We start from the raw sequence: 57,671 nt of genomic DNA, 5'->3' as shown, positions 1-57,671 counted from the left end.
GATCAACATGTTGTTGCTCAACCATCAGGACGAGATGGAGAAACGCAGCGAAGAACTTGAGCGTCTCAACCAGGTAAAAGATAAATTCTTCTCGATCATTTCGCATGACTTACGTTCACCTATAAATGCATTGGCAGGTTTACTGGACCTGATCGATAAGGGCGCGATTAAACCGGAAGAAATGCACAAGCATACCAAGGAACTTAAAGTCCGGTTTAACCATACACGCACGCTGCTGAACAACCTGCTCGATTGGACATTGTTACAAATGGACAAACTAAATCTGCAGGCTGCCAAGATAAATCTATACCGCCTCGTAGAAGAGAATATACAATTGCTGGGCTCGGTACAAGACAAGAAGATCTCTATGCTCAACGAAGTGCCGGAGAATGCCATCGGCTTTGCTGACTCCAACACCATCAACCTCGTGATTCGTAACCTGATGACCAACGCCATTAAATTTACCAATGACGGAGGCCGCGTTGTGATAGCAGCACGCGAACAAGGTCGTGAGTGGATCGTGTCCGTAAGCGACAACGGTGTAGGCATGAAACCCGAAGTGTTGAGCATGCTCTTTGATAAAACAGCTCCTTATACAACCCGCGGTACCGCCAACGAGAAGGGTACTGGTCTTGGCCTCATTCTCTGCAAAGAATTTGTTGAGAAGAACGGAGGACGTATATGGGTTGAAAGCGCAGAGGATAAAGGCAGCACCTTCTACTTTACACTCCCGAAGTCTTGATCCGTTATCCGTTAATCGTATACATTACTAACGAATAACTGTTAACCATTAACGGATAAAGGATAGAGATTAAAATCAGAATTATACTTCCGAACATCTTTTTCCCTCCTATTTTTGTTACCCGGATATGGAAGGAATAAGTGTTACATATTTTGGTAAGATAGCAGAGGTTATCCGATCGCTTGCAGCAGGACTGAAGATCACTTTCAGACATATGTTGAGGGCGCGTAAAACCCGTAAACCTGTTGTTATTACCGATCAGCAATATTTTCAGTCTACCGAAGGAATCAATACCATTCAGTATCCGTACGAAATGCAGCCAGTGCCAGACACGGGCCGCTATCGCCTGCACAATGAAATTGATGACTGCATTGTTTGCGATAAGTGCGCGAAGATCTGCCCGGTAAATTGCATCACCATTGAACCTATCAAAGCGATTGAAGAAATCGGCAAGACTTCCGATGGAACTTCAAAGCGTATATATGCTGCCAGGTTTGATATAGACATGGGCAAGTGCTGCTTCTGTGGTTTGTGTACAACGGTGTGCCCTACAGAATGTCTTACCATGACTAAGGTATATGACTTCAGTGTGTTTGATATACGTGAGCACAACTACGTGTTTGCTGAAATGACTGAAGAGGAGATCGCTGAAAAGAAAAGAGTATACGAGGAGAATCAGAAAAATAAAGCAGCTGCCAAAACGGTTGTTGAACCGGTTGTTAATACAGCAACGGTTACTACTTCTGAAGAAAAGAAAGATATAGCAGAAGCGCCTAAAACAGCGAAACCCGTTTTTAAACCTAAAATTAAACCTGCGGTACCTCCGCCTGCCACCGAATGAACTTTGTAACGATACTGTTCTATTTCTTTGAAGCTGTGGCAGCCCTGGCAGCACTAAGCCTGGTATTGGTGCGAAATGTTTTTTATGGTGCTTTGATACTGGTTGTATGTCTGTTGTCGCTGGCCGCTATATATGTGTTGGCCTTTGCCGAGTTTGTTGCAGTAACACAGATCTTGATCTATGCAGGCGGTATATTGGTGGTGATCATCTTTGGCGTTATGCTTACAGCAAAGATTGCGGGTAAGCCCCTCGTTGTAAAGCATACCAACGTGTGGGGCGGTACCCTCGCGTGTGTAGCTTTGTTTACCTTGCTGCTATACTTTTTATCATCGCAGAAATTTTTTGAAGACGGAAAAGATAAAATGCAGGCAGCCGATACTGCGATCAATACGATTGGCTTTGGACTCATGACTGAGTTTGTACTGCCGTTTGAAGTGGCAGGTATATTGTTACTGGCAGCATTGATAGGAGCAGCCGTTATTGCATCGTCTATTAAATCCAGAAACGTATAATGGTTCCGGTATATCACTTTCTATGGCTGGGGGCGTTTCTTTTCTGTGCGGGTCTCATGGTAATTATCACCAAGCGTAATGCTATTATGGTGCTGCTCGGCATAGAGCTGATGCTGAATGCTTCGAACCTGAACCTGGTTGCTTTTAATCAACTTCATCCGGCACACCTCAGCGGCCAGATGTTTGCTTTGTTCGTTATCATTGTGGCTGTATGCGAAGCGGCTGTTGGTCTTGCTATTGTGTTGCGCGTATACCAACACTATCAAACCTCGGTGCCAGACGAAGTAACGGATCTGAAAGACTAACGATATACGTAACCCAAACAAAACATCCCCACGTAACACCTCGAAACTGCAATGCCCGAAACTCAGACACACTATACAACCTTCTTTGAAGTATGCCTGCTCCTGGTAGTGCTGTTGCCGTTGGTGTCGTTCGTGGTGTCGGGGCGTATACCGCAGCGTTACTCGTGGGTGGTGACTTTTACTGCACCTTTGTTTCTGCTGATCAGTGCGATCGGTGCTATATATATATTCACCGCGGTGTGGCATCATCAGCCCTACATAGCCAGGGTAAATTGGTTTACAATTGGCGGAACGCTGGTTTCGGCGGGAGTATATTTGAATGATATAGCAGCACTGATGCTGCTGGTCGTAACGTTCATATCGTTCCTGGTGCATCTATACTCTACCGGCTATATGGCTGGCGATGCAGGCTTGACCCGTTACTTCGCCATGCTGGGTTTCTTTACGTTCTCGATGCTGGGTATTGTACTGGCCGATAGTTTACTGCTCATGTTTGTGTTCTGGGAGCTGGTTGGTTTTTCGTCCTATATGCTGATTGGCCATTGGACAGAAAAAGATGAAGCTGCTGCTGCCGCAAAAAAAGCTTTTCTTTTAAACAGAATTGGCGATGCTGGTTTTCTGGTTGGCCTCATGCTCATCTGGGCCTATACCGGTACATTTGATATAGTTCAGCTCAGTGATATAAATGAAGTGTTCTCCTGGCAAACAGCGGCATCGCTATGCTTGTTTGCCGGAGTGATCGGTAAGTCTGCACAGTTCCCTCTACTCACGTGGCTGCCCGATGCCATGGAAGGACCAACACCGGTTTCAGCGCTTATTCACGCAGCTACCATGGTGGCTGCAGGTGTCTTTTTATTAGCGAGAGTATATTTCCTGTTTACCCCTGCAGCGTTAGATGTTATAGCAGGTATAGGTATACTTACAGCATTGATGGCGGCACTCTCGGCACTGGTGCAGTTTGATATCAAAAAGATACTGGCGTATTCTACAATATCTCAATTGGGATTAATGGTAGCAGCGATCGGAGCCGGGGCACCGGCAGCGGCTATGTTGCATTTGTTTACACACGCGTTCTTCAAGGCAGGTTTGTTTCTCGGTGCCGGTATCATTATCCATGTATTGCACCAGGCACAACAACAGGCGCACGAACATTTCAACGTACAGGATATACGCAATCTTGGAGGACTTCGAAAAAAATTACCGTTTACATTCTGCGCATTTGTGATTTGTGGCTGCGCCTTGGCAGGTATACCTTTCTTTTCAGGTTTTCTTTCCAAAGACGCCATTCTCACCGCCATCACCCATTGGAAAGGTGATGGCTTCTCGTGGAAATGGATTGTACTTGCTTCAGCATTTATAGTTTCGTTTCTCACCGTGATCTATACCTTCCGCATGATCTGGACTGTTTTCATGGGCGAAGAAAAACGAACAGCTTCATTGCCGGTAGTTGAACCTCCGGTAATTATGCGTGGTCCCGTTGCCATTCTTGCAGTTTGTTCCGTGTGGTTGCTGGTAGACATAAATCCAGTAAACTTCGAAGGATGGTTGTTTAATACACTACATGCTGATGGCAATTTTCATATAGGAATTATATCAATTGTATCAGCATTGTGGGTTATTCTTGCTGTGAGTGTAGCGTACTTCATGTTTCGCAGTAAAACAATACATGACGATTTACTGCTGAATAATTTTTACCTCGATAAGCTATATTTCAAGATCGTGGGGAACCCATCGTGGAGGCTGGCAGTGTTTACAGATTATTTTGACAGGCGATGGATCGATGGATTTATCCACGCCTCAGCGTATGCACAGGTAACGGTATCGCATTTGGTAGGATGGTTTGATCGTGCCATTGTAGATGGTACGGTAAACGGTATAGCAAGCTTGTCGCGCGGTGTTGGTAATTTTACCCGCTCTTTCCAGGGTGGTAAAATTCAGAGCTACATACTATGGGCAATTCTGGCAATCATAATTTTTCTAATTTGGATACTATTTTAAGAAGCGATAAGTCTTAACGGAAAGCAGAAAGAGAAACGTAATGCACCACTATTATATATCCCTTTTAATTTTTATACCTCTTCTTGCAGCAGTTGCCGGATTATTTGTTCCTGCCGGGGCCGCAAAATATTTTCGCTATAGCACGCTTTTCGTAAACCTGCTTCAGTGTATGGTGCTCATCGCGATGGTGATGGAATATATACCCGCCCAGGGAATGCAACTGGTGGAGAGGAAAGACTGGATCACCCTGAACATCGGCACATGGGGCATATTAAAAGCAGAATACTTTGTAGGCATTGATGGCCTGAGTCTGCCGCTGGTAGCGCTATCGGTTTTTGTTTTACTCATCGCCACCATCTCTTCATGGACGATCAATAAAAACGTAAAAGGATATTTTATTCTATTGCTGATCTTAAATGCAGCGATCATCGGTAGTTTCACTGCACTTGATTTTCTGTTGTTCTATCTCTTCTTCGAGTTCATGTTATTGCCGATGTTCTTCCTCATTGCTATATGGGGAGGTGCACGCAGGGAATATGCTTCTATAAAATTTTTCCTGTACACATTGCTGGGCTCTATCTTTATCCTGATCGTGATGATAGGCCTATACATCAGTGTACACGATCCGAATTACTCGGGACAGTTGGTACACAGCTTTAGTGTACTCAACATGGCCGATGCATCTAACTTTATATCGCATACGATACTTGATCCGAACAACGCCTGGACGATCGGTCCGATGAACGCGCGCCTCTGGGCATTTTTACTTTTATTCATCGGCTTTGCTATCAAGTTGCCGATGGTACCGGTACACACGTGGCTGCCCGATGCACACGTGGAGGCACCTACTCCGGTCTCTGTTATACTGGCCGCACTGTTGTTAAAGATTGGTGGCTACGGACTTGCGCGTATAGCCTTCCCGATATTTCCGGAAGCCGCTATACATTTCAGTACATTCATTGGTATCATGGGAGTGATCTCCATTATCTACGGTGGATTGAATGCCATGGCAAGCAAAGATCTGAAACGACTCATTGCTTATTCATCCGTATCACACATGGGCTTCGTGTTGCTGGGTTTTGCTTCACTAACGCCAGAGGGAATAGCAGGGTCGGTATACCAGATGTTCAGTCACGGAATAATTTCTGCCATGTTATTCCTGTTGGTCGGTGTACTCTACGATCGTACGCATGACCGAACCATTGTAAATTATTCAGGCTTGTCATCTAAAATGAAAAGCTATACTGCACTGGTGCTGGTTGGCTTCTTTGCTTCCATGGGATTGCCTGCATTCTCCGGCTTTATAGCTGAGATCATGATTTTCCTCGGAGCTTTTAAAGCCAACAGCGTAAATGGATTACTGCATGAAAGTTTAGCAATCATCGCGACATTGGGACTTATATTAGGCGCTGCATATTACCTCTGGACTTTACAGCGCATGTTCTTTGGCCCGTATGATCTGAAAGGAAATATAGCGCACGATTCTATTTATGATCTTACCGATCGTGAATACCTCATGCTTGTACCGCTGGCTATAGCAGTATTGTTCTTTGGAATTTTTCCGCAGCCGATGATCAACATCATTGATCCGTTTGCACAGAACTTTTCAGGATTTGTGTTGCGTGCGGGAAAGAGTTTAACATTAAATCCGTAATCCTGTGGAGAACGGTTTAAGCTTAACACTGGATCATATCTTCTCAAGCTTGTTCGAGCTGAGTCCGGAAGTAATTCTTTCCATTGGTATACTGCTTGTTATTGTAGTAGGCCTGGTGAAGAAAGATCATGCTATAACAACGCTGCTTACACTTCTTATTTTCTCCTTCTCGTTTCTTTTTGTCTTGTCAGATCTTGATACGCTGCAGCAACCGCTGTTGCTCTTTCAAGGCATGCTGCGAAAAGATACGTTCTCGTTATACCTGAGTGCGCTGGTTGATGCAGCCGGTATACTTACAGTGTTGATGAGCTGGCGAAATCAGCGGGAGCAAAGTCACCTGCAAGAGTACTATGCACTTATTATAACGGTAGCCCTGGGCGCACACTTACTGGTGATGAGCACAAACTTTGTGATGGTGTTTCTATCGCTCGAACTCATTTCCATAAGCTCGTATGTTCTCACCGGATTTTCATTCGATAAAAAAGGAGCGGAGGGAAGTTTAAAATATTTTCTGTTTGGTTCAGTTGCTTCGGCAGTGATGCTGTACGGTATCTCACTGTTCTATGGCTTTACCGGCACCCTTGAATTTTTATCAGAAGAATTTTTAAAAAACCTCGCGGGCAACATTACACCCCTGTTCTTTATAGCTGGACTTATGGTGGTAAGTGGTTTTCTGTATAAACTCGCAGCGGCACCGCTTCACCCCTGGGCGCCTGATGTATACGAGGCATCGCCTATGCCAGTCGTTGCTTTTTTTTCAACCGTACCGAAGCTTGCCGGTATTGGTGTGCTTACCCGTTTCGCCATGACATTAAAAATGGCCGATCAATCATACGACTGGCAATCCATACTCAGTGTTATTGCTATTCTTTCGTTAACGATTGGAAATTTTTCAGCTCTTCTTCAAAAAAATACAAAGCGGCTTATGGCATACTCGTCCATTGCACAGGCAGGCTTTTTATTAATAGGAGTTGTTGCTTTTCTTCCGCAGGGTATACACTTCATGCTTTTTTATGCGACTGTGTACGTGGCTATGAATTTCGTGGTGTTCATATACCTTCAATACTTTGAAAAAAATGGTTTTGTAACGATTGCAGAATTTGAAGGTATAGGAAAAACGTTTCTGTGGCCCTGTGTTTTTTTATTGATCGGTTTCGTTTCACTCACCGGCTTACCACCCACAGGAGGCTTCACTGCAAAATTATTTATCTTCTCTTCGCTTTGGGATGCATACCAGCTTTCCGGAAAAAATATATTGCTGTGGCTGCTGATATTTGGTTTGCTCAATACCGTGGTTTCATTGTTTTATTATCTGCGCATACCCTATTACGCATTTATAAAGAATCGCAGTATCAACATAACAACAAATATTCTTGCATTTGAAAATCTTTTTGGGTTGGTATTGGTTTTACTCATACTTCTATTCTTCTTCAGTCCCGGACTGTTGATGGGATGGATTAATAAAATTACCTTTGTGTCTGTTATCCGTTTTCCGTTATCTGTTATCGGTTAAAGCGTAATCCGAAGGAATATTTTTCTGCGGATAACGATTAGCGATTAACACGTAAACGAACTTCGGATAGCTGCTAAAGATTAACGGCACACCATGAGCGACCAAATCCTTCACGAGTGCGGAATAGCAATGATCCGCCTGCGTAAGCCCCTCTCGTACTATTTAGAAAAGTACGGACCAACCTACGCGATGAATAAGATGTATATCCTGATGGAGAAACAGCACAATCGCGGCCAGGATGGTGCAGGTGTTGCAAACATCAAGTTAGACGTAGAACCAGGACATCGTTACATTAGCCGTTATCGTTCCATCAAGCCACAACCCGTGGCACACCTCTTCAAGAAAATCAGCAAAAAATACAGGAAGGCCCAGAAGCAGGGCAAAGACAGATTTCGCGATGAGCAATGGCTCAAAGCAAATGTTGCCTTTAGCGGTGAAATCTGGTTGGGACATTTACGCTACGGTACACACGGTGTAAACAGCATTGAAAATGTACACCCGTTCCTTCGTCAGAATAACTGGAGAAGCCGTAACCTCGTAATGGCCGGTAACTTCAACATGACCAACGTTGAAGAGTTGTTTGATATACTCGTAAATCTTGGACAGCACCCGAAAGAGAAAGTTGATACGGTTACCGTAATGGAAAAGATCGGTCACTTCCTCGATGAAGAAGTGCAGGGTATATTTGAAAAGTATAAAGATAAATTTTCGAATCGCGAAGTATCCGAGATCATCGAGAATGAAATCGACTTGCAACGTGTATTGAAAAGAGCGTGTAAAGATTTTGATGGCGGATATACCATGGCCGGTATGACGGGTTCAGGTTCTGCTTTTGTTACGCGCGACCCAAATGGAATTCGTCCTGCGTATTTTTATGCAGATGATGAGGTGGTTGTAATCGCTTCTGAAAAGCCTGCGATTAAGGCAGCCTTCAACGTAGAGTATAACCAGATTGAAGAAATAAAACCTGGCCACGCACTTATCATTAACAAGAGCGGGGAGTTCGGTCAATACCAGATCACAAAGGCAGGTGAGAAAAAATCCTGCAGCTTCGAGCGTATATACTTCTCACGTGGCAATGATCCGGATATATATAAAGAGCGTAAGCAACTTGGTCGCCTGTTGGTGCCTCAGGTATTGCGTTCTATAAATTTCGACATCAAGAACACGGTATTCTCCTATATACCGAATACTGCTGAGACTGCTTTCTACGGTTTGATGGCGGGTATAGAAGATTACCTGATCAGCAAACAGAAAGATATTATCCTCGATGGTAAACCTTCTGTTGATTCACTGGAAGATATACTCTCGTTCCGTCCGCGCATTGAAAAACTGGTATTGAAAGATGTGAAGCTTCGTACCTTCATTACTGACGATTCGCATCGCGATGAAATGGTATCGCATGTATATGATACTACCTATGAAGTTATCCGTAAAGGTATAGATACACTCGTTGTTATAGACGATTCGATTGTGCGCGGAACAACACTGGAGAAAAGCATTTTGAAGATGCTGGATCGGATCGGTCCGAAGAAGATCGTTGTTGTCTCATCGGCACCACAAATCCGTTATCCGGATTGTTACGGAATAGACATGAGCAAGATGGGAGAGTTTGTTGCTTTCCGTGCCATGACTGCCCTGTTGAAAGAACAGGGTAAAGATTATTTGTTGGGCGAAGTGTACGAGAAGGCTACACGCGCGCGCGGACATCAGAGCCAGGTGAATTACGTGCAGCAGCTTTACAGCCAGTTTACAGACGAACAAATATCAAATAAGATAGCAGACATCTGCCGCCCGGCTGATATGAAATCAGAACTGGATGTGGTATTCCAGACTGTGGAGAATCTGCACAAAGCGATTCCTAACCATACCGGGGACTGGTATTTTACCGGTAACTATCCTACACCAGGGGGTATGAAAGTAGTGAACCGCTCTTACGTAAACTATATGGAAGGAAAATTAGTGAGAGCTTATTGACCTTCTATAAACACAGAAAACGTTTTAGAATATTTTTCTTCTCCCTTCTCTTTCGGTATTTTATTCGGTAAAATCTCCTCTTCATAAGTTTTTGTTAACTTGTGGGGGAGAAATTATTGATAACCTAAACCAAATCTATGAAGAGAGGTCTACTACTATTAGTAGCAGGGATGATGTTCTTTGCATCCTATGCTCAGGAAAGAGTAATCTCCGGTAAAATCACATCCTCTGAAGATGGAAGTGTTTTGCCAGGAGTAAACGTGTTAGTGAAAGGTACCACCACGGGTACCGTAACCGATGTTAATGGTAACTATACTATTAATGTCGGCCCTAGTTCAACACTTGTATTTACATTTATCGGCTTTACATCAACTGAAGTGGAAGTAGGTTCACGATCTACTGTTGATGTTCAGATGCAATCTGATGTAAAGCAGTTATCAGAAGTAGTGGTTGTTGGTTATGGTACACAGGTTAAGCAGGATCTTACCGGTAACGTTGCGTCAGTGTCTGGTAAAGAGATTCAAAATCAACCTGTACCTAGTTTTGATCAGGCTATGCAGGGAAGAGCTGCCGGTGTGTTCATCGAGTCTGGTAATGGTAAACTTGGTCAAGGTATAAAAGTACGGGTGCGCGGTGCCGCTTCTGTGTCCGCATCGAACGAACCACTTTATGTTGTAGACGGCATTATCGTAACTACCGATAACCTGTCTTCTACTGATGCATCAACAAACCCGCTGGCCAATATCAACTCAAATGATATTGAGTCCATTCAGATTCTGAAGGACGCTGCAGCTGCCTCTATATATGGATCGCGCGCGGCTAACGGTGTTGTTATCATCACAACAAAACGTGGTAAGAGCGGAAAGACCTCTTTCAACCTGAATTATATGAAGGGCTTCAGCAGTCCTACACGTAAAGCAAAATGGTTGAACGGTCCACAATACTACGAAGCATTTAAAGAAGCATTTGATAACACCGATGCTATACTTCAGCGTGATGAAGGCGAAGACTTCGGATCGTATATGTATGGAGAACCCGGGATGACGTTTGATCAAGTATTGGATTCAGAATTAGGTGACTGGAGCAAAGATGTAAGCGAAAATTGGGCTGACCTTGCTTATCAGGATGATGCCGGTATAGATCAGATCGATCTCTCTGCCAGTGGTGGAAATGATAAGACTAAATTTTATACCAGTCTTCAGTTTTCAGATCAGAAAGGTATACTTATAAACGATCGCTATAAAAAGTTAAGCGCCCGCGCGAATATCGATCACAAAGCTTCTGATAAAATCAGTTTTGGTTTGAACTTCAGTTTGTCTCGCTCGGTAAATAATCGCTTGAGTGATGATAACGAGTTTACAACGCCTATGCAGTTACTCGCGTTGCCTGCTGTGCAGCCAGCCCGTTTGTCTGATGGTACACTCAATCAGAATACACTATATTTTAACGGATTGATCAAGGCAGAGAATTCAACTTTTGAGACAACTACGTTTCGCAACATTTCAAATATATATGCAGCATGGCAAATTACTCCTGATCTCTCTTTCAGAAGTGAAGCCGGTGTCGATATACTCACACAAAATGAAGACATGTGGAATGGCAGCGAAGTGGACTCACAAACCGGTAACGTTAAAGGTGGTGGATACTCTTCTTACACAAACGTGCTGAATTACTCTACGAACAATTATCTGTCGTTCAATAAAGTATTTGGTCAGCATACACTGGATCTGACCGGGGGTATGAGTTTCCAGAAATATGAGCAGGATCTGACTGACTTAACAGCGCAAACACTTCCGAGCAGTGCATTCAGAACACTTACCAGTGCATCGGTAATTACAGACGGAATAAGCAGTGCTACAGACTATGCGTTCCTGTCATACTTCGCACGTGCTAACTATAAATTCAACAACAAGTATCTCGTGTCGTTGAGCGGTCGTCTGGATGGTTCATCTAAATTTGGTAAGAATGAACGCTACGGATTTTTCCCGGCTGCTTCTGCAGGCTGGATAATATCTCAGGAATCATTCATGGAGAATATCAAGAGTACATTGAGCTTCCTGAAGCTGAGAGGAAGTATAGGTGTGACCGGAAATGCTCCTACACAAAACTTTGCAGCGTTAGGACTATATGCGGCCAATACCTATGATATAGATCCGGGTATTGCACCATCTCAATTATCAAACAGCAACCTGAAGTGGGAGACTACTGTACAGACTGACTTTGGTATCGACTTCGGATTGTTCAACGACCGTATCACTGGTGAGATTGATTACTACGTTAAGAATACAACCGATGTATTGTTGAACTCGAACGTTCCGGGTACATCTGGCTTTCTGACACGCTTCATTAACATAGGGGAGATTGAGAATAAAGGGTTTGAATTTGTAATCAATAGTCAGAACATCGTTGGAGAATTCTCCTGGAGTTCTTCATTCAACTTTGCTCGTAACAAAAATAAAATCGTTAATCTGAATGGTAATGTTATTGAAGGTGGTTATTTGAACCGCGCGGTTGAAGGACAGCCAATCGGGGCTTTCTATGGTATTGAGTATGCTGGTGTAGATCCTGCAAACGGTGATGCCCTATACTATATCAACGATCCGGAAAACCCGAGTAGAGAAACTACGAACGATTACAACGGTGCATTCCGTACCATCATCGGAAATCCTAACCCTGATTTTATCGGAGGTTTGAGCAACACACTTTCCTATAAAGGATTTGACCTGAACTTCCTCTTCCAGTTTGTATATGGTAATGATGTATATAACGGAGCCGGAAGATTCCAGCGCGCAAACTTTACGTACTTCGACAACCAGCTTGTTGAAGACTGGGAAAATTCATGGAGAGAACCGGGCGATCAAACGGATGTGCCGGAAGCCAGATTGTTCTTGTCTAATGGTGATAAGGAATCATCACGCTTCCTGCAGGATGCATCCTATATCCGCTTGAAGACATTAAGCCTTGGGTATAATTTCCCGTCAACCATTACCAATCGTTTATCGATGCAGAGCCTTCGTATATATGTAGCGGCACAAAACCTGTTGACTATTACAGATTACGATCTGAACGATCCGGAAGTTAATACCGATTACCTCGCAGGTAACATCGGGCAGGGTAATGATTTTTATGCTGCTCCGCAGATCAAGACAATCTCTTTTGGTATAAACATTGGCTTCTAAAACCGTGAAACTAAGTATGAAAAAATATAATGTTTTAATTGTTGCTGCCTGCATGGCCATGCTCGTAGGTTGTGCCAGCGAACTTGATATCGAACCAAAAGATTCTGTAACAGAAGAAGTAGCACTGGATTCAGAAGAAGCTATTCAATCTTTATTAGTGGGTGCGTACGATCGCATGGCTGATGATGACCTATATGGCGGCTGGTTTCAGATGACAAGTGATTTACTAGGCACCAATGACGATATAACCTGGAGTGGTACATTTTCAGATCCGCGTGATATCTGGAATAAAACCATTACTACCAGCAATGCTCAGGCAGAGGTAACGTGGACAGAGGCATATGAAGCTATCAACGTTGCCAACATCATCCTGGCAAACCTGTCGGTGATAACAGACGAAGATGAGCGCGCCAGAATAGAAGGCGAAGCTAAATTTATCCGTGGCCTGGTATATTTTGATCTCGTTCGCTTATTCGCGAAAGACTGGGCTGATGGAAATCCGTCTGCCAATTTGGGTGTGCCGTTAAAGCTTACGCCAACTGATCTGGAGTATGACCCTGCTTCCAGCGCTATTTCCAGAAATACGGTAGCGGAAGTATATGCACAAGTACTGGAAGATCTTACCGATGCTGAGCAATTGCTGGGCGAAGATAACGGCTTCTATGCTACAACATGGTCTGCCAAAGCGATACTGGCAAGAGTATATATGCAGCAGCGTAATTACGAGGATGCCCGAACTAAAGCGAATGATATTATTGAGAGCGGACAATTTGCGCTCGTTGATAAAGTTAGTCAGGCTTTCAACCAGGCAAACAATACTTCAGAAGATGTGTTCGCTGTACAAATCACAAATCAGGATGGAGAAAATGCTTTGCAAACTTTCTATGCTTCAACAAGCTTCAACGGCAGAAGAGATATTCGTATCCGAGCTGAGTATGATGATTTGTTAGAGGAGACTGATGAGCGTAAAACTGCATTGATTTATTATGATGCTGCGGGAAGACGTCTCAGCGGTAAGTATAAAGATCAGTTTGCCAACATCAGTATTGTTCGTTTGGCAGAGCTATACCTCATTCGTGCGGAAGCAAACGTACGTGCAGGCGGAACGCAGGTTGGTCCTAATACACCGGGCGATGATTTGCAACTCATCCGCGCACGTGCAAAAGCAAGTGATGCTCCTGCAGAGCCTACGGTTGAAGATATACTGTTAGAGCGTAAACTTGAGCTTGGTTTTGAAGGCCACTTCATTCACGATATAAAAAGAACGGAAACAACCATTACGCAACAGGGAACTTATGAGTGGAATAGCAATTTATTGGTGCTTCCTATTCCGCAACGCGAAATGGATTCTAATCCTGCGCTTGCCGGCCAGCAAAATGCCGGTTATGTAAACTAAGCAGGGCGACTATATCAAAAAAAGAAAGCCCCGGGAACCACCCCGGGGCTTAAACCAAACCCCTCATACCAACTTCGTCCCGATTCAGAAAATCGGGATTACCAATCCTTAAACCTGATTGTATAACATAAGACGGGTATACTTTGGTTCATATTGTATAGCCTGTAAATAATTCTTTTAAAAGAAAAAGAGCCGCATCAAAAGCGGCTCTTTACTTTTTTAGCTTACCAGTTCTGCATTTTCAATGTTCTCGAAGGTAAATTCCGTTTCGTTACGGAGGTCTACCAGGATCACTGAATCCTTATGAACTTTGCCAGCTAATATCTGCTTTGATAACTCGTTCAAAATCTCACGTTGGAATACACGTTTCAGCGGACGTGCTCCGAATTGCGGATCGAATCCCATTCTTGATAAGCGTTCGCGGGCAGCTTCCGTTATGTCCAGTTTTATACCAGACTCATCAAGACGCTTGCAGATCAGGTTAACCTGTATATCAACAATCTTGCGAACATCTTTTCTGCTCAGCGGTCTGAACATAATGATCTCGTCAATGCGGTTCACAAATTCAGGTCGAACCGATTTCTTCAACAAGTCAAAAACTTCATCTTTTGTGTTCTCGAGTATATCGAAGTAATTTTCGTCTGTAATTTTTTCAAAGTTCTCCTGTATAATGTGCGAACCTATATTGGTGGTCATGATAATGATCGTGTTTTTGAAATTGGCAACACGACCTTTGTTATCGGTTAACCGGCCATCATCGAGTACCTGCAGCAGAATGTTGAAAACATCCGGGTGAGCTTTCTCGATCTCATCCAGTAGAATTACAGAGTATGGTTTTCTGCGAACGGCCTCTGTTAATTGTCCACCTTCATCGTATCCTACATACCCTGGAGGCGCACCAATCAAACGACTTACACTATGGCGTTCCTGGTATTCACTCATATCAATGCGCACCATCGAGTTCTCATCATCAAAGAGATACTCCGCCAATGCTTTCGATAATTCAGTCTTACCAACACCGGTTGTACCCATAAAGATAAACGAACCTATAGGACGTTTCGGGTCCTGCAAGCCCGCGCGACTTCTGCGAACAGCATCACTCAAGGCTTGTATAGCTTCCTCTTGTCCTGCAACACGCTTGCTAAGTTCTTCTTCCAGGTGCAGTAACTTCTCGCGTTCACTTTGCAGCATTTTTGAGACTGGTATACCTGTCCACTTCGCTACAACTTCCGCTATATCTTCACTGTCAACCTCTTCTTTCAACAAGGTTTTTTCGCCTTGCATTTCTTTCATCTTCAACTGAAAATCATTGAGATGTTTTTCGGCTTCGGTAATTTTACCGTAGCGTATCTCGGCTACTTTTCCATAGTCGCCAGCCTTTTCAGCCTGTTCAGCTTCAAACTTCAGTTTATCTATATTTTCTTTTTCTTTCTGAATGCCGTGAACAACTTCCTTTTCACTTTCCCATTTTGCTTTGAGTGAATTTCGTTGTTCCGAAAGTTCAGCAATCTCTTTGCTTAATATAGCTTCCTTCTCGCGGTCTTTCTCTCTACGTATAGCTTCACGCTCGATTTCGAGTTGCATGATCTTGCGATTCAACTCATCGAGTTCTTCCGGCAGAGAGTCCATTTCAAGTCTTAGCTTGGATGCAGCTTCGTCCATCAAGTCAATGGCCTTGTCTGGAAGGAAGCGATCACTGATATAGCGGCTCGATAGTTCTACCGATGCTATAACGGCATCATCTTTAATCCGTACACCGTGGTGTAATTCGTATTTATCTTTTATACCACGAAGTATAGATATACTATCTTCAACAGAAGGTTCATCTACCATTACAGATTGGAACCTGCGTTCAAGTGCTTTATCTTTTTCAATATACTTCTGATACTCTTTCAGTGTAGTAGCACCGATAGCATGCAGTTCGCCTCGAGCGAGTGCTGGCTTCAACAGGTTCGCAGCATCCATAGCACCTTCACCACCGCCACCGGCACCGATCAAGGTATGGATCTCGTCAATGAAAAGTATAATTTGGCCGTTGGAGTCTGTTACTTCTTTGATAACAGCTTTCAGGCGTTCTTCAAATTCACCTTTATACTTTGCACCGGCAACAAGCAAGCCCATGTCCAGCGACACCAGGATTTTATCTTTGAGATTTTCCGGTACATCACCATCCACGATACGTTGCGCCATACCTTCCACGATGGCTGTTTTACCAACACCAGGTTCACCTAAGAGTATAGGATTGTTTTTGGTTCTGCGCGAAAGTATCTGCAACACGCGTCTGATTTCTTCATCGCGTCCAATCACCGGATCGATCTTACCTTCTTTAGCAAGGTCGTTCAGATTTTTAGAATAACGCTCCAGCGATTTATACTTTGCTTCAGCATTCTGATCGGTAACTTTTGATCCGCCACGAAGTTCTTTTATAGCCTTGATCAGGGCTGCGCGTTCAAAGCCAGCATCTTTCATAATAGAAGATACTTTGTCTTTTGATGCAAGTAATGCCAATAGAAGATGCTCGATCGCTACATATTCATCTTTGAATTCACGCAGTTCTTTATCGGCATTTTGTAAAAGCGTATTGGTAGCAGAAGACAAATAAGGCTGTTGACCTGATACACGGGGATATGCGTTGAGAATCTCTTGCAGTTTTGTGTCAAGTATAGTCTCATTAATACCAAGCTTCTTGAACAGGTAGCTTGATACGTTTTCGTCTGTCTCCAGAATAGCCTTCAAAACGTGTCCCGGTTCAATCGCTTGCTGCTGGTTGCCCATGGCGATCTCCGCAGACTTCTGTAATGCCTCTTGAGATTTTATAGTAAATTTTTCGAAGTTCATGATTGTAGTCCCTCAGGGCTGCTGTTATCAAATACTAATCCACCAGTAGCTTTCTGAAAAAATGTCAATAAATATACCTTCGAATAAACTATAAATCAGTCGTTTTGGCTGGAAAGAAGACAGAACGGTAGACTATAAATTTTACGATAAAGCTATTTACAAGTTTTAACAGTAGTATCGTCTTTCTCTTCACCGAACCATACCAGGCCGTATTCTTTATACAGTGCAACACCTATAGCATTCCATTTTACTTTGCTCCAGATGTCGAGGTTAACGATCAGCGGGTTGTGACCTGGACTTACTTTCCATCCATCGAGACCTTCCTGGGCTGTGGCACCGGCTGTGCTATAGTACGCAATCTCATACCCAAAGCCCGAATAGCCGGCAATTTCCTTGGGCTTATCCCACATACATTGAGCGCGTTTGTGATCGCTGGTATAGCAGCAGGCAGTCCAGCTTCCCTTTTTAGACCAGCTGTGCGGATTGCATTTATTATCCGGATCAAACTTATAGTTATCTGCTAAATCATGCGCATGCACGTTGGCTACCTGCGAGAGCTTGGCCGAAAGTGGTATGGAGGGGAGACCTTTAGTCTTCCGGTATTCCATAATGAGGCGGTATAGCTTCATTTCTTCAGTAGAGAGGCAAAGTTCTTCTTCCTGGAGCTGCAGAAAAGGACGCGTATCGAAAGCAGACATCGATAAAAGCAGGAACGAGGCTAAAACAAACGATTTCATAAGATATTTTAAGGATTAAGCGATTGAACTACAAAATGTCTTCATTTATGACCTTTATTTTTTAATTTTCCGCGCCCAAAATCAAGGGCTTGGTGTTTCAATTAAACACCTAAAACGCAAAAACATTTAAAACATTTTAGCAAAATGAGCGATCAGAAAATCAGCATCAGCAACGGTAAACTTAATGTGCCTGATAATCCAACCATCCCGTTCATCGAGGGTGATGGAACCGGTGTAGACATTTGGCCTGCATCTAAGTTAGTATTTGATAAAGCAGTTGAAAAGGCTTACGGTGGAAAGAAGAAGATCAACTGGAAAGAAGTTTTGGCAGGGGAGAAAGCTTTCAACCAAACTGGTAACTGGCTGCCGGATGAAACGCTCAACGTTTTCAAAGAATACCTGGTAGGTATAAAAGGACCTTTAACAACTCCGGTAGGAGGTGGTATACGGTCATTGAACGTTGCACTTCGCCAGGAGCTCGATCTATACGCCTGCGTGCGTCCGGTACGTTGGTTTAAAGGTGTACCTTCACCTGTAAAGGAGCCACATAAAACTGATACCATCATCTTCCGCGAAAACACTGAAGATATATATGCAGGTATCGAGTTTCAGGAAGGTTCAGAAGAGAACAAGAAATTCCTGAAGTTCTTCGAAGAGAACTTCGCGAAACTATATAAGAAAATCCGCTTCCCGCAGACAACTGCTATCGGTGTTAAGCCGGTATCAAAAGAAGGTACAGAGCGTTTGGTGCGTTCGGCTATCGAGTATGCATTGCAACACAAGAAGCCTAGCGTTACGCTTGTTCACAAGGGTAACATCATGAAATTTACCGAAGGTGGTTTCCGCGATTGGGGATATGCTTTGGCGAAAGCTGAGTTCGGCGCTAAAGATCTGGATGGAGGACCTTGGCAGATCATCGAGAAAGGCGGCCATAAGCTGATCATTAAAGATGCTATTGCTGATGCTTTCTTACAGCAGATTCTGTTGAGACCAGATGAGTATTCAGTAGCAGCAACATTGAACCTGAACGGTGACTATATATCCGATGCACTTGCTGCGATTGTAGGTGGTATTGGTATCGCTCCGGGTGGTAACATCAACTACAAAACCGGTCACGCTATATTTGAAGCTACACACGGTACAGCACCGAAGTATGCAGGTCAGGATAAAGTAAATCCAGGCTCTGTAATTCTTTCAGGTGTAATGATGCTTGAGTATATGGGCTGGCAGGAAGCTGCTGACCTGATCATTAAAGGTTTGGAAGGTGCTATATCTTCGAAGAAAGTAACGTACGATTTCCACCGCCTGATGGAAGGTGCTACCTTAATGAAGTGCTCAGAGTTTGCACAAGAGATTGTGAAGAATTTCTAAGCGTAAAGTTTAGTAAAAGTATATATAGAAAGCCGCCTCGTTTTTCGAGGTGGCTTTTTGTTTTTATCCCGACACTGACTTTTTTATTCTCCAGATGGTATATTTTAATACCAGTGCCATCTTAGTTTCATTATTCTTTTACTGCTATATTTGGATATGGCAACCGATAATCATAAGATACACCAGGGGCGAAACGTAAAGCGTTTCCGTGAAGTGTTAGGCATGAAGCAAGAAGCTCTTGCTGACCAATTGGGAGAAGACTGGTCGCAGAAAAGAATATCGATGCTCGAAAATAAAGAGTTGATAGAGGATGACATTTTACAAGAGTTGGCAAAGGCACTTAAAGTACCCGCGGAAGCTATTAAGAATTTTAATGAGGAGACGGCCTTTAATGTTATCAACAATACTTTTACCAGTAACGACACTTCCTCCATTAACAATGGCGTAAACTACTACCCGACATTCAATCCATTTGATGAATTGTTACGCATCAGTAATGAAAAAGATGAACTATATAAAGCACTCTTAAAGGAGAAGGATGAGAAGATAGTGTTGTTGCAAAGGTTCTTGGATGCGGGTAAATAATGTTTTAGCAATATATATATGTTTGTAGAATAGCAGACCCTGTACACGCCATAATCTTGATAAGATGGGACTAGACATGCGCCCGATGGGCAAGCCAAAACCAGGATTTGAAAAGAGGTATATGGAAATATACCAAATGTTAAAGGATGACAATAACATCCCCAAGCCTTCTATGCTTGAAAGACTGTTGGGCAAAAAAGGACCAACCAGAGAGCAGCTCCTGGAAGAATGGTTTGCTAACCTGATACCAACATACGAAACCATTAAAGCACCAAGAGTTGGTAGAGATAAAGAAGCTGATGCGTGGGTTAAAGAGCAATATGAAGAAAGTGATAAGAAAGTATCTCTTCAGGATTTTGTTAAGGAGTATCAAGGCTACTATGTAATTGACCTGGCAAAAGAGACAGATGGCGTGCCGGTATATAGAGCTTTGGGGCAGGATGAAAATGTTTTCAGAGGACAGTTTCTTAATGATTGTCTTGATTTGATTGGAAAGGAATTGGTACACGAGGCGTGGGAAACCAAACTTGCTGATGAAACGCTGGATTATGGTAACAGACTAATGCAGGCCGCAGACAAGATTGCAGTCGAAAAGAATCTTCAGCATCTAAAAACGCAACGTATGCCTCCTGAAACTGATGAGAAGGCTATAGAAAGTAAACTCCATATAGTATACTCACTGGCCAGGTGGCTAATTTTTTACGGGAAGAACGGTCATGGATACGAAGCCGATTTCTAGTTTGAGGACTAGATATAAATCCGAGGAGTATATATTATAAGACAAAAGCCGGGAATTCCGGCTTTATTGTTTTAGGAGATTGCGGTAAAATGCTGTCTTAGAAGCTCAACATAGATATAGCTGTCAAAGCAGCCTCTTCACCTTTGTTGCCATATTTACCACCGGCACGATCCATCGCCTGTTGCTTGTTCAGCGTAGTCAGTACACCAAAGATTACAGGCTTCTTCGTTTTGATATTTACTTCCGTAATACCGTAGGCAACAGCCTGGCATATATAGTCGAAGTGTGGCGTTTCACCTTGAATAACGCAACCCAGACTGATCACAGCGCTGATTGATTTGTCTTCTGCAGCCCATAAAGAACCGAGTGTAAGCTCAAATGTTCCGGGAACAGTTTTACGGATAATGTTCTGCTTTTTGAAGCCGTGCTTTACAAGCGCTTCAACTGCGCCTGAGTGTAGAGCTTCCGTTATTTCGGAGTTCCATTCAGCAACAACAATGGCAATTTTCTTTTTAGAGAAATTAAGGTTGGTTTTTACTTTTCCTGATTTAAGTGGTCCGGCCATGGCTAGATAGTTTTTATAAATTCGTCTGAAGTGATCACATTCAGTGTGCTCTTCTTGTAGTCTTTCACATTGCGTGCTATTATACAATGCATGCTAGATACAGTTGCCGCTGTATGATATTGAACAGCGTCTTCTACATCTTTAAACGGAGACGTAAAAGCGCTCTTTAAGGTTGAATGTCTGACGGGAATAATTGCTATATGATCAAGTAGACCCGTTATGAGTTCTCGTGCGTGTCGCTCGGAAGTAAGCTTACAAAGAATATAGTATGCAGTTGTTATACTATTAGACGATGTATGAAGAGCGATTTGCTTGTTGTATGCTGCCAGAAAAATTGACAATGCAGCTTGCGAGAATGGCTTACGATCTCCCAGAAAATCCAGAATGATATCGGTGTCAAGACATACCTTCGTCATTTCTTTTTGCTCTTCAGGATGCTTCTGATCTCTTTCTTGTGGTCGAGTTTGGCGGGTATTCTAACGGAGCCGAACAGTTTACTTATCTCTTTCGGGAGATCTTGCTGCTGCTGAGGTGCTGCGTTTGCAAGCTCAGTTAAGTATGATTCAACAAGATCAGATAAATTCTTGCCCTTCTTTTGAGCATACAGTTTTGCACGATCAATTATTTTCTTTTCTAAAGTAACGGTAAGCTTTGTTGTCATGCTCTGAAAATAAAAAAGGGATAGAGTTTATCTCCATCCCTGTAAATTTAAAATAAAATCTTCTATGAATTACTTTCCAGCTTTGCCTTGAACTTGCGGGCATTCTGGTATTCGGCTGATTCCCAGAAATCAGAAATTATCTTTTCGTATACTTCTTTAGCCTTGTCGTTTTGATTCAGCTTCTCGTATGCAAGAGCTTCTTTCATCAGATAAGTAGGAGAGAAGTATTTGTTCGGTTTATAGTTAGCTGCTTTATTGTAGAACTTGGCAGCATCTTCATAATTCTCTTCTTCCATGTACGTATCACCAATCAGGCTGTAGGCACGGGCTTGAACCAGCAGATCGTTTGAACTGAAATCTTCCAGGTACATACGTGCTACATTGAACTTACCTTGCTTCAGGTAAATAACACCAACATAGTAGTTAGAAAGATTAGCAGCATCAGAAACTCCGTAGTCTTCAATGATCGCTAAGAATCCGAGATTGTTACCATCGCCATTCAATGCCAGGTTAAGACTGTCTTGCTCGAAATAATAAACAGCCTGGAACATTTCTTTTTGCGCGGCATCATCCTGAGTGCCTTTGTAATACTGGAATCCAAAATATCCAGCAACGATGAGAAGGATTACGAGGGCAATACCAATAATGGTTTTAGGATTACTCTCTACCCAGTTTTCGGCATCTTCCAGTTTGTGTTTTATAGCCTCTGGATTTTCCAGCAATTCGTGCTTGTGTTCTTCTTTTTTAGCCATTGTTATGATAAGTGAAAGCCCTCCCGAATAAATCGGGAGGGCGCAAAACTACAAATTAGATCATACTAAACAAACAGCTCACGCTGAGCAAGATTAGTCCATGATAAATGGATAATCAGTTTGCACATACACATCGGTAAGTGCTTCTGAAGGATCAGGGAAATTGGATTCCTCTGCGAATTTCACGCTCTCTTCAACTTGCTGTATTACTTTGTTGTCTATTTCTTCAAGCTCCTTTTCAGTAGCGAATTTTTTGTCGAGGATAGTCTGGCGGGTAATCTCAACCGGATCACGTTGCTTGTATTGCTCAACTTCTTCTTTGGTTCTGTATTTCTGAGGGTCAGACATAGAGTGACCTTTGTAACGATACGTTCTGAACTCAAGAAGTGTAGGTCCTTCACCGGCACGGGCTCTTTCTGCAGCGCGGGCTACAGCGCGGTGTACATCTTCGCATCTCATGCCATCCACAGGCTCTGAAGGCATATCGTATGCTTCACCTAACGTATATAATTCGTGAACGTTAGAAGTACGCTGTACAGAAGTACCCATAGCGTATCCGTTGTTTTCGATCACAAAAATCACGGGCAACTTCCAAAGCATCGCGAGGTTCAACGCTTCGTGAAATGCACCCTGACGAACAGCTCCATCACCCATATAAGCGATACACAGGTTACCGGTCTTGTTATATTTTTCTGCGAAAGCGATACCTGCACCTAGTGGAACCTGAGCACCAACAATACCGTGGCCACCCATGAAGTTATGTTCCTTATCAAAGATGTGCATCGAACCACCTTTACCTTTTGTGGTTCCGGTTTCTTTACCATACAGTTCAGCCATGATAGCTTTGGGATCTGTACCCAATGCCAATGGATGACCGTGATCGCGGTAAGCAGTTATATATTTATCTCCTTTTTGCAGAGCTGAAACTGTACCCGAAGCACAAGCTTCCTGCCCTATATATAAATGACAAAATCCTTTGATTTTCTGCATACCGTAGAGCTGACCGGCTTTCTCTTCGAATTTCCGCATCAGCTGCATGCTTTCATACCAGTAGAGGTACGTTTCCTTTGAGAATTCAGTTGAATCACTCTTCTTCGCCACCGCGGGCTCATTCTTGGCTTTTGTTGTAGCAGGCATATCCCTATTTTTGATCCGAGCTGCGAAAATAACCCCCCAACGAACATTAGCCAAACTTTCAAGGCAAATCCTCATGTACCTCCACGAACTTCATTTGCTGAATTTTAAAAACTACGTAGAAGCAAATCTTCGTTTTTCGCCTTCAGTTAACGTTTTGGTAGGTAAAAATGGTAGTGGTAAGACTAATTTGCTCGATGCAATTTATTCTCTCTCTTTTACAAAAAGCGCCTTCGCTTCTTCTGATACTCAGTGCGTTTTGTCGGGTCAGAATTATTTTATGGTGAAAGGGAAGTTCTTTAAGCAGGATAAATCTTATGAATTGCTGAGCTCCGTACAGGCTGGTTCTAAAAAAGTTTTTCGTGAAGAAGGCTCGGACTATCCGAAGCTGAGTGATCACATTGGAAAATATCCCGTGATTCTGATTGCCCCCGATGATGTAGACCTGGTCCGCGAAAGCAGTGAATCGCGGAGAAAATTTTTTGACAGTATCATCTCTCAGTTGGATAAAAAATACCTGGAAGCGCTCATGCAATACAACCAGGCATTGAAGCAGCGGAATAGCTTACTGCGCATGTTCCAGGAACGAGGCAACCCGGACTGGCTCGCACTTGAATCGTACGATCGCATTTTGATTCGTTTAGGTCAACAGATTTTTCAGCAGCGTATCGCTTTCGCAGAAGAGTTTCTACCCGTGTTCAGAAAGTATTACAAATTTATAGTGGATGATGCTGAGGTGACTGATTTGAAGTATGCATCTGAGTTAAAGGAAAAAAGTTTTGAGGAAGGCTTATTAAGGAACAGACAAAAAGACCTCGCCTTGCAACGCACTTCTTTTGGTATACATCGCGATGATTATGTTTTTACTTTAGGTGATGGCGATCTGAAGAGATTAGGTTCACAAGGACAACAAAAGTCTTTTGTGATCGCCTTGAAACTTGCTCAGTTCGAGATCATTGAAAAGATGAAAGGTTTTAAACCTATTCTTCTGCTAGATGATATTTTTGATAAGCTTGATGATTTTAGAATAGCAAGATTATTAACACTGGTGAAAAATGATTTGGGCCAACTCTTTATTACAGATGCCCGACCAGACCGAACGGGCGAGTTGTTAAGATCGATCGAAGTATCTGCTGCTCTCTTTAAAGTAGAAGGTGGAACAATCCTGCAGCAATAAATTTTACCATTAAGATTTTTCTGATCAGGTTCTTTCTTTAAAGAGAAGGATACGGCATGGCGCATTAGTATATTTGCATCATGAAAAAGTATAGAGGAGGCGATGCTCAATCCGTTGGTCAGGCAATACGCGCCCTGCTCAATTCTTATCAGCTTTCAACAAAATTTGATGAAGCGAACCTGATTCAATCTTGGGAGCGGATCGTTGGCAAGCCGATTGCCAAACGTACGCGCAAACTCTTTATAAAGAATAAAGTATTATTTGTTGAATTTGATTCACCTACCATGCGTCACGACTTTTCATTACATAAAGCGCAAGTGCTCGAAATGTTCCGAAAAGAATTCGGAGAAGGAGTGATTATGGAGATCATTGCGATGTAACCTGAATGCCATTCGAAAATTTACGTGAAAAGAATTTTCGATTTTCTCTGCATAAGTTTTGAAAAAGTAGAAAAGCGTATAATTTTGCACTCCTGTTTTTGAAGAGCTGACCAAAACAGCACATAAAGCAGGTTTTGTTCTAAGAAATATTGAAACTCTATTCTCTCTTACAAATCTCGTGATGGATTTTGTAAGGATGATTTAAATATTTTAGGGGGAATACCAAAGCGGCCAACTGGGACAGACTGTAAATCTGTTGTCTTATGACTTCATAGGTTCGAATCCTATTTCCCCCACCATTAATTGCAGATATATAGTATGATTAGCCTAAGAGTATATCCCTGGCGAAGTCATAATTTTATTTTGCAACGTAATGCGGGAGTAGCTCAGTTGGTAGAGCGATAGCCTTCCAAGCTATAGGTCGCGGGTTCGAGCCTCGTCTCCCGCTCTCATTTGAGCCGTTATCCGTTGATCGTTATCCGTTAGTCGTAAAAAGTACGGTTGACGAAAATAACGGGTAACGTATAACGGCACTAAGCTGTTGTAGCTCAGTGGTAGAGCACTTCCTTGGTAAGGAAGAGGTCGTGAGTTCAATCCTCATCAACAGCTCTCGAAAAAAATGTTTGTCAGACAAATAAGCGCTGCGACCTAGCAAATCACGGCTGTCGGCATTCATAAACATATTGGAGATTACCCTTTTCGAAAGGCTTAAAATGTTCAGGGTGTTTGGTTCGGCAGCGGCTGAACTTATGGAAGAAGCAAAACAAATTTCATAACACTTATAATTTTAAACTTTTAACTGGGATTTTCAAATATGGCTAAAGAAACATTTGATCGTTCGAAACCACACGTTAACGTGGGTACTATCGGTCACGTTGACCACGGTAAGACTACTCTTACTGCTGCGATTACTAAAGTTCTCGCATCTAAAGGACTCGCTTCTCTGCGCGACTTCTCTTCAATTGACAACGCTCCTGAAGAAAAAGAAAGAGGTATTACAATCAACACTTCTCACGTAGAATATGCTACTGAGAAAAGACACTACGCTCACGTAGACTGTCCTGGTCACGCTGACTATGTGAAAAACATGGTTACTGGTGCTGCTCAGATGGACGGTGCTATTCTTGTGGTAGCTGCTACTGACGGACCTATGCCTCAAACTCGCGAGCACATCCTTCTTGCTCGTCAGGTAGGTGTACCTGCTCTTGTTGTATTCATGAACAAGGTTGACTTGGTTGATGATGCTGAACTTTTGGATCTCGTTGAGATGGAAGTTCGCGAACTGATGTCAGCATATAGCTTCCCTGGCGATACTATGCCAGTAATTAGAGGATCTGCTCTTGGTGCACTGAACGGTGAACCGAAGTGGGTTGAAAAAGTAGAAGAACTGATGAAAGCTGTTGATGAGTACATCCCGCTTCCAGTTCGTCTGATCGACAAAGATTTCTTGATGCCTGTAGAAGACGTGTTCTCGATCACTGGTCGTGGTACAGTTGCTACTGGTCGTATCGAAAGAGGTGTTGTTAACACTGGTGATGCTGTAGAAATCCTTGGTATGGGTGCTGAAAACCTGAAGTCTACAATCACAGGTGTGGAAATGTTCCGTAAGATCCTCGACAGAGGTGAAGCTGGTGATAACGTAGGTCTTCTGCTCCGCGGTATTGAAAAAGAACAAATCCGCAGAGGTATGGTTATCTGTAAGCCTGGTTCAGTAAAACCTCACTCTAAATTCAAAGCTGAGGTTTACGTATTGTCTAAAGAAGAAGGTGGTCGTCACACTCCATTCTTTAACAAATACCGTCCTCAATTCTACTTCCGTACAACGGATGTTACTGGTGAAGTGAAACTTCCTGCAGGTGTAGAAATGATTATGCCTGGTGATAACATCTCTATCGAGGTTGAATTGATCAATAAAATCGCTATGGAAAAAGGTCTTCGTTTCGCAATTCGCGAAGGTGGCCGTACCGTAGGATCTGGTCAGGTAACTGAAATCATAGACTAATCGTCTGATTAATAAATAGAAAGCGTTCTTGGAATATTTTTCAAGAACGCTTTTATTTTCTACACTAATCTTCTATTTTTGCAGTCCCTTTTTGGGCTGAGTGTTATTTGGGTGCGGCTCAAGGGATTGGGCGGTTCCCGCTAAAGCAAAAAAGGACTTTTGAAAAAGGCTCGGTTTCCGAAAGCAAGAACGCACGAAGAAAATTGGCCTTTAGTGGAAAAATAAAAATACGGGTGTAGCTCAATTGGTAGAGTAGCGGTCTCCAAAACCGTTGGCTGGGAGTTCGAGTCTCTCCACCCGTGCTGATAATAAAGAAGCATTGGCTTCCTTAAAAAACTGAAAATCAATGGCGAAGTTAAAAACCTATTTGGCGGAGTCCTGGGATGAGATCAAGAACAAAGTTACTTGGTCAAAATACAGCGAATTGCAAGGTAGCGCAATCCTGGTGTTGGTGGCTTCAACCATCTTCGCTCTGGTGATTGGTGCAATCGACTGGGTTTTCAAAACCGGTCTTCAGTGGTTTTATAGAGAATTTTAATAAAGAAGGTAATGCCAGAACTTAAATGGTATGTTCTCAGAGTCGTAAGTGGCCAGGAAAAAAAGGTTAAGTCCTACCTGGAAACTGAGATCGAGCGCTCGAAGCTGGTGGATTTTATCCCCCAGGTGTTGATTCCTTCTGAAAAAGTATACGAAATGAGAGGCGGTAAGAAGCGTGTTCGTGAGCGCAATTTCTTTCCGGGTTACATTCTCCTTTCTGCAGATCTCTCGAATGGGGAAGCCTTTCACGCGGTAAATAGTATACCGGGTGTGATTGGTTTTCTCGGTAACAACGGCACCGGGGCTTCCAAGGATCCCGTACCTCTTCGTCAATCGGAGGTTAACAGGATTCTCGGTAAAGTTGATGAGATTGACGAACTCGAGGAAAAACTCGAGACACCATTTATTAAAGGTGAATCAGTGAAAGTAATGGATGGTCCATTCAGCGGATTTACCGGAAGCGTTGAGGAAATTTTTGAAGACAAAAAGAAACTCAATGTAATGGTGAAGATTTTCGGCCGGAATACTCCGGTTGAATTGAGTTATATGCAGGTAGAAAAGTTAGAATAAAGATAACATGGCAAAAGAAATAATAGGTTATCTGAAATTACAGGTAAAAGGTGGGGCGGCAAACCCTGCACCTCCGATCGGTCCTGCGTTGGGTTCCAAAGGTCTTAACATCATGGACTTTTGCAAGCAATTCAATGCTCGTACACAGGATAAACCCGGTCAGGTGTTGCCCGTTTTGATCAGCATTTACAACGACAAGTCGTTTGATTTTGTAATCAAAACTCCTCCAGCTGCAATCCTGATTTTAGATGCTGCTAAAAAGCAAAAAGGTTCAGCAGAACCTAACCGTACAAAGGTTGGTTCAATCACCTGGGATCAGGTGAAAACAATTGCAGAAACTAAAATGCCCGACCTCAACGCATTCAAAGTTGAGTCAGCCATGAAAATGGTGGCAGGTACTGCAAGAAGCTTAGGTATAACAATATCAGGAACTCCCCCTTGGGATAAATAATCAGAGCGATGGCGAAAATTTCTAAAAACAGAAAAGCAGTCCTTGCGAAATACAATCCGGAGAAGGAGTATTCCTTGGAAGATGCAGCAAAGGTTCTAAAGGATATTACCTTTACAAAATTTGATGCGTCTGTTGATCTTGATATTCGCTTGGGTGTTGATCCTAAGAAATCAGATCAAATGGTGCGCGGTGTAGTAGCGTTGCCACATGGTATTGGTAAAACGGTTCGTGTATTAGTGCTTTGCACACCTGACAAAGTTCAGGAAGCAAAAGACTCTGGTGCCGATCACGTAGGTCTGGATGACTATATCCAGAAAATTGAAGGTGGATGGACAGATATCGATGTAATCATCTGTACACCTACAGTAATGGCGAAGGTTGGTAAACTTGGTAAAGTATTAGGACCAAGGGGCCTTATGCCAAACCCTAAATCAGGAACTGTTACGCTCGAAGTTGGTAAAGCCGTGAAAGAAGTAAAAGCGGGTAAAATCGACTTCAAAATTGATAAACAAGGTATCATACACGTAGGCATTGGCAGAGCTTCCTTCTCGGCTGATAAAATCCGGGACAATGCTATCGAAATGATCAATGTTGTTGCTAAGCTGAAACCGGCTTCTGCAAAGGGTGAGTACTTCAAAAGCATCACCATTTCTACAACGATGAGTCCGGGGATAGCAGTTGACAAAAATTCGATTGCTGGCATTTAAGAATTAAAGACATGACCAGAGAAGAAAAAGCACAAATTATCGAGGAGCTTTCAGAGAAGTTTGCTAACCATGCTCATTTCTATATTACTGATGCGGGTGGCTTCACAGTTGCTCAGATCAATAATTTCAGAAGATTGTGTTTCAAAAGCGGTATCGAATACAGAGTATATAAAAATACGTTGATTCGTAAAGCTCTTGAGAGACAAGAGGGAACGGACTACTCTCCTTTGTTTACAACATTGCATGGTTTCTCAGGAGTATTGTTCTCCAAAGAATCAGGTAATCTTCCTGCAAGGGTAATTAAAGAGTTTCGTTTGAAACTGGAAGGTAAGCCTGTATTGAAAGCAGCCTCCATCAACTCCGACCTGTTCATCGGAGACGAAAACTTAAATATGCTGAGCGAGCTTAAATCTAAGAATGAGCTCATCGGCGATGTTATTGCATTGCTTCAATCTCCTGCCAAAAATGTTATCTCTGCTCTTCAGAGTGGAAAGAACACAGTGGCTGGCTTGGTGAAAGCACTGGAAGAACGTGGAACTAAATAATTTTTACTAACAAGACTTAATTAAATTTTACGAAAATGGCTGATATTAAAGCACTTGGAGATCAACTTGTTGAACTCACTGTTAAAGAAGTTACTGAATTGGCTTCTTACCTGAAAGAAACCTATGGCATTGAGCCTGCTGCCGCTGCTGTTGTAGCTGGTCCTGCTGCTACTGGTGGTGCTGGCGCTGCTGCTGCTGAAAAAACTAACTTTGATGTAGTATTGAAAGCTCCTGGAGCTAACAAGCTTCAGATCGTGAAACTGGTGAAAGATCTTACTGGTCTTGGCTTGAAAGAAGCTAAGGATGTAGTAGATGGTGCACCTAAAACTATCAAAGAAGGCTTACCAAAAGACGAAGCTGAGAACCTGAAGAAGCAACTTGTTGAGGCTGGTGCCGAAGTTGAGTTGAAGTAATCTTCTTGCAGACGAAGAGTACCGTCTGACAGCTTCGGTTAGACCCTGTGTCTGTCCTGATCGTAGATCGGGAGGGACAGGGTCTATTCCTATTTGTACTCAAACTTGTATTTCCTTACTGTTCTCCGTCCAGGACTAGAACTTAAACGTTAAATACCTTGGCAAAGAAGACTATTAACGGTAGAATCGACTTCTCAGGAATTGAGAAGATCCTCGAATACCCAGATTTTCTGGACCTTCAACTCCAGTCTTTCAAAGATTTCTTACAGATTGAAACTCCGGCCGAAAAAAGACAAAATGAAGGCTTGTATAAGGTTTTCGCAGAAAACTTCCCGATAAGTGATTCGCGCGAGAACTTCGTATTGGAGTTTGTAGACTATACAATCGATCCGCCGAAGTACTCTGTAGATGAGTGCATCGATCGCGGATTGACTTTCTCCGTACCGTTGAAGGCTAAGCTTCGCCTTACTTGCAACGATGAGGATAACGAAGATTTTGAAACCATTGAACAGGAAGTATTCCTCGGAAATATACCGTATATGACCGAGAAAGGATCGTTCGTGATCAATGGTGCCGAGCGTGTTATTGTATCACAGCTACACCGCTCACCAGGTGTATTCTTTGCCATGAGCAAACACACGAACGGAACGAAACTATACTCTGCGCGTATCATTCCATTCAAAGGATCATGGATTGAATTCGCTACCGATGTTAACGCAGTAATGTATGCGTACATCGATCGTAAGAAGAAATTCCCTGTAACCACGTTGCTCCGCGCAATTGGTTATGGTTCAGATAAAGATATACTTGACCTCTTCGGTTTATCAGAAGAAGTTGAGGCTAACAAAAATACTCTCAAAAAAATAGTAGGTCGTAAACTTGCTGCCCGGGTATTGAAGACCTGGACAGAAGATTTCGTGGACGAAGATACCGGTGAAGTTGTATCGATCGATCGTAACGAAGTGCTGTTAGAGCGCGATCATACTATTGCAGCAGAAGATGTAGACATCATCGTTGAGTCAGGTGTGAAATCAATCATCCTGCACCGCGATGATATTAATATAGCAGACTATAACATCATCTTTAATACACTGGCAAAAGATACATCCAACTCTGAAAAAGAAGCGGTTGAGTATATCTATCGTCAGTTGAGAAATACAGAAGCTCCGGATGAACAAACAGCTCGTGATATCATCAACAGCTTGTTCTTCTCTGAGAAGCGTTATGATTTAGGTGAGGTTGGTCGTTACAGAATCAACAAGAAATTAGGTCTCGATATCAGCTCTGATCAGCGTGTATTGACGAAAGAAGATATCATTCTGATCGTGAAATATCTCATCGGTTTGATCAACTCAAAAGCCGTTGTCGATGATATCGATCACTTGAGTAACAGACGTGTAAGAACAGTTGGCGAACAGCTTTACTCTCAGTTTGGTGTAGGTCTTGCCCGTATGGCGAGAACCATCAAAGAAAGAATGAACGTTCGCGACAATGAAGACTTTAAGCCGGTTGATCTGATCAACGCGCGTACACTGTCTTCTGTGATTAACTCGTTCTTCGGAACGAACCAGTTGTCACAGTTCATGGATCAAACCAACCCGCTTGCTGAGATTACGCACAAACGTAGAATGTCGGCACTCGGTCCTGGAGGTCTTTCACGTGAACGTGCAGGTTTCGAGGTTCGTGACGTGCACTATACGCACTACGGACGTCTCTGTACAATTGAAACTCCTGAAGGTCCAAACATCGGATTGATTTCGTCTCTCTGCGTTCACGCAAAAGTGAACAAGATGGGCTTTATCGAAACACCTTACCGTAAAGTTGAAAATGGTAAAGTGAAAGTAAAAGATCCGGTTGTATTCCTTACGGCAGAAGAAGAAGATACCAACTATATAGCACAAGCGAAGGTACCGATTAAGGCTACCGGTGAGTTTGTGGATGAGAAGATCAAAGCTCGCTTTGAAGGGGACTTCCCGGTAATCGAGCCAAAAGATCTGAAGTATATGGATATTGCACCAAACCAGATCGTTTCGGTGGCTGCTTCGATGATTCCATTTCTTGAGCATGACGATGCGAACCGTGCATTGATGGGATCGAACATGCAACGCCAGGCTGTACCATTGATGAGACCGGAGGCTCCAATCGTAGGTACTGGTCTGGAAGGTCGTGTAGCATTAGACTCACGCGCACTCATTCTTGCAGAAGGTGATGGCGTTGTTGATTTTGTAGATGCGAAAAAGATTGTTATCAAGTACGAGATATCTGAAGAGCAGAGACTCGTAAGCTTCGATGATGAATTCAGAACCTATAACCTGATCAAGTTCAGAAGAACTAACCAGGATACTTGTATCAACCTGACTCCGCTTGTTCGTAAAGGACAGAATGTTGTGAAAGGACAACCACTTTGTCAAGGATATGCAACACAGAACGGAGAGCTCGCACTTGGACGTAACCTTCTTGTAGCATACATGCCATGGCAAGGGTATAACTTCGAGGATGCGATTGTTATCTCTGAAAGAGTAGTTCAGAACGATGTATATACTTCTATACACATCGAAGAATTTGAACTTGAAGTTCGTGATACAAAACGTGGTGAAGAAGAACTTACTTCTGAGATTCCGAACGTAAGCGAAGAAGCTGTTAAACACCTGGATGAAAATGGTATCATCCGTGTTGGTGCAGAAGTACGCGAAGGAGATATTCTGATTGGTAAGATCACTCCGAAAGGAGAAACAGATCCTACACCAGAAGAAAAACTTCTCCGTGCGATCTTCGGTGATAAAGCTGGTGATGTGAAAGATGCTTCCATGAAGGCACCTCCATCACTGAAAGGTGTGGTTATCGATACTAAACTCTTCTCAAGACCGAAACGTGATAAAGACGTTCGTTCGAAGTCGAAGAAAGAACTCGATGCACTGAAGAACAAGTACAGCAAACAACTTGGTGATCTTCGTGATGAAATGATCAAGAAGCTGACTCAGCTGCTGAACGGAAAGAACAGCAATGGAGTGAAACATAAATTCGGTGATGAGTTAGTAAGCAAAGGTGTTAAGTTCTCTGCGAAGGTAATCGAGAACAACCTGTTCCCTGACAAGAACATCTACCGCGATGAAAGTAACTATAACGTTCCGGAAGAAGTTAACCTTATCTCTGACGTAAGTCTTGAGAACTGGACATCTGAAGAGCACACAAACGAGCTCATCGGCCAGATGGTGAAAAACTATATCATCAAGCGTAATACATACGCAGGTGAATTCAAACGCGAACGCTTTACACTTGAAGTAGGAGACGAACTTCCTACAGGCATAGTACAGCTTGCTAAAGTTTACATCGCTAAGAAGCGTAAACTGAAAGTGGGAGATAAGATGGCGGGTCGTCACGGTAACAAAGGTGTTGTGGCACGTATTGTTCGTGAAGAAGATATGCCATTCCTCGAAGATGGAACTCCGGTAGACATCTGCTTGAACCCGCTTGGTGTACCATCGCGTATGAACCTGGGACAGATCTATGAAACTGTCCTTGCATGGGCAGGTTTGAAACTTGGTCGTAAGTATGCAACGCCAATTTTTGATGGTGCTTCATTAGACGAAGTTCAAGGCGAATTGAAAGAAGCTGGTCTGCCTCCTTTTGGACGTACGTATCTGTACGATGGTTTGACCGGAGAGAAATTCGATCAGCCGGTTACAGTAGGTGTAGCCTATATGTTGAAACTCGGCCACTTGGTTGACGATAAGATGCACGCACGTTCTATCGGACCTTACTCACTCATTACGCAACAGCCACTGGGAGGTAAAGCTCAATTCGGTGGTCAGCGTTTCGGAGAGATGGAGGTGTGGGCTATAGAGGCATTCGGTGCTTCGAATATCCTGCAGGAAATCCTTACCATTAAGTCCGATGATGTGATCGGTCGTGCGAAAGCTTACGAAGCGATTGTGAAGGGTGAGAACATGCGCAAGCCAAATATACCGGAGTCGTTCAATGTACTTGTACACGAACTCAGAGGCTTGGCACTGGAGATCACCATGGATTAATAAAGTCTGGTGTGTCTGGAAGTTTGAGCGATGCTTCGTAACTTCCAGACAACACGACTTGTGTACTTTAAGTAGTTATTAACTGAAAACTTACGATATGTCTTTCAGAAAAAATAAAAAGATCAACAACGACTTCTCCAAGATCACCATTAGCTTGGCTTCTCCGGAATCAATTCTGGAAAGTTCACATGGTGAAGTTACACAACCGGAAACCATCAACTACAGAACTTATAAACCTGAAATGGGTGGTTTGTTCTGCGAGCGGATTTTCGGGCCTGTGAAGGATTGGGAATGTCATTGCGGAAAATATAAACGTATTCGTTACAAAGGCATCATCTGTGATCGCTGCGGTGTAGAAGTTACCGAGAAGAAAGTAAGACGCGAGCGCATGGGCCACATCGAACTGGTTGTACCGGTGGCACATATCTGGTATTTCCGTTCACTCCCTAACAAGATCGGTTATCTACTTGGCCTTCCTACCAAGAAGCTTGACCAGATCATATATTATGAACGCTATGTTGTGATTCAGCCAGGTACAAAAGAAGAAGATGGTGTAAACCGTCTCGACTTCCTGACTGAAGAAGAATACCTGGATATCATCGATAAACTCCCTCGCGAGAATCAATTGTTGGATGACAACGATCCGAAGAAGTTCATCGCGAAGATGGGGGCTGAAGCGCTTGAGATGTTGCTGTCAAGAACACAACTCGATACGCTTTCTTACGAATTGAGACACCAGGCAGCTACCGATACATCACAGCAACGTAAGGCTGAGGCATTGAAGCGTTTGAAAGTTGTTGAAGCTTTCCGCGATGCTAAAACTCGCATTGAGAACAAGCCTGAGTGGATGGTGATTAAAATGGTTCCGGTTATTCCTCCGGAATTGCGTCCACTTGTACCGCTGGATGGTGGTCGTTTCGCTACATCGGATTTGAATGACCTTTACAGACGTGTTATTATCCGTAACAACCGTCTGAAGAGATTGATTGATATTAAAGCTCCTGAAGTAATTCTCCGCAACGAGAAGCGTATGCTCCAGGAAGCGGTTGACTCATTGTTCGACAACTCAAGAAAAGTAAACGCTGTTCGTTCCGATGGAAACCGCGCATTGAAGTCTTTGAGTGACATGCTGAAAGGTAAGCAAGGACGTTTCCGCCAGAACTTGCTTGGTAAGCGTGTTGACTACTCTGGTCGTTCTGTAATTGTGGTTGGTCCTGAACTGAAACTCCACGAGTGCGGTCTGCCAAAAGATATGGCAGCTGAGTTGTTCAAGCCATTCATCATTCGCAAGCTGATCGAAAGGGGAATTGTAAAAACAGTGAAGTCAGCAAAGAAAATTGTTGACAGAAAAGATCCTGTGATCTGGGATATTTTGGAAAACGTATTGAAAGGACACCCTGTTCTTTTGAACCGCGCTCCAACACTTCACAGACTTGGTATTCAGGCATTCCAGCCTAAACTGATCGAAGGAAAGGCGATCCAGCTCCACCCGCTCGTATGTACTGCGTTTAACGCTGACTTTGACGGTGACCAGATGGCGGTTCACGTTCCTCTCGGACAGGAAGCTATATTGGAAGCTTCGTTATTGATGTTGTCTTCACACAACATTCTTAACCCTGCTAACGGTGCGCCTATCACAGTACCTTCACAAGACATGGTGTTGGGTCTGTATTACCTCACAAAAGGAAGAAAGGGAACCCCGGAGCACGCTATCAAAGGAGAAGGCAAACGCTATTACTCTGCAGAAGAAGTAATCGTTGCTTTCAACGAAGGAAGACTTTCCAAGCACGCTAACATTAAAGTTCGTGCGAATGTAAAAGACAAGAAGACAGGCGATTTGACTATGCAGATGATCGACACAGTTGCTGGTCGTGTAATCTTCAATCAATTCGTTCCAGAAGAAGTAGGCTTTGTGGATGAACTTCTTACAAAGAAGAAACTGCAAACTATCATCTCTGACATATACAAAATTGCAGGTCAGTCTAAGACTGCCAAGTTCCTCGATGATATCAAAGAACTCGGATTCCAGATGGCCTACAAAGGTGGCTTGTCCATGGGCTTGAACGATGTAAAAGTTCCCGCCGAAAAAGAAAAACTTGTAGCAAGTGCCCAGGAAGAAGTTGATGCCGTATGGAACAACTACATGATGGGTCTTATCACAGATAACGAGCGTTACAACCAGGTAATCGATATCTGGACTCGTACCAACACGCTGCTTACCAACACGCTGATGAAGCAGTTGGAAGAAGATCAGCAAGGTTTCAACTCGATCTATATGATGATGCACTCCGGTGCTCGTGGTTCGAGAGAGCAGATCCGCCAGTTAGGTGGTATGCGTGGTCTGATGGCGAAGCCTCAGAAAAACCTTGCAGGTTCAGTTGGTTCGATTATCGAAAACCCGATCCTTTCAAACTTTAAAGAAGGTCTGGACGTGTTGGAGTACTTTATCTCTACACACGGTGCGCGTAAAGGTCTTGCCGATACAGCGTTGAAAACAGCGGATGCTGGTTACTTAACGCGTAGGCTTGTAGATGTTGCGCAGGATCTTGTGATCAGCGAAGATGACTGCGGAACATTGCGCGGTCTGAAAGTAACAGCACTGAAAGACAACGAAGATATAGTTGAACCTCTGTCAGAACGTATTCTGGGCCGTGTAACGGTGCATGATATATATGATCCAATGACAGATGAATTGATCTGCCCTGCAAACTCTGAGATTACAGATGAGCTTGCTAAGCTGATCGAGGATACAGCGATTGAAGAAGTTGAGATTCGTTCGCTTCTTACTTGCGAATCGAAAGTAGGAGGTTGTGCTAAATGCTACGGTCGTAACCTGGCTACTGGTAAAATGGTACAAGCTGGTGAAGCAGTAGGTGTAATTGCAGCACAGTCGATCGGTGAACCTGGTACACAGCTTACACTTCGTACCTTCCACGTGGGGGGTACTGCATCTAACATCGCGGTAGAAGCAAACATCAAGGCGAAATTCAGTGGTGTTCTTGAGTTCGAAGGTATCCGTACTATCGATACAACTGACAATGATAACAACCCGATCCAGGTAGTAATGGGGCGTACCGGTGAAATCAGGATCACGGATAATGAGAAGACGAGAGTGTTGATCACGAACCACGTTCCCTACGGTGCCTTCCTGAAAGTGAAAGATGGACAGAAAGTTGAGAAAGGTGAGGAGCTTTGCTTCTGGGATCCTTACAACGCTGTGATCCTGTCTGAGTTTGATGGAACGATCGAATACGAAGCGATCATCGAAGGTGTTACTTACAAGGAAGAGTCAGATGAGCAGACTGGTCACCGTGAGAAAGTAATTACTGAAACTCGCGATAAGACTAAGAACCCTGCTATCGTAGTAAAAGGTAAAACAGATACAAAAGGATATAACATCCCGGTAGGTGCTCACTTGGCAGTAGATGAAGGTGAGAAGATCAAAGCCGGTCAGGTACTCGCTAAGATTCCACGTACAATGGGTAAATCACGCGATATCACGGGGGGTCTGCCACGCGTAACGGAATTGTTCGAAGCGCGTAACCCTTCTAACCCCGCGGTAGTAAGTGAGATCGATGGTGTTGTTACCTACGGAGGTATTAAACGCGGTAACCGCGAAATCTTCATCGAATCACGTGATGGTGTACAGAAGCGTTATTTAGTACCGCTGTCTAAACACATCCTGGTTCAAGATAACGACTTCGTGAAAGCCGGTCAGCCATTGTCAGATGGTTCTATTACTCCTTCTGATATTCTTTCGATCAAAGGTCCCACTGCTGTACAGGAATACCTTGTGAACGAAATTCAGGAAGTATACCGTCTGCAAGGTGTGAAGATCAACGATAAGCACATCGAAGCTATTGTAAGCCAGATGATGCAGAAAGTTGAAATCATCGACCCGGGAGATACAAGCTTCCTGCCTGGCGAGTATGTAGATAAGCTTCAGTTCAGAGAAGATAACGACCAGATCCTTGATAAGAAGGTTGTGGTAGATGCTGGTGATTCTCAGACGTTAAAACCTGGTCAGATCATTACTGCCCGTGAACTGAGAGATGAGAACTCAATCCTGCGCAGAAAAGATCAGAAACTGGTTGAAGTACGCGATGCACTTGCTGCGGTTTCAAGACCAACGCTTCAGGGTATTACCCAGGCATCGTTGAAAACAGAAAGTTGGTTATCTGCAGCGTCCTTCCAGGAAACTACCAAGGTACTCAGCGAAGCTGCGATCCGCGGTAAGACTGACTGGTTGAATGGATTGAAAGAAAACGTAATTGTAGGTCACTTGATTCCTGCTGGTACAGGTCAACGCAGATTTAGCGATTTGATCGTGACACACAAGAATGAGTACAACACATTGGTGAATGCTCCTGAGAAAACTCGCGACCGCGAGAAGGAATTACAGGATTAACATTACCAAGAAATAAAACAATCTGCGGATGTGCCCTGTGGCCATCCGCATTTTGCTTATAGGGTATATAAAGGATGGCCTGAAGATTTAGAGGGTCAGTCGTTGGAAATCAGGAAAGAAATATGGCAGACGAAAAAAATAAGCAAGCTCCTACTCAGAACCAGATTAATATTGAACTTTCAGAGGAAATCGCTGAAGGCATTTATTCTAACCTGGCAATGATCGCTCACTCCAATAGTGAGTTTGTAATTGATTTTATACGCCTGATGCCCGGTGTGCCGAAGGCGAAAGTAAAATCCAGGATTGTGATTACTCCGGAACATGCCAAACGCTTTCTATTGGCGTTGAAGGATAATATCGATAAATACGAGGCGAGCTTCGGTCCCATAAAAAGAACGGAAGATATGCCTAAGTTCCCCATGAATTTTGGGGGAACTGTTGGTGAAGCCTAGCATTTTTCAGAAACGGGAGCGGGTTAAATCATTAAAATCGTGCTAATAGCCGGATTTAACTGTTTATTAATGCTTATTCTGCTAAAAATAATCTAACATGACTTTGCAAGCTGTATTACTTTAAATACCTTTGCAGTCCTAATTTTTGAAAGGTTTATAAAAATAAATATAAATGCCTACCATTCAACAACTTGTAAGAAAAGGGCGTAAGAAACTGGAGTTTAAATCAAAATCTCCGGCCCTTGATTCTTGCCCACAGAAGCGTGGAGTATGTACACGTGTGTACACAACAACTCCTAAAAAGCCTAACTCTGCTATGCGTAAAGTAGCTCGTGTTCGCTTAGTAAGCGGCAAAGAGGTGAACGCATACATCATGGGTGAAGGCCACAACCTGCAAGAGCACTCTATCGTGCTGATCCGTGGTGGTCGTGTAAAAGATCTTCCCGGTGTTCGTTACCACATTATCCGTGGTGCATTGGATACTGCAGGTGTGAATGGTCGCAAACAAAGCCGTTCTAAATATGGTGCTAAACGTCCTAAGCCAGGTGCAGCAGCTCCTGCAGGTAAAGGTGCACCGGCAAAAGGTAAAAAATAACAGGATAGAGCCATGAGAAAGACAAAACCTAAAAAGAGATATCTTCTTCCTGATCCTAAGTTCAACGATACACTTGTAACCAAGTTCGTGAACTACCTGATGGAGCAGGGCAAGAAAAGCGTTGCCTATGGTATTTTCTATGATGCAGTTGCATTGGTTGAAAAGAAAACCAATGAAAGCGGTCTGGAAGTATGGAAGCGCGCTATGAACAACCTGATGCCTTCTGTAGAAGTAAAAAGTAGACGTGTAGGTGGTGCTACTTTCCAGGTTCCGGTTGAAATTCGTCCGGAACGTAAAATAAACCTTAGCATCAAGTGGTTGATTGACTATTCAAGACTTCGTGGTGAAAAAACCATGATGGATAAACTTGCTGCTGAAATCATCGCTGCATCAAAAGGCGAAGGTGCTGCTATCAAGAAGAAAGATGATACACACCGTATGGCAGAAGCTAACAAGGCATTTTCACATTTCAGATTCTAATTAGAGGAACCAGGTAATGTCTAGAGATTTAAAATACACCAGAAACATTGGTATCGCTGCTCACATCGATGCTGGTAAAACAACAACTACAGAGCGTATTCTGTACTATGCCGGTGTTAACCACAAGATCGGTGAAGTACACGAAGGTGCTGCTACCATGGACTGGATGGCACAGGAGCAAGAAAGAGGTATTACCATTACTTCTGCGGCAACTACCGTTTTCTGGAACTATAGAAGCAATAAGTACAACGTAAACATTATCGATACGCCTGGTCACGTTGACTTTACCGTTGAGGTAAACCGCTCATTGCGCGTATTGGATGGTCTGGTATTTTTGTTCAGTGCTGTTGATGGTGTTGAACCTCAATCAGAAACCAACTGGCGCCTTGCTGATAACTACAAGGTAGCACGTATCGGTTTCGTGAATAAAATGGACCGTGCCGGCTCTGATTTCCTCGGGGTTTGCAAGCAGGTAAAAGAAAAGCTCGGTAGCCATGCCGTTGCATTACAGTTACCTATTGGTTCTGAAGATAACTTCCGTGGTGTTGTTGATCTGGTAAACAACCGCGGTATCATTTGGAATGAGCACGACAAAGGTATGACGTACGAAGTTGTACCGATTCCTGAAGATATGAAAGATGAGGTACTCGAATACAGAGAAAAGCTTCTTGAAGCTGTTGCTGAATTTGACGAATCATTGATGGAGAAATTCTTCGAAGATCCTAACTCGATCTCTGAAGCAGAAATATTAACAGCTCTTCGTAAGGCTACTATAGCTATGAAGGTTGTTCCTATGGTTTGTGGGTCATCTTTCAAAAACAAAGGTGTTCAAACCATGCTTGACTACGTGATGGAACTTCTTCCTTCACCGCTTGATAAAGACAACATTGTTGGTACTAATCCCGACAATGATGAAGAGGTTGTTATCAGACCGGATGAAAAAGAGCCATTCGCAGCCCTTGCATTTAAGATCGCTACTGACCCATTCGTAGGACGTCTTTGTTTCGTACGTGCTTATTCAGGTATTCTTGAATCAGGTTCGTATGTATACAATACACGCTCGGAAGCGAAAGAACGTATTTCCCGAGTATTCCAGATGCACGCCAACAAACAAAATCAGATCGAAAGACTGGTTGCTGGTGACATTGGTGCGGTAGTAGGTTTCAAGGATATAAAAACTGGTGATACACTTTGTGATGAGAAGCGTAAAGTTGTTCTCGAATCAATGGTGTTCCCTGAGCCGGTTATCGGTTATGCAATTGAGCCTAAGAAACAGGCTGATGTTGATAAACTCGGTATGGCAATCGCGAAACTAGTTGAAGAAGATCCAACGCTTCGCGTTAACACAGATCAGGAAACAGGTCAGACTATTCTTCGTGGTATGGGTGAACTTCACCTTGAAATTATCATCGATCGTCTGAAGCGTGAGTTCAAAGTTGAAATCAACCAGGGTGCTCCTCAGGTTGCTTACAAAGAGGCTCTTACGAAATCTGTTGAACATAAAGAAGTTTATAAGAAGCAGACCGGTGGTCGTGGTAAATTTGCCGATATCGTATTTGAGATCGGACCACGCGAACTGAAAGAGGGCGACAAAGAAGGACTCGAGTTTGTGAACGATATCGTTGGTGGTGTTATTCCTCGCGAATTCATCCAACCAGTGCAAAAAGGTTTCGAAAGCGCTATGTCTAACGGACCATTGGCTGGATATCCGATCGACTCCATGAAAGTTCGTCTGTTCCACGGTTCTTACCACGATGTGGACTCTGACGCTCTGTCGTTCGAATTAGCTGCTCGTCTTGGCTTTAAAGAAGCTGCTGCTAAGTGTGCTCCTCAATTGCTGGAACCTATCATGTCTGTGGAAGTAACTAGCCCTGACGAGTATACTGGTTCTGTAACAGGTGACCTTAACAGAAGACGCGGTGTAATGAAAGGTATGGACACGCGCGCAGGTGCTCAGCTTATCAGAGCAGATGTTCCGTTGAAAGAACTCTTCGGTTACATCACTGATTTGAGAACACTTACTTCAGGACGTGCTTCTGCATCCCTGACGTTCTCACACTATGCTGCGGTTCCAAAGAACCTTGCCGACAAAGTAATTGAAGAAGTAAAAGGCGCTGTTGCCGCTAAGTCATAAACATCTAAAAGGCGTTTAGATCATGAATCAGAAAATAAGAATAAAACTCAAGTCTTACGATCACAATCTGGTTGACAAGTCATCCGAGAAAATCGTAAGAGCAGTAAAGGCAACCGGTGCAGTAGTAAGCGGTCCTATACCATTACCAACCGAGAAAGAGAAATTTACTGTACTTCGTTCTCCACACGTTAACAAAAAGTCACGTGAGCAGTTTCAACTTTGCACGTACAAGCGCCTGGTTGATATCTACTCTAACAGCGCTAAGACTGTTGATGCTTTGATGAAGCTCGAACTCCCTAGCGGTGTTGACGTTGAGATCAAAGTATAGTTAAAAGAATACTTAAAACTTGAAAGAAGCTACTTCGAAAGAAGTAGCTTCTTTTTTGTTTTATGCCGTGCCGGTACAGGTTATCCGATGAAATATAGACAGCTATTTATTAGAATTGATAAAACGTTGATAATCCTCAGGAGTGTCAAGGTCAATGGAGCCTTCGGGGAAGGGAATTAATTCTGTTGCCGCTATATGTTTTTGAATTATCTTCTTCGCTCCATGAGCATCATCCATATTGAGTAGCTCTGTAAATAGACTTTTATCAAACAAAGCCGGAACTCCGGGAGCATCTGAATAGAAAGACGCGACAATTGATTTGTTGCTGGGTTTATAGTGTTGAACAAGACTTTCAAGATATGTCGTTGTTACAGCGGGCTGATCGCATACGAGTATAAGCGCTGCATCTATAGCAGGCGATAGCGAAAGTAAATATTGTAAACCTGTCTTAAGCGAGCTACCCATTCCATTCTGCCACGTGTGATTGGTTACAGTGTGAACATTTGTGTTCTGTAAAATGGAAGTATGTTCAGCTTCATTCGAACCGAGCACTACAACGGTGTGGCCAGGCTGCAGCTGCAGGGCTATATGTACAGCTCGCACCAGCAATGTTGTGCCTTGTATAGGAAGTAATTGTTTGGATTGCCCCATTCTTGATGACGAACCCGCTGCCAGAATAATAACACCTGTATTCATCGTGGTTACTCGAGTGGCTGAGCTGCTGCAAAATCTTTTTCACCGATCGTTCCTCCTTCTGAGGAATCAGAGTCAACGAGGATTTTCCAAGTGCCGTTTTCTTTTCGGAGCACTACATGAAATTTACCATAGAAGCTTCTGCTTTCACCTTGTGCCTTGATGACGGTGGTTTTATATATACCTACTTCGAACGCTTGACTCTCATTGGCCATTCGTTCGAGGAAGCGAAGTTCGATGGTTCGTTTTGTTTTTTGTTGTGTTGATCGTTTATCTCCTTCTTCATTCTGTTTCTTATACTGTTCGAAATTCCACACGGTTTTTGAATCGCGAGGTGCGCGCACAAGATCGTGTGAGTGAACGGCCATAAAGCCTTTGGTGTCGTGGTTGCTAAATGTTGTTATGAAAGGCTTCCAGACCTGGTCGGTAATTTGTTTCTGTGCATCCTGCGAATAGCTGATGAGCGATATACCCAGTACAATAAATAACAGAATGAATTTATGCATAGTAGAGCAAGGTGAGTACTTATGAACTTTGTGCCGTGCGCTCTTCCAGTTCGTGCAGATATACCTGTTTAAATACCTGGTCGCTGGCTGTGTCGCGTTGATGGATCGGACCGGTTCTATATTTCAAGAATCCTCCGGAGCGATTCGAAAATTTACTTTGAATCTCGGCTATTATCGAAACAGCAATTTCATCCGGAGCTTCCGCTCCTATATCCAGTCCGATTGGGGAATGAATGCGATGCGCGTCCTTTGATGAAAGTGTAATCCCTTCTCTTGAAAAATCTGAAAGCATTTTATCAAAGCGTTTACGCGGACCAAGTATACCTATATAAGGAGCTTCACTCTTTAAAAGTTTTTTCAGTACATCACGATCGTACTCATAGTTATGAGACATCAGCACGCACGCGGTATAGGGCGTAATGTGAAAATCACGATCCACAAAATCGCGATGGCAGAGCGATAGATTATCGGCTGTAGGAAAGAATAACGGGGCTATATGGGCCACACACTCATCGGTAATGGTCACTTCCCATCCCAATGACTTAGCAAGCTGACTAACCGGTCGGGCATCAAAACCTCCTCCGAAAATAATCAACGATACAGAAGGTTGAATCATTTCAATAAAAACTTCGGTCTCATTGCCTTGTGTATGATATACTTTGGCTTCCGATTTTTTGGAGTCGAATAACTTTTCAAGATCTGCGGAGATGAGATATTCCAGCTCGTCATCTTCCAGATTATGAAGTTTGGTAGCCCCCGGTGTAATCAATAACTTTTTACCGATCGCGGTAGGATTGGAATGCGAAAATATAGTCGCCAATGCAACCGGGGCATTCATTTTAATAATTGACTCAAAGAAGCGTGTAGGGTTATCGTTGTCTGCAGGATCAACCGGCTCGATCAGTACATCGATCACTCCGTTGCAGCCTAATCCGATGCCGAGGTTTTGATTGCTCTCTTCACGGGTATCGTATGTCACCGTAACAGGTTGCTTGTCCGTCATTACCTGTCGTGCCTTTCGCAGGGCATCACCTTCCAGGCAGCCTCCGCTGATGGAGCCAACCCATTTACCATCGTCCATGATAAGCATGCGAGCACCCGGGCTTCTATACGATGAGCCTCTCACTTTAACAACTGTTGCCAATGCCGCTTTGCGTTGACTGAAATCAATCTTCTTATATTCCTGCAGTATCGTTCTAAACTCCTTCATCACTGTACATTTACTTACGAACTACCTTATCACCAGAGGTATGAGAGGCTATCGCTTTCCAGATGCCGTTGCGTTTTATAAGAACGTTGGATGACTGGTATATAAACTCATAGTCACCCTTGTCATCTTTACTTTGTATAACGCCCGTACCTGAAACAATAGCAGTATTGTTTTCAAATATATCCAGCCGTTTTATGTTGAACTTAAATGATTTATAAGCGGGCTTGTTCTTCTTTATATAGGCCAGCTCTTCTTTCTTGCTAGACCATTCACCATCAGATCCAATCATCTTGAATTCATCGGCCAGGATTCTGTCTAATAGCACCGTGTCCTGCTCCCGGTATGCCTTGGGCCATTCTACTTCTTTCAGGTGGCGTAGTGCCTTCTCATCTTCAGCCTTGGTTTGTGCAAGGCTATACCATGCCGGCAGCAGGAATGAAAAGAACAGAATCCACTTCATATATAGGCGTATATTATCGCGCTGTTTTTACTTCTTCCGGCTTAACCGCATCGCCTTTGTTACCCCACGAGTTGCGTACGTAGTTCAGTACATCGCTAACTTCTTCGTCTGTGAGCTCAACGCCAGGCATGTCTCCATTGTAAGTAACGCCATTAACTTTTATCTCTCCGCTTACACCGTGAATCACCTGTTGTATCGAACGTTTTTTGTCGGCCATCAGGTAGTCTGATTTAGCCAGGGGAGGAAATACACCCTCCATACCTTCACCCTGTTCCATGTGGCAGTTCATACACTGCGCAGTATATACTTCTTTGCCCTTGGTTATACTTGCTTTCAAATCAAATTTTGGTTTTTGCTGAAAAGCTGTTAGCAAAAATCCGGTAGCGGCAATGGCAGCAGCGGTTACAAAATAATTTACCTTCATCTTCATGCGTTATGTTCTGTTCTTCTGTTTCTAAAGAAATATTTATATTCTTTATACGAGGGCTTTATCTAACTATATATAAACTATACTTCTTCAAGATTGAACGGCAGCTTGCGAATTCGCTTCGAAGTAAGATCGAATATCGCATTGGTCAGTGCGGGTGCAATAGGAGGTAAGCTTGGTTCACCAACACCTCCGGCCTTCTCGTCATTTTCCATAATGTGAATTTCAATTTCAGGAGTGTCCGTAATGCGTGGCATTTTATAGGTATTGAAATTCTGCTCTACAGCTTTGCCATCTTTAAAGTGTGTGGCATGTGTAACCGCAGCGCCAAGTCCCATAATTATACTTCCTTCAATTTGAGCTTTAATGATGTCAGGGTTTACATACCATCCACAATCCATCACAGCCCATACTTTATCAATCTTAACTTTTCCATCAGCTTTCTTCGATACCTTCACTACTTCACCTACTATACTCGAAAAACTTTCAGCGATAGCAACGCCATAACCTTCACCTTTCTTTCGGTTCTTCCATCCGGAAACTTCTTCCAGTTTGTTAATCAGTTCATGATAGCGTCCATCATGCAAATGAGGTCTTCTGAAATCAAGCGGATCTTTTCCCGCTTTCGCAGCCAGCTCATCCATGAAACTTTCCATCGCGAATGCGTTTGTAGAAGCATATACTGAGCGCCACCACATTACCGGTATAGGTACATCCAGCGGACTATCAGAGAAGCTATAGTGCTGCAGTGAATTCAGGTACGTTTCCAGGAAACCTTCAGTAGCCGAACCGTTGTACGATTTCTTGTCAGCATTGGGCCACTGGTGATCCATGTTCTGGCCGGCCGTACGCATTATATAGGACTCTATATTCCCATTCGCATTAACAGAGCCTTTGCAATGATACATCATACCCGGACGGAACGGACCTTGTGTAGTATCATCTTCACGTGTCCACACAACTTGTACCGGGGCCTTAACTTCTTTTGAAATAACAGCGGCTTCGTGTGGATAATCCATAAACGCTTTACGTCCGAAACCTCCACCGAGGAAAGTCATGTTAACGATGATTTTTTCTTTCGGCAAGCTTAACAGGTTGCTCAGGAAATCCTGAACCCAATCCGGTCCTTGTATAGGTCCCCATATTTCAACTTTATCGTCCTGGTAATGTGCTACACAGTTAAGGGGTTCCATGCACGCATGCGACTCGTATGGAGTTTCATAAGTCGCTTCGATTTTATTTTCTGATTTTTGATATACAACTTCAGCATCTCCTTTGGTGCGCACCGAAAGGCTGTTGTTACTCTTCAGTGCGTCACTCATGCGGGCGTAGAGTTGCTCGGTGCTCAGGTGTTCAAAACCAGAGTCATCCCATTCTACTTTCAATACTTTTCTTCCCTGCATGGCAGACCACAGATTGTCGGCAACCACGGCAACACCTTCACGAAATGTATTGAACACACTCATCTTTACCGGTATCACATGTTTTACTCCGGGTACTTTTTTCGTTTCAGTATCATCGAAGCTTTTTACTTTACCATGAAAGCGCGGGTTACGTTCAACCACTGCATATAGCATACCCGGTAATTTTTTATCGAGGCCAAATATAGCCGAACCGTTTGTTTTCAGTGGAGTATCCTGCCGGGGTAATGGCTTGCGTATAATTTTATACTCTTCCGGTAATTTTAGTTTTACATTTTTTGGAGCTTCCAGTTTGGATGCTTCCTGAACCAGTTCACCATAATGGAATTTCTTGCCAGATGGTTTATGAATTACGCGTCCGCCTTCTGCGTAGCATTCTGCTTTGGATACATTCCATTTTTTAGCAGCGGCTTCGATCAGCATTTCGCGTGCTGTAGCACTTAGCTTTAAAAGTTTTTTATAGGTACCGCGTATCGTTGAACTTCCACCGGTGATCTGACTTCCATACTTCGCGTTGTTACCCTGCGCGAAGACTATATTTATATCGCTCAGGTTTACTTCCAGTTCTTCGGCTATCATTTGTGGAACAGATTGAAAAGAACCTTGTCCCATTTCAGAGCGGTGATTGGTAATGGTAACTTTACCATTGGTATCAATGGTTATCCAGGCGTTCATTTCAATGCCCAGGTTTTCTGCTGCTTCCGGAGTTATAATCTCGGCTTCTTTACCCGCAGCCTGCGAGTAAAGCCCCAAGGTTAATGCAGCACCGGTAAGACTGGAGAATTTAATAAAATTTCTCCGTGATATATTTTTAGATATTGCTTCCATGGTATAGCTGTAAAAGTATATATGTAAAGTATAAACAATGATGTAATGCCAGCAACAGGACAGACTATATATAGTCCTGATCTTACTGAAAGCATCAATGTTTATTTGATGCTCGCTTTTTGATTCATCAGTTGTGAAGCGGCTTTAATCGCTTTACGAATGCGTGGGTATGTACCGCAGCGGCAGATGTGTCCCTGCATAGCGGTGTCGATATCTTTATCGGTTGGATTAGGCGTTTTCTTGAGTAAAGCAGTTGCCGCCATGATCTGGCCGGACTGGCAATAGCCACATTGAGGTACCTGCTCGGCAATCCAGGCTTGTTGCACCGGGTGTGAGTTGTCAGTCGAAAGTCCTTCGATCGTAACAATATCTTTGTTGGCTGCGGCTGATACCGGAATGGAGCATGAGCGCACCGGTGTACCTCCGAGGTGTACTGTGCAGGCTCCGCATTGAGCAATACCACAACCATACTTAGTGCCGGTTAATCCTACTACATCGCGTATAGCCCAGAGTAGTGGCATTTTAGGATCAACATCTACCGTATGTGTTTTGTTGTTGATTTTAAGCGTGAGAGATGCCATGATAGTTATTTTGGGTTGGAATTAAGGAAAGTTACGAAATTACCCGGAACGTGTTGTCACCCAAGTGACGGAGAGTTAACCGCGGGATTCAAAAAAATGCTTATGACGTATGAACGGTTATTTGTGGAAGACGAAAGACATGATAAATTCTGGCATAATTTTTTGAATACTCCGCGAAACAGATAGCGCTAAAGTGTTATATATTTCAAAACTTAAACAGATCAGTATGAAAAAGAGTATGATGTTGTGCCTGATGTTGTGTGCAGGAATAAGTGTAATGGCACAGACGAAGTTGCAGGTAACGGTAAAGAAAATTAAAGGACATAAGGGAGATATTCTGGTAGGCTTGTTCGATAACGACAAGGACTTCCCGAGAAATGCCAGGGAAGGTAAAATTGCCAAAGCATCGGGCGATGAAGTTACGGTGGTATTTGAAAATCTTAAACCCGGAAAGTATGCCGTAAGTGTTTTGCACGATGCCAACCGGAATAAGGATATGGATAAAAATAAACTCGGTATACCGAAAGAAGGCTTTGGCTTTTCGAACAATGCCATGGGCGCTGTCGGACCTCCATCCTTCGAAAAAGCCCAGATCGATCTGCAGCCAGACCAAAAAGACCTCGATATCAGCATCGACATGAAGTATATGTAGGAGCTGTACGTGCACACGTAAACACCTACACGCGTATCAACATCATTCAATTTCGCGCAGTAACTGCGAACAACGTTCCTTGCGCGGCAAATCATCAGGCTCCTTCGGAGGCAAAGCAAGAGCTTGCTTCAGGAGCCTGACTGCTTTTTCATCCTCCCCTTCATAGTGACAAGCCGAAGCTTCTCCGAAAAGAAAGAGTATAGTATTAGGTTGAAGTATACTTGCCTTTTTGAAATTCTCGACCGCAGCTTCCATCGATATACCATCGGGTAAACCACCAAAGAAAAGCTTGCAGGCCATTTGTTCAATCCAGGTGAGGCGTGCCAATTCAAAGTGCCACTTGCCGAGTATAAAATAAGCCGGGGCAAAGGTAGAATCCAGTTTCAAAAGTGTCTCAGCTTCCAGGCGTATCGTTTTCGCATCCTGAATTTTTTCGCGTGGCGAGCCCGCTACTTCGGTCATCAGTCCGATAGCGATAATATAGGCTAAATGTGTTTCCGTATTGTTTTTGTCTAACGCTATAGCACGCACTGCATACGCCTTGGCGCGTGCATAATAGTTCTGCTTGTCTTCTTTCTTATCGAGTGGTAAACGTCCGCCAATGTTTGATAGCATGCGACTGGCATGTGTTAGTGCTTGCGCGTGATTGGGGTGCGTCTTGATGAATAACTCATACTTCTGCAAAGCAGGCTCAACTTTGAAATCTTTTTCAAGAACAAGTCCTTCGGAAAAAAGATCAGGCGTTTGCCCGAATGAGGAGAAGAAGATAAAGTATAGAATAACTATACTTCCGGTAAATTTAGTCATGCGTCCCTCTCTCAAATTTTATTTAGATACAGATCCTTCCTTGCAATTATCCAATATCCGGCTTACATCTTGTAACTCGATGCTGTCGCGTTGGTGTTCCCAGGTATTATACAGGTAGGTTGCAATCTCGGCTATCTCCAGGTCAGAGAGGGAAGGTATACCGGGCATAGCCTTGTTGAAACTTTTTCCATTTACGGTAAGCTCGCCTTCCATGCCATAGCGCATCAGGCAGATTACCGATTCAAAATTAGTATCGACATAATCAGACTTGGCCAGGGGCGGATATAGCAGGCCGAGCCCGGTTCCATTTTTCTGGTGGCAGTTACTGCAATGCTTTATATAAAGCTGCTCACCGTGCACGTAGTACTGCTGTTGCTTAACAGAAGATGCAACTGAAATATTGGAATCAGATTTTTTACCTGAACAATATTGAAAACAGAATGCTAAAAGCAGAATGCCAAGAGCTATCGATATATACTGTATCTTCATCTTTACGCTTTCTGCTGCAAGCTTACTTGGCATACTCTTTCTTCAGGCGCTGAATTTCTGCGAGAAGGCGATTTACATCTTCTTCTTTTGTACCATCGTACTTGCCGCGTATTCTTTTGTCCTTGTCGATCAGCAGAAATGCACCGCTGTGAATGAAGCCATCCGGTTCGGACTTGTCTTCCATCGCGGTAGCGAAGTAACTGGTCTGCGCTATTTTATAGATGTCTTCTTTGGAGCCGGTAACAAAATGCCATTTGTTACTCTTCACACCGAGGCGCTCGGCATAGTCGTGCAGTAATCCAACCGTATCGTACTCCGGATCTATACTGTGCGAGAGCAGCAATACATCGGGTTCATTTTGAATCGAATCATATACCCGGAGCATTTGCGTTTTCATGATCGGACAAATGGTACGGCACGAAGTAAAGAAGAAGTCGGCTACATATATTTTGTCTTTAAACGTTTCGTTAGTAACAAATGCACTGTCCTGGTCAACAAACTTAAAGTCAGCAATGGTATGATATATAGTATCACCACCCTGTACTTCTTTTTCACCGAAGATCGGAAGAGCGGCTTCTTTCTTTTCTGTGCACGATGCGAACAGAAGACCTGCTGCCACCGCCAGGAACATTACAAATTTTACCACACTGTTATTTGCCATTGACTTAATCATCTTTTCTGAATTTTTTATAAACCTTCATGCCTGTCATAATCAGTATAACTACTGCGAGCAACCCTGCGAGTCCCCACAGCATGCTCAAGGCATTTTTTAATACGATCAAAAATACAATACTGATCAAAAATAACGTAGACACTTCATTCCACAAACGCATTTGCTGCGATGTATATTTCACGGTTCCTTTTTTAAGTTGATTCAATATTATTTGCAACGAAACATGGTATAGATACAACAGGAAAACCAGCGTAAGCTTCATGTGCATAAAACCCATGCTTAGCCATTCAGGTTGATTGATGAGAAGCGATGTTCCCATCCCCAACGTAATAATAGCCGAAGGCCATGTAATGCCATACCACAGACGCGAAGCCATCAGGTTAAGTTGCCTTAAGAGTATACTCTTTTCAGGTTCCGGTTTAGCGTGCGATTCGATGATATATACAAAAAGCCTCGGCATATAGAAAAGTCCGGCAAACCACGTAACAATAAAAATGATGTGAACAGCTTTAAGATAAAGGGACGTCATGTGATCTGTATATAAATTATCCAAGTGTTATTTTATCCCCGACTTTTACTTCTGTATGATGGGTTGCAACGAGGTTTTGTCCGAAATATACTTTGCTATTCCGTGTGCGATACGATGCGAGTGTCTTCAACGGTTCAGCACCTTTCTCGGCAGTGTCTTGGTTCACCGTAGTGAGCACGCAACGTGCACAAGGTTTAACCGCTATAAAACCATTGCTGCCAATTTGAAAGTTCCGCCAGTGATCTTCTTCAAACGGCTCGCCCCCGGTAAAAACAAAATTAGGTCTGAAACGATTCATCGGCACTGGTTCTTTTAAGCGTGCATTCAGATCATCTAATGATGATTGTCCTATAATCAGAAACGGGTACGCATCGGCAAGACTTACATGTTCATCGTTTACTTTATAGGCGGGGTCAACGGGACGCTCATATTCTTCCGGGAAAAATACCAGTTTGCATTGGATGTCCAGGCGTTCGGTAAACCATGCGCTATAGGTGGTATTTACTTCATGTGCCTGCACTATATTCTCCCATATCTGAACTGAAACGGCTGGTTCATTCAACGGTGGTATGATGGGTATAGTAAGTATGTCCTGGTGATGCTGTACGATAAGAGTGCTGTCGTTTATGGAAAGTTTGAACAACGCCATTTTGGGATATACACGCTGGGTCATAAATTTTCCGTTCTCGTCTACCAGCATAAACCGTCTGTCATATAAAAGACCTTTTTCCATAACTTTGCTGGATGATAAACGTATTCCTCCCAATGATTTCACCGGGTAAATCCAGATTTCACTAAGCGTTAACTCCTTCATGCGGTATATCAGTAATTTTATATGAACTAGGCAGGTATGGCAACTTCTTCAGCAGCAGCACTCTGGTACTTCGAAAGCGTAAATCTTTACCATATTCTTTGCCCGCACAAAGTAAAGAAGATGGGCGATAAGCACGAGTTTATCCGCTATAAAAAAGATGACTTTGTTTATGTGCCGGAAGATACTGCCTCCAATATTTACCTGATCGTGGATGGAAGAATCAAGATCGGCCATTATCTGGATGATGGTAAAGAAGTTGTGTCGTCTATTCTCACTACTGGAGAGATCTTCGGAGAGCTTGCGCTGGCAGGTGAAGATACCCGCAGGGATTTTGCTCAGGCCATGTGCGATGCGGTAATATGCCCGCTTACCATAGAAGAACTCAAGGCCCTGATGTTCGAGAATAAAGAACTTAGCTTTAAGATATTAAAATTGATAGGCCTGCGGTTAATGAAGCTGGAGCGTAAACTCGAACTTCTTGTTTTTAAAGATGCCCGCACCCGCGTGATTGAATTTCTGAAAGATACCGCTACCTGGAAAGGACAACGCGTAGGTTTCGAAACCATGATACCAACCAAACTTACCCATAAAGATATTGCTGCATTGACGGGTACATCACGCCAAACCGTTACCACCATTCTGAATGAATTGAAAGAACAGAACCTGATCAACTTCGACCGTAAAAAGATTCTCATCCGCGATATCAACAACCTGCGGTAAAGCAAACGTTACACAATGCGGGGCCCTGTCGCCCGCGCGACACTATATACTTTTGTTGCTGCATAGCTTTGGTATAAAATACCCCGGCTATGAAAAAGTACAGCATTACACTTTTACTGTTGTTGGCAGGAAATATAGCGTACACGCAGTCGCGTACAGCTAAAGATCAATTTATGGAAGCCGGGCTTGCTGTCGCCCGAAAGCAGGGTACATTTACGATTGCGTGTTTTTATAACTGGAACCTCGGTAAAAAGAAACGGGTAACGGCAGGTTTAGGCGCAAGGGCTACAGCTTACTTCGGCCGCGATCAATACTATATCACGGCTCCGGCTGAACTTACTTCCGGTAGCACCGGCCCGGGAGTACTGTTCAAAGAAAATATCAATGCAAACATTGATACGTTCCTTGTCCGATCGCCACAGGTTAATGCAGTCAACCTGTTGATTAACCTCGGCTATCATTTTTCTGATAAGATATTTGTCGGCTTTAGTATCGATGCTATCGGGTACTCGTTTGGAAGTCGCGTAAGCGGAACCTATATCAATGGTCACTCGTCTGTGCTGGAAAGAGCGGGCATAACGTCATTCAATGCGTTACTCATCAGCGACAACGACCGGGGAAGTCTCAACTCCGAGTTGTATGCACATTATGGATTGACCGATCGCATCCGCATCAAAGCCGGTGTCCAATTTCTTTTTACGGAGTATACCACCCGGAGTAACGTTCAAACCTTACCCGAACCGAATGATCGCTTCCGCAGAAAATCGTTGCTGGCCGGGTTTGGTATAGCCTACCGGTTGTAGCATCAGAAAAAATAAAGGCCTCATTCTGGCTGTTTCTTCGTATTTTGAGGACAGGAAGAAAATTTTAGAAAAAAATAATTTTCACTTGTAACATCCCCCTTTCCCTGCCGTCTTGTCTTTGAATTTCAACGGATGAACCTCGAATCATTTCAAACCCGGGTACTGCCAGTCAAGAATAAGCTTTTCCGCTTCGCACTAAAATTTGTGGGAAGTGAAGAAGAAGCCAAAGATGTAGTGCAGGAAGTATTTATCCGCGTATGGAATGGTCGCGAGCAGATGAATGAAGTACAGAACTGGGAGGCCTGGTGTATGCGCATCACCCGTAACCTCTCGCTGGACCGCATCCGCTCGATTAACCGGAAACAAACCCATCCGATTGAAGAGAGTTTTAATGTTCAACACGAAGCGTTAACGCCTCATGAATCAACTGAAATACATGAGAGTATGCAGCGAATCAATCAACTGATAGCATCGTTGCCTGAAAAGCAACGCCAGGTAATACACCTTCGGGATGTGGAAGGGTATAGTTACAACGAGATCTGCGAGATACTCGAACTGGACATGAACCAGGTAAAGGTTAACCTGTTCAGAGCCAGAAATGCAGTGCGCGAAAAACTGATGAAGATTAATGCTTATGGACTCTAACCGGATTGAAAATTTATTAAGCAAGTACTGGAACTGCGAGACTTCTCTCGAAGAAGAGCAACAGTTACGCGAGTACTTCAAGGGTGGAGACATTCCTGAGCAGTGGAAAGAAACTGCTGCCTTGTTCCGCTACTTCGAGGAAAATAAAAAAAAGACACTAAACGATGTTGCGTTTGATGCGGCCATCATCCAGAATGTACAGCCGCAAAAGAAAGGTAAACTCGTAAAGCTCTTTTACAACTCCATGCGCATAGCAGCCGGTATAGCCGTACTCGTAATGGCGGTGTGGTTTGTACGCAAAGAAGTACGCGACACAACACCACAGGAAGTTGTGGACACGTATGACGATCCGCAGCTTGCATTCGAAGAAACTAAAAAGGCACTGCTCATGATCTCGAAGAGTTTTGGTACGGCCGAGAACCAGGCAAAGAAACTGAACATGTTCAACGAAGCACAGGAAGAAATTCAAAAGAAAGACAAAAGCAAAAATTCAAAACTGTAAGAAGCAAATCACACACCACGCAGGCACACTTTAAAAATCTAACAAAGAAAATATACTATATATGAAAAAGATATTGATGATCGCGTTGATGATGGTAACTGTAAACGCAGTATTTGCTCAGGATGCTATCTCTAAATTCTTCACCAAATACCAGAGTGATGAATCATTTTCACAAGTAACAGTAAGCAGCAAAATGTTTAACCTGTTTACAAACATGGAAGTGGAAAGCAAGGAAGACCAGGAAGTGTTGAACGCGATCAGTAAGCTGAAAGGCTTGCGTATACTGGCCAAGGAAAATACATCCGATGCACGTGCCCTCTATAAAGAAGCTTTCGCGCTTATTCCTACCAAAGAGTTTGAAGAACTGATGTCGGTACGCGACAAGGATAAAGATATGAAGTTCTACATCAAGGAGAGTGGTGGAAAGATTTCGGAACTGGTAATGATCATGGGCGGTGCGAATGACTTTATGGTGATGAGTCTCTTCGGTGAGATAGACTTGAAGCAGGTTTCCAAGATCGGCAAAAAGATGAACGTTGAAGGGTTACAGAAGCTTGAGAAAATGAACGAAGGCGGCAAAAAGAATTAGTGTATAATTTAATAATGTCAGGTGGTATAACATTCAAAATATATCGCCTGACTTTTTGATTCTGATGCAACGCTTGTTCCTCGCCTTGCATCTTAGGAGCAAAGTAAAACCCCCACAACTATGAAAAGTATATTTGCTCTCGTTTTTACAATCGCTTCGCTTACAACCTTTGCGCAAAGCGAAAGCTTTCTCACCTTCAAGGAAAATCTGAGCGATGCGGAAGATGTAGTGTCATTCAAGATCGGAGGATTTGTATTGCGCACAGTCCTGTGGCTCTCCAACGAATCGGATGTTAAAGATGAATTCGGCGAAGTACACAGCCTGCGTTTTATGAATGTGCCCATGCACGAAGTGACTAAACGCAACCTGAAAGTAAGTGGCTTCAAGAGCGTGTTGAAAAACGATCATTTTGAAGAAGTAATCTCAGCTTCGGACGATGGTGATCAGGTTACAGTATATATGCAGGAACGTGGCAAGAACAACAATCTTTACTTCATGCTCATTGAGAGTGAAGATGAATTAACAGCAATCGAAATAAAGGGCTATCTTGATCCGAAGAAGTTGCTGGAATCAAACTCCAAAGGAAAACTAACCAGTCTATAACTCATGCGATTTATACTTACCTTTCTGCTGGTGGCAGCAGTAACAATGGCCAACGCACAAAGTGCAACCACCGAAGCCTTACAGAAGAAATATAGCGACAACTCGCGCGCATTCTTCTTCTACAACAATACCCTTCGCATGTTGAATCAGAGCGAAGACAAAGAACTGGATGCTCTGATCAAAGACATTGAAAAACTCAAATTTCTTATGATCGACAAGCGTTCAAAATTTGCTGATGGTGACTATAAAAAGATTGTGAAAGACTATAAAGGTGAATCCTTTGAAGAAGCCATGAGCAGCCGCTACCAGGGTAAGAACTTTGATATTTTTATTAAAGAAAAGAATGGTGATACCAAAGGAATGCTGGTGCTCATAAACGACTCTACAAACCTGTTTGTACTGGATATTGTTGGTAAAATTGCGCTGGATAAAATCACCAAGCTTTACTCTACGATGAATGAAAGCAGCGATCTCGGAGAAAGAATAAAAAGATTTACGAGTAGCGAGAACAAGTAATGTAATTCTCCCGTAAAAATTACTACTTATTCGTAAAACTATATTTAGCTTGGAAGCAGTTCTCTCGATTAAAAATCTCACAAAGCACTTTGGTCGTATCAAAGCTGTGAACAACCTGTCGCTGGAAGTTAAGGCCGGACAGGTTTTTGGTATGCTGGGCCCTAACGGTAGTGGCAAGACTACAACGCTGGGTATGCTGATGGGTGTAGTAAATCCTACAGCAGGCGAATTCTCCTGGTTTGGTGAACCACCTACACATGAGATTCGGAAGAAGATCGGCGCGGTGCTGGAACATCCTATATTTTACCCGTATCTCAGCGGACAAAAAAATCTGGAGCTTAACGCGATGATCAAGCAATGTCCGGTGGAAAACATTCCGAAAGTGCTTGAACTCGTGGAGCTGAGTGAGCGCAAAGACGATAAGTATAAAACATATTCACTCGGTATGAAGCAGCGCCTTGCTATCGCGTCTGCTTTGTTAAACGACCCGACTG

The 57,671-nt window shown here is 43.3% G+C and carries 57 protein-coding genes and 4 tRNA genes (2 of these 61 cut by a window edge); 42 read left to right on the top strand and 19 right to left on the bottom strand.

What is annotated here, in order from left to right; all coding sequences use genetic code 11:
- From ACFQ21_RS11035 to ACFQ21_RS10990, 10 genes are all read left to right on the top strand, one after another.
- Window positions 1-742: the final stretch of an ATP-binding protein gene (locus ACFQ21_RS11035; protein ID WP_377578905.1), read on the top strand. 1,277 nt of this gene lie to the left of the window's left edge; the window shows 742 of its 2,019 coding nt (coding positions 1,278-2,019); the start codon falls outside the window, past its left edge; it ends in the stop codon at window positions 740-742.
- A gap of 127 nt (window positions 743-869) precedes the next feature.
- Window positions 870-1,583, top strand: a complete 714-nt coding sequence (locus ACFQ21_RS11030) for a 4Fe-4S binding protein (RefSeq protein ID WP_377578903.1) — start codon at window positions 870-872, stop codon at window positions 1,581-1,583.
- A complete protein-coding gene (locus ACFQ21_RS11025; protein ID WP_377578901.1) occupies window positions 1,580-2,095 on the top strand; it encodes an NADH-quinone oxidoreductase subunit J family protein in 516 nt (171 codons plus the stop codon). The genes ACFQ21_RS11030 and ACFQ21_RS11025 overlap by 4 nt, the downstream gene beginning before the upstream one ends.
- Window positions 2,095-2,400 (top strand): NADH-quinone oxidoreductase subunit NuoK, encoded by a 306-nt coding sequence (nuoK, locus tag ACFQ21_RS11020; RefSeq protein ID WP_377578899.1) that lies wholly within the window; start codon window positions 2,095-2,097, stop codon window positions 2,398-2,400. Before ACFQ21_RS11025 ends, nuoK begins: the two co-directional genes overlap by 1 nt.
- A 51-nt stretch (window positions 2,401-2,451) precedes the next feature.
- Window positions 2,452-4,398, top strand: a complete 1,947-nt coding sequence (locus ACFQ21_RS11015; RefSeq protein ID WP_377578897.1) for an NADH-quinone oxidoreductase subunit 5 family protein — start codon at window positions 2,452-2,454, stop codon at window positions 4,396-4,398.
- A 40-nt stretch (window positions 4,399-4,438) separates the two neighbouring features.
- Window positions 4,439-6,052, top strand: a complete 1,614-nt coding sequence (locus ACFQ21_RS11010; RefSeq protein WP_377578895.1) for a complex I subunit 4 family protein — start codon at window positions 4,439-4,441, stop codon at window positions 6,050-6,052.
- A gap of 4 nt (window positions 6,053-6,056) precedes the next feature.
- Window positions 6,057-7,565 carry an NADH-quinone oxidoreductase subunit N gene (locus tag ACFQ21_RS11005; RefSeq protein WP_377578893.1) on the top strand — a complete coding sequence of 503 codons (1,509 nt, stop codon included), beginning with the start codon at window positions 6,057-6,059 and terminating at the stop codon, window positions 7,563-7,565.
- A 93-nt stretch (window positions 7,566-7,658) separates the two neighbouring features.
- Complete coding sequence (locus ACFQ21_RS11000; protein WP_377578891.1) at window positions 7,659-9,542, top strand: amidophosphoribosyltransferase; 1,884 nt, start codon at window positions 7,659-7,661, stop codon at window positions 9,540-9,542.
- A 137-nt stretch (window positions 9,543-9,679) separates the two neighbouring features.
- Entirely contained in the window at window positions 9,680-12,721 is a 3,042-nt protein-coding gene (locus ACFQ21_RS10995) for a SusC/RagA family TonB-linked outer membrane protein (RefSeq protein WP_377578889.1), read from the top strand.
- Window positions 12,722-12,737: 16 nt separating this feature from the next.
- Window positions 12,738-14,117: a RagB/SusD family nutrient uptake outer membrane protein gene (locus ACFQ21_RS10990; protein ID WP_377578887.1), complete on the top strand. Its 1,380-nt coding sequence runs from the start codon at window positions 12,738-12,740 to the stop codon at window positions 14,115-14,117.
- Between the two features lie 219 nt (window positions 14,118-14,336).
- On the opposite strand, the gene clpB is transcribed toward ACFQ21_RS10990, so the two are convergent.
- Window positions 14,337-16,955, bottom strand: a complete 2,619-nt coding sequence (gene clpB, locus ACFQ21_RS10985; RefSeq protein ID WP_377578885.1) for an ATP-dependent chaperone ClpB — start codon at window positions 16,953-16,955, stop codon at window positions 14,337-14,339.
- Window positions 16,956-17,107: 152 nt separating this feature from the next.
- On the bottom strand, window positions 17,108-17,692 hold the full coding sequence (locus tag ACFQ21_RS10980) for a CAP domain-containing protein (protein ID WP_377578883.1): 585 nt from the start codon (window positions 17,690-17,692) through the stop codon (window positions 17,108-17,110).
- A gap of 144 nt (window positions 17,693-17,836) precedes the next feature.
- Here ACFQ21_RS10980 and icd point away from each other — a divergent pair, with 144 nt between their 5' ends.
- The 3 genes from icd (at window position 17,837) to ACFQ21_RS10965 (ending at window position 20,387) form a co-directional block, all read left to right on the top strand.
- Window positions 17,837-19,063 carry an NADP-dependent isocitrate dehydrogenase gene (gene icd / locus ACFQ21_RS10975; protein WP_377578881.1) on the top strand — a complete coding sequence of 409 codons (1,227 nt, stop codon included), beginning with the start codon at window positions 17,837-17,839 and terminating at the stop codon, window positions 19,061-19,063.
- Between the two features lie 156 nt (window positions 19,064-19,219).
- Complete coding sequence (locus tag ACFQ21_RS10970) at window positions 19,220-19,648, top strand: helix-turn-helix transcriptional regulator (RefSeq protein WP_377578879.1); 429 nt, start codon at window positions 19,220-19,222, stop codon at window positions 19,646-19,648.
- 121 nt (window positions 19,649-19,769) lie between these two features.
- Window positions 19,770-20,387 (top strand): hypothetical protein, encoded by a 618-nt coding sequence (locus tag ACFQ21_RS10965; protein WP_377578877.1) that lies wholly within the window; start codon window positions 19,770-19,772, stop codon window positions 20,385-20,387.
- 97 nt (window positions 20,388-20,484) lie between these two features.
- Here the strand turns inward: ACFQ21_RS10965 and ribH are convergent, their stop codons facing one another.
- The 5 genes from ribH to pdhA all read right to left on the bottom strand — a co-directional run bounded on the left by ribH (window position 20,485) and on the right by pdhA (window position 23,502).
- A complete protein-coding gene (gene ribH, locus ACFQ21_RS10960) occupies window positions 20,485-20,952 on the bottom strand; it encodes a 6,7-dimethyl-8-ribityllumazine synthase (RefSeq protein WP_377578875.1) in 468 nt (155 codons plus the stop codon).
- Window positions 20,953-20,954: 2 nt separating this feature from the next.
- A complete protein-coding gene (locus tag ACFQ21_RS10955) occupies window positions 20,955-21,368 on the bottom strand; it encodes a PIN domain-containing protein (protein WP_377578873.1) in 414 nt (137 codons plus the stop codon).
- On the bottom strand, window positions 21,365-21,613 hold the full coding sequence (locus ACFQ21_RS10950) for a DUF6364 family protein (RefSeq protein WP_377578871.1): 249 nt from the start codon (window positions 21,611-21,613) through the stop codon (window positions 21,365-21,367). The genes ACFQ21_RS10955 and ACFQ21_RS10950 overlap by 4 nt, the downstream gene beginning before the upstream one ends.
- A 62-nt stretch (window positions 21,614-21,675) precedes the next feature.
- Window positions 21,676-22,365, bottom strand: coding sequence for a tetratricopeptide repeat protein (locus ACFQ21_RS10945; RefSeq protein WP_377578869.1), 690 nt, complete (start codon window positions 22,363-22,365; stop codon window positions 21,676-21,678).
- Between the two features lie 93 nt (window positions 22,366-22,458).
- Window positions 22,459-23,502, bottom strand: a complete 1,044-nt coding sequence (pdhA, locus tag ACFQ21_RS10940) for a pyruvate dehydrogenase (acetyl-transferring) E1 component subunit alpha (protein WP_377578867.1) — start codon at window positions 23,500-23,502, stop codon at window positions 22,459-22,461.
- A 73-nt stretch (window positions 23,503-23,575) separates the two neighbouring features.
- On the opposite strand from pdhA, the gene recF reads away from it, so the two are divergent.
- The 20 genes from recF to rpsJ all read left to right on the top strand — a co-directional run bounded on the left by recF (window position 23,576) and on the right by rpsJ (window position 42,709).
- Complete coding sequence (recF, locus tag ACFQ21_RS10935) at window positions 23,576-24,676, top strand: DNA replication/repair protein RecF (RefSeq protein ID WP_377578865.1); 1,101 nt, start codon at window positions 23,576-23,578, stop codon at window positions 24,674-24,676.
- Window positions 24,677-24,756: 80 nt separating this feature from the next.
- Window positions 24,757-25,056, top strand: a complete 300-nt coding sequence (locus ACFQ21_RS10930; RefSeq protein ID WP_377578863.1) for a DUF721 domain-containing protein — start codon at window positions 24,757-24,759, stop codon at window positions 25,054-25,056.
- A gap of 213 nt (window positions 25,057-25,269) precedes the next feature.
- Window positions 25,270-25,355: transfer RNA gene (locus tag ACFQ21_RS10925), tRNA-Tyr, on the top strand.
- A 76-nt stretch (window positions 25,356-25,431) separates the two neighbouring features.
- A tRNA-Gly gene (locus ACFQ21_RS10920) sits at window positions 25,432-25,504 on the top strand.
- 89 nt (window positions 25,505-25,593) lie between these two features.
- Window positions 25,594-25,665: transfer RNA gene (locus ACFQ21_RS10915), tRNA-Thr, on the top strand.
- Window positions 25,666-25,870: 205 nt separating this feature from the next.
- Complete coding sequence (tuf, locus tag ACFQ21_RS10910) at window positions 25,871-27,058, top strand: elongation factor Tu (protein WP_377578861.1); 1,188 nt, start codon at window positions 25,871-25,873, stop codon at window positions 27,056-27,058.
- Window positions 27,059-27,287: 229 nt separating this feature from the next.
- Window positions 27,288-27,360: transfer RNA gene (locus tag ACFQ21_RS10905), tRNA-Trp, on the top strand.
- A gap of 44 nt (window positions 27,361-27,404) precedes the next feature.
- Complete coding sequence (secE, locus tag ACFQ21_RS10900) at window positions 27,405-27,596, top strand: preprotein translocase subunit SecE (protein WP_377578859.1); 192 nt, start codon at window positions 27,405-27,407, stop codon at window positions 27,594-27,596.
- A gap of 11 nt (window positions 27,597-27,607) precedes the next feature.
- Complete coding sequence (gene nusG / locus ACFQ21_RS10895; protein WP_377578857.1) at window positions 27,608-28,165, top strand: transcription termination/antitermination protein NusG; 558 nt, start codon at window positions 27,608-27,610, stop codon at window positions 28,163-28,165.
- A gap of 7 nt (window positions 28,166-28,172) precedes the next feature.
- A complete protein-coding gene (gene rplK, locus ACFQ21_RS10890; RefSeq protein ID WP_079688278.1) occupies window positions 28,173-28,616 on the top strand; it encodes a 50S ribosomal protein L11 in 444 nt (147 codons plus the stop codon).
- A gap of 8 nt (window positions 28,617-28,624) precedes the next feature.
- Window positions 28,625-29,323: a 50S ribosomal protein L1 gene (rplA, locus tag ACFQ21_RS10885; protein ID WP_377578855.1), complete on the top strand. Its 699-nt coding sequence runs from the start codon at window positions 28,625-28,627 to the stop codon at window positions 29,321-29,323.
- Between the two features lie 11 nt (window positions 29,324-29,334).
- Window positions 29,335-29,868 (top strand): 50S ribosomal protein L10, encoded by a 534-nt coding sequence (gene rplJ, locus ACFQ21_RS10880; protein WP_377578853.1) that lies wholly within the window; start codon window positions 29,335-29,337, stop codon window positions 29,866-29,868.
- 35 nt (window positions 29,869-29,903) lie between these two features.
- Window positions 29,904-30,281, top strand: a complete 378-nt coding sequence (rplL, locus tag ACFQ21_RS10875; RefSeq protein WP_377578851.1) for a 50S ribosomal protein L7/L12 — start codon at window positions 29,904-29,906, stop codon at window positions 30,279-30,281.
- A gap of 158 nt (window positions 30,282-30,439) precedes the next feature.
- Complete coding sequence (rpoB, locus tag ACFQ21_RS10870; protein WP_377578849.1) at window positions 30,440-34,312, top strand: DNA-directed RNA polymerase subunit beta; 3,873 nt, start codon at window positions 30,440-30,442, stop codon at window positions 34,310-34,312.
- A gap of 97 nt (window positions 34,313-34,409) precedes the next feature.
- Window positions 34,410-38,720: a DNA-directed RNA polymerase subunit beta' gene (gene rpoC / locus ACFQ21_RS10865; protein WP_377578847.1), complete on the top strand. Its 4,311-nt coding sequence runs from the start codon at window positions 34,410-34,412 to the stop codon at window positions 38,718-38,720.
- Window positions 38,721-38,842: 122 nt separating this feature from the next.
- A complete protein-coding gene (locus ACFQ21_RS10860) occupies window positions 38,843-39,172 on the top strand; it encodes a DUF3467 domain-containing protein (protein ID WP_377578845.1) in 330 nt (109 codons plus the stop codon).
- Between the two features lie 172 nt (window positions 39,173-39,344).
- Window positions 39,345-39,767: a 30S ribosomal protein S12 gene (rpsL, locus tag ACFQ21_RS10855; protein WP_377578843.1), complete on the top strand. Its 423-nt coding sequence runs from the start codon at window positions 39,345-39,347 to the stop codon at window positions 39,765-39,767.
- A gap of 12 nt (window positions 39,768-39,779) precedes the next feature.
- A complete protein-coding gene (gene rpsG, locus ACFQ21_RS10850) occupies window positions 39,780-40,247 on the top strand; it encodes a 30S ribosomal protein S7 (protein ID WP_377578841.1) in 468 nt (155 codons plus the stop codon).
- 16 nt (window positions 40,248-40,263) lie between these two features.
- A complete protein-coding gene (gene fusA, locus ACFQ21_RS10845; protein ID WP_377578839.1) occupies window positions 40,264-42,381 on the top strand; it encodes an elongation factor G in 2,118 nt (705 codons plus the stop codon).
- 22 nt (window positions 42,382-42,403) lie between these two features.
- On the top strand, window positions 42,404-42,709 hold the full coding sequence (rpsJ, locus tag ACFQ21_RS10840) for a 30S ribosomal protein S10 (protein WP_079688288.1): 306 nt from the start codon (window positions 42,404-42,406) through the stop codon (window positions 42,707-42,709).
- Window positions 42,710-42,811: 102 nt separating this feature from the next.
- Here the strand turns inward: rpsJ and ACFQ21_RS10835 are convergent, their stop codons facing one another.
- The 7 genes from ACFQ21_RS10835 to ACFQ21_RS10805 all read right to left on the bottom strand — a co-directional run bounded on the left by ACFQ21_RS10835 (window position 42,812) and on the right by ACFQ21_RS10805 (window position 48,835).
- A complete protein-coding gene (locus tag ACFQ21_RS10835; protein ID WP_377578837.1) occupies window positions 42,812-43,405 on the bottom strand; it encodes a nucleotidyltransferase family protein in 594 nt (197 codons plus the stop codon).
- A 5-nt stretch (window positions 43,406-43,410) separates the two neighbouring features.
- On the bottom strand, window positions 43,411-43,908 hold the full coding sequence (locus ACFQ21_RS10830) for a YybH family protein (RefSeq protein ID WP_377578835.1): 498 nt from the start codon (window positions 43,906-43,908) through the stop codon (window positions 43,411-43,413).
- A 19-nt stretch (window positions 43,909-43,927) separates the two neighbouring features.
- Complete coding sequence (locus ACFQ21_RS10825) at window positions 43,928-45,118, bottom strand: XdhC family protein (protein WP_377578833.1); 1,191 nt, start codon at window positions 45,116-45,118, stop codon at window positions 43,928-43,930.
- A gap of 10 nt (window positions 45,119-45,128) precedes the next feature.
- The gene (locus ACFQ21_RS10820) at window positions 45,129-45,578 is read right to left on the bottom strand and encodes a nuclear transport factor 2 family protein (protein WP_377578831.1); all 450 of its coding nucleotides are present in this window, start codon (window positions 45,576-45,578) and stop codon (window positions 45,129-45,131) included.
- 13 nt (window positions 45,579-45,591) lie between these two features.
- Window positions 45,592-46,008, bottom strand: coding sequence for a c-type cytochrome (locus ACFQ21_RS10815; RefSeq protein WP_377578829.1), 417 nt, complete (start codon window positions 46,006-46,008; stop codon window positions 45,592-45,594).
- Window positions 46,009-46,085: 77 nt separating this feature from the next.
- Window positions 46,086-48,254, bottom strand: coding sequence for a molybdopterin cofactor-binding domain-containing protein (locus tag ACFQ21_RS10810; protein ID WP_377578827.1), 2,169 nt, complete (start codon window positions 48,252-48,254; stop codon window positions 46,086-46,088).
- Between the two features lie 101 nt (window positions 48,255-48,355).
- Complete coding sequence (locus ACFQ21_RS10805) at window positions 48,356-48,835, bottom strand: (2Fe-2S)-binding protein (RefSeq protein ID WP_377578825.1); 480 nt, start codon at window positions 48,833-48,835, stop codon at window positions 48,356-48,358.
- A gap of 226 nt (window positions 48,836-49,061) precedes the next feature.
- On the opposite strand from ACFQ21_RS10805, the gene ACFQ21_RS10800 reads away from it, so the two are divergent.
- Window positions 49,062-49,487 carry a DUF2141 domain-containing protein gene (locus ACFQ21_RS10800; RefSeq protein WP_377578823.1) on the top strand — a complete coding sequence of 142 codons (426 nt, stop codon included), beginning with the start codon at window positions 49,062-49,064 and terminating at the stop codon, window positions 49,485-49,487.
- Window positions 49,488-49,529: 42 nt separating this feature from the next.
- On the opposite strand, the gene ACFQ21_RS10795 is transcribed toward ACFQ21_RS10800, so the two are convergent.
- From ACFQ21_RS10795 to ACFQ21_RS10775, 5 genes are read right to left on the bottom strand one after another with little or no spacing between them, the layout of a single operon-like run.
- On the bottom strand, window positions 49,530-50,294 hold the full coding sequence (locus ACFQ21_RS10795; protein ID WP_377578821.1) for a hypothetical protein: 765 nt from the start codon (window positions 50,292-50,294) through the stop codon (window positions 49,530-49,532).
- Between the two features lie 18 nt (window positions 50,295-50,312).
- On the bottom strand, window positions 50,313-50,816 hold the full coding sequence (locus ACFQ21_RS10790; RefSeq protein ID WP_377578819.1) for a c-type cytochrome: 504 nt from the start codon (window positions 50,814-50,816) through the stop codon (window positions 50,313-50,315).
- The gene (locus ACFQ21_RS10785; RefSeq protein ID WP_377578817.1) at window positions 50,806-51,456 is read right to left on the bottom strand and encodes an SCO family protein; all 651 of its coding nucleotides are present in this window, start codon (window positions 51,454-51,456) and stop codon (window positions 50,806-50,808) included. Before ACFQ21_RS10785 ends, ACFQ21_RS10790 begins: the two co-directional genes overlap by 11 nt.
- The gene (locus ACFQ21_RS10780; protein ID WP_377578815.1) at window positions 51,449-51,985 is read right to left on the bottom strand and encodes a CopD family protein; all 537 of its coding nucleotides are present in this window, start codon (window positions 51,983-51,985) and stop codon (window positions 51,449-51,451) included. The genes ACFQ21_RS10785 and ACFQ21_RS10780 overlap by 8 nt, the downstream gene beginning before the upstream one ends.
- A 16-nt stretch (window positions 51,986-52,001) precedes the next feature.
- Window positions 52,002-52,799, bottom strand: a complete 798-nt coding sequence (locus ACFQ21_RS10775) for an MOSC domain-containing protein (protein ID WP_377578813.1) — start codon at window positions 52,797-52,799, stop codon at window positions 52,002-52,004.
- 36 nt (window positions 52,800-52,835) lie between these two features.
- On the opposite strand from ACFQ21_RS10775, the gene ACFQ21_RS10770 reads away from it, so the two are divergent.
- The 8 genes from ACFQ21_RS10770 to ACFQ21_RS10735 form a co-directional block, all read left to right on the top strand.
- Entirely contained in the window at window positions 52,836-53,519 is a 684-nt protein-coding gene (locus ACFQ21_RS10770) for a Crp/Fnr family transcriptional regulator (protein ID WP_377578811.1), read from the top strand.
- An 89-nt stretch (window positions 53,520-53,608) separates the two neighbouring features.
- On the top strand, window positions 53,609-54,322 hold the full coding sequence (locus ACFQ21_RS10765) for a hypothetical protein (RefSeq protein ID WP_377578809.1): 714 nt from the start codon (window positions 53,609-53,611) through the stop codon (window positions 54,320-54,322).
- A gap of 132 nt (window positions 54,323-54,454) precedes the next feature.
- Window positions 54,455-54,967, top strand: coding sequence for an RNA polymerase sigma factor (locus ACFQ21_RS10760; protein ID WP_377578807.1), 513 nt, complete (start codon window positions 54,455-54,457; stop codon window positions 54,965-54,967).
- Window positions 54,957-55,469 (top strand): hypothetical protein, encoded by a 513-nt coding sequence (locus tag ACFQ21_RS10755; RefSeq protein WP_377578805.1) that lies wholly within the window; start codon window positions 54,957-54,959, stop codon window positions 55,467-55,469. Before ACFQ21_RS10760 ends, ACFQ21_RS10755 begins: the two co-directional genes overlap by 11 nt.
- Before the next feature lie 61 nt (window positions 55,470-55,530).
- The gene (locus tag ACFQ21_RS10750) at window positions 55,531-56,058 is read left to right on the top strand and encodes a DUF4252 domain-containing protein (protein ID WP_377578803.1); all 528 of its coding nucleotides are present in this window, start codon (window positions 55,531-55,533) and stop codon (window positions 56,056-56,058) included.
- 120 nt (window positions 56,059-56,178) lie between these two features.
- The gene (locus ACFQ21_RS10745; protein WP_377578801.1) at window positions 56,179-56,661 is read left to right on the top strand and encodes a DUF4252 domain-containing protein; all 483 of its coding nucleotides are present in this window, start codon (window positions 56,179-56,181) and stop codon (window positions 56,659-56,661) included.
- Window positions 56,662-56,664: 3 nt separating this feature from the next.
- Window positions 56,665-57,177: a DUF4252 domain-containing protein gene (locus ACFQ21_RS10740; protein WP_377578799.1), complete on the top strand. Its 513-nt coding sequence runs from the start codon at window positions 56,665-56,667 to the stop codon at window positions 57,175-57,177.
- A gap of 49 nt (window positions 57,178-57,226) precedes the next feature.
- Window positions 57,227-57,671, top strand: the 5' end (the start) of a protein-coding gene (locus tag ACFQ21_RS10735; protein WP_377578797.1) for an ABC transporter ATP-binding protein. Its footprint extends 446 nt past the window's final position; 445 of the gene's 891 nt are visible here — the first part of the coding sequence; the start codon lies at window positions 57,227-57,229; its stop codon lies off the right edge, out of view.

The organism is Ohtaekwangia kribbensis (genome assembly GCF_042676245.1).
In the GTDB taxonomy this organism is placed as follows: Bacteria; Bacteroidota; Bacteroidia; order Cytophagales; family Cyclobacteriaceae; genus Ohtaekwangia; species Ohtaekwangia kribbensis.
This window is presented reverse-complemented; position numbering and strand designations above follow the sequence as displayed.

Coding starts and splice junctions, on each gene's coding strand:
- ACFQ21_RS11030 (WP_377578903.1), top strand. CDS start 870: ATGGAAGGAATAAGTGTTACATATTTTGGTAAGATAGCAGAGGTTATC.
- ACFQ21_RS11025 (WP_377578901.1), top strand. CDS start 1,580: ATGAACTTTGTAACGATACTGTTCTATTTCTTTGAAGCTGTGGCAGCC.
- nuoK (WP_377578899.1), top strand. CDS start 2,095: ATGGTTCCGGTATATCACTTTCTATGGCTGGGGGCGTTTCTTTTCTGT.
- ACFQ21_RS11015 (WP_377578897.1), top strand. CDS start 2,452: ATGCCCGAAACTCAGACACACTATACAACCTTCTTTGAAGTATGCCTG.
- ACFQ21_RS11010 (WP_377578895.1), top strand. CDS start 4,439: ATGCACCACTATTATATATCCCTTTTAATTTTTATACCTCTTCTTGCA.
- ACFQ21_RS11000 (WP_377578891.1), top strand. CDS start 7,659: ATGAGCGACCAAATCCTTCACGAGTGCGGAATAGCAATGATCCGCCTG.
- ACFQ21_RS10995 (WP_377578889.1), top strand. CDS start 9,680: ATGAAGAGAGGTCTACTACTATTAGTAGCAGGGATGATGTTCTTTGCA.
- ACFQ21_RS10990 (WP_377578887.1), top strand. CDS start 12,738: ATGAAAAAATATAATGTTTTAATTGTTGCTGCCTGCATGGCCATGCTC.
- clpB (WP_377578885.1), bottom strand. CDS start 16,955: ATGAACTTCGAAAAATTTACTATAAAATCTCAAGAGGCATTACAGAAG.
- ACFQ21_RS10980 (WP_377578883.1), bottom strand. CDS start 17,692: ATGAAATCGTTTGTTTTAGCCTCGTTCCTGCTTTTATCGATGTCTGCT.
- icd (WP_377578881.1), top strand. CDS start 17,837: ATGAGCGATCAGAAAATCAGCATCAGCAACGGTAAACTTAATGTGCCT.
- ACFQ21_RS10970 (WP_377578879.1), top strand. CDS start 19,220: ATGGCAACCGATAATCATAAGATACACCAGGGGCGAAACGTAAAGCGT.
- ACFQ21_RS10965 (WP_377578877.1), top strand. CDS start 19,770: ATGGAAATATACCAAATGTTAAAGGATGACAATAACATCCCCAAGCCT.
- ribH (WP_377578875.1), bottom strand. CDS start 20,952: ATGGCCGGACCACTTAAATCAGGAAAAGTAAAAACCAACCTTAATTTC.
- ACFQ21_RS10955 (WP_377578873.1), bottom strand. CDS start 21,368: ATGACGAAGGTATGTCTTGACACCGATATCATTCTGGATTTTCTGGGA.
- ACFQ21_RS10950 (WP_377578871.1), bottom strand. CDS start 21,613: ATGACAACAAAGCTTACCGTTACTTTAGAAAAGAAAATAATTGATCGT.
- ACFQ21_RS10945 (WP_377578869.1), bottom strand. CDS start 22,365: ATGGCTAAAAAAGAAGAACACAAGCACGAATTGCTGGAAAATCCAGAG.
- pdhA (WP_377578867.1), bottom strand. CDS start 23,502: ATGCCTGCTACAACAAAAGCCAAGAATGAGCCCGCGGTGGCGAAGAAG.
- recF (WP_377578865.1), top strand. CDS start 23,576: ATGTACCTCCACGAACTTCATTTGCTGAATTTTAAAAACTACGTAGAA.
- ACFQ21_RS10930 (WP_377578863.1), top strand. CDS start 24,757: ATGAAAAAGTATAGAGGAGGCGATGCTCAATCCGTTGGTCAGGCAATA.
- tuf (WP_377578861.1), top strand. CDS start 25,871: ATGGCTAAAGAAACATTTGATCGTTCGAAACCACACGTTAACGTGGGT.
- secE (WP_377578859.1), top strand. CDS start 27,405: ATGGCGAAGTTAAAAACCTATTTGGCGGAGTCCTGGGATGAGATCAAG.
- nusG (WP_377578857.1), top strand. CDS start 27,608: ATGCCAGAACTTAAATGGTATGTTCTCAGAGTCGTAAGTGGCCAGGAA.
- rplK (WP_079688278.1), top strand. CDS start 28,173: ATGGCAAAAGAAATAATAGGTTATCTGAAATTACAGGTAAAAGGTGGG.
- rplA (WP_377578855.1), top strand. CDS start 28,625: ATGGCGAAAATTTCTAAAAACAGAAAAGCAGTCCTTGCGAAATACAAT.
- rplJ (WP_377578853.1), top strand. CDS start 29,335: ATGACCAGAGAAGAAAAAGCACAAATTATCGAGGAGCTTTCAGAGAAG.
- rplL (WP_377578851.1), top strand. CDS start 29,904: ATGGCTGATATTAAAGCACTTGGAGATCAACTTGTTGAACTCACTGTT.
- rpoC (WP_377578847.1), top strand. CDS start 34,410: ATGTCTTTCAGAAAAAATAAAAAGATCAACAACGACTTCTCCAAGATC.
- ACFQ21_RS10860 (WP_377578845.1), top strand. CDS start 38,843: ATGGCAGACGAAAAAAATAAGCAAGCTCCTACTCAGAACCAGATTAAT.
- rpsL (WP_377578843.1), top strand. CDS start 39,345: ATGCCTACCATTCAACAACTTGTAAGAAAAGGGCGTAAGAAACTGGAG.
- rpsG (WP_377578841.1), top strand. CDS start 39,780: ATGAGAAAGACAAAACCTAAAAAGAGATATCTTCTTCCTGATCCTAAG.
- fusA (WP_377578839.1), top strand. CDS start 40,264: ATGTCTAGAGATTTAAAATACACCAGAAACATTGGTATCGCTGCTCAC.
- rpsJ (WP_079688288.1), top strand. CDS start 42,404: ATGAATCAGAAAATAAGAATAAAACTCAAGTCTTACGATCACAATCTG.
- ACFQ21_RS10835 (WP_377578837.1), bottom strand. CDS start 43,405: ATGAATACAGGTGTTATTATTCTGGCAGCGGGTTCGTCATCAAGAATG.
- ACFQ21_RS10830 (WP_377578835.1), bottom strand. CDS start 43,908: ATGCATAAATTCATTCTGTTATTTATTGTACTGGGTATATCGCTCATC.
- ACFQ21_RS10825 (WP_377578833.1), bottom strand. CDS start 45,118: ATGAAGGAGTTTAGAACGATACTGCAGGAATATAAGAAGATTGATTTC.
- ACFQ21_RS10820 (WP_377578831.1), bottom strand. CDS start 45,578: ATGAAGTGGATTCTGTTCTTTTCATTCCTGCTGCCGGCATGGTATAGC.
- ACFQ21_RS10815 (WP_377578829.1), bottom strand. CDS start 46,008: ATGAAGATGAAGGTAAATTATTTTGTAACCGCTGCTGCCATTGCCGCT.
- ACFQ21_RS10810 (WP_377578827.1), bottom strand. CDS start 48,254: ATGGAAGCAATATCTAAAAATATATCACGGAGAAATTTTATTAAATTC.
- ACFQ21_RS10805 (WP_377578825.1), bottom strand. CDS start 48,835: ATGGCATCTCTCACGCTTAAAATCAACAACAAAACACATACGGTAGAT.
- ACFQ21_RS10800 (WP_377578823.1), top strand. CDS start 49,062: ATGAAAAAGAGTATGATGTTGTGCCTGATGTTGTGTGCAGGAATAAGT.
- ACFQ21_RS10795 (WP_377578821.1), bottom strand. CDS start 50,294: ATGACTAAATTTACCGGAAGTATAGTTATTCTATACTTTATCTTCTTC.
- ACFQ21_RS10790 (WP_377578819.1), bottom strand. CDS start 50,816: ATGCCAAGTAAGCTTGCAGCAGAAAGCGTAAAGATGAAGATACAGTAT.
- ACFQ21_RS10785 (WP_377578817.1), bottom strand. CDS start 51,456: ATGATTAAGTCAATGGCAAATAACAGTGTGGTAAAATTTGTAATGTTC.
- ACFQ21_RS10780 (WP_377578815.1), bottom strand. CDS start 51,985: ATGACGTCCCTTTATCTTAAAGCTGTTCACATCATTTTTATTGTTACG.
- ACFQ21_RS10775 (WP_377578813.1), bottom strand. CDS start 52,799: ATGAAGGAGTTAACGCTTAGTGAAATCTGGATTTACCCGGTGAAATCA.
- ACFQ21_RS10770 (WP_377578811.1), top strand. CDS start 52,836: ATGGCAACTTCTTCAGCAGCAGCACTCTGGTACTTCGAAAGCGTAAAT.
- ACFQ21_RS10765 (WP_377578809.1), top strand. CDS start 53,609: ATGAAAAAGTACAGCATTACACTTTTACTGTTGTTGGCAGGAAATATA.
- ACFQ21_RS10760 (WP_377578807.1), top strand. CDS start 54,455: ATGAACCTCGAATCATTTCAAACCCGGGTACTGCCAGTCAAGAATAAG.
- ACFQ21_RS10755 (WP_377578805.1), top strand. CDS start 54,957: ATGGACTCTAACCGGATTGAAAATTTATTAAGCAAGTACTGGAACTGC.
- ACFQ21_RS10750 (WP_377578803.1), top strand. CDS start 55,531: ATGAAAAAGATATTGATGATCGCGTTGATGATGGTAACTGTAAACGCA.
- ACFQ21_RS10745 (WP_377578801.1), top strand. CDS start 56,179: ATGAAAAGTATATTTGCTCTCGTTTTTACAATCGCTTCGCTTACAACC.
- ACFQ21_RS10740 (WP_377578799.1), top strand. CDS start 56,665: ATGCGATTTATACTTACCTTTCTGCTGGTGGCAGCAGTAACAATGGCC.